This is a genomic window from Parasutterella muris, from assembly GCF_943193095.1.
In the GTDB taxonomy this organism is placed as follows: Bacteria; Pseudomonadota; Gammaproteobacteria; order Burkholderiales; family Burkholderiaceae_F; genus Parasutterella; species Parasutterella muris.
Genome location: NZ_CALPCV010000002.1, coordinates 57672 through 114441, shown reverse-complemented (window position 1 = coordinate 114441; position 56770 = coordinate 57672). Strand labels below are relative to the sequence as shown.

Annotated in this window: 58 protein-coding genes and 1 other RNA gene (2 of these 59 only partly in view); 27 read left to right on the top strand and 32 right to left on the bottom strand. The window is 51.9% G+C overall.

Annotated features, from left to right (window positions below; translation table 11 throughout):
- The 7 genes in view from NFR90_RS01505 to ccmA are tightly spaced (at most 19 nt apart) and all read right to left on the bottom strand, a layout consistent with a single transcriptional unit that may run on beyond the window.
- Positions 1 to 120 carry the 5' end (the start) of a DsbE family thiol:disulfide interchange protein gene (locus NFR90_RS01505; protein ID WP_160334385.1) on the bottom strand. 417 nt of this gene lie to the left of the window's left edge, so only the first 120 of its 537 coding nucleotides appear in the window; it begins with the start codon at positions 118 to 120; its stop codon lies off the left edge, out of view.
- Between the two features lie 15 nt (positions 121 to 135).
- Complete coding sequence (locus NFR90_RS01500) at positions 136 to 2085, bottom strand: heme lyase CcmF/NrfE family subunit (RefSeq protein ID WP_251449978.1); 1950 nt, start codon at positions 2083 to 2085, stop codon at positions 136 to 138.
- A 3-nt stretch (positions 2086 to 2088) separates the two neighbouring features.
- Positions 2089 to 2547, bottom strand: a complete 459-nt coding sequence (gene ccmE, locus NFR90_RS01495) for a cytochrome c maturation protein CcmE (RefSeq protein ID WP_160334387.1) — start codon at positions 2545 to 2547, stop codon at positions 2089 to 2091.
- A complete protein-coding gene (gene ccmD, locus NFR90_RS01490; RefSeq protein WP_160334388.1) occupies positions 2544 to 2732 on the bottom strand; it encodes a heme exporter protein CcmD in 189 nt (62 codons plus the stop codon). Before ccmD ends, ccmE begins: the two co-directional genes overlap by 4 nt.
- Positions 2732 to 3469, bottom strand: coding sequence for a heme ABC transporter permease CcmC (gene ccmC, locus NFR90_RS01485; RefSeq protein ID WP_251449976.1), 738 nt, complete (start codon positions 3467 to 3469; stop codon positions 2732 to 2734). Before ccmC ends, ccmD begins: the two co-directional genes overlap by 1 nt.
- 19 nt (positions 3470 to 3488) lie before the next feature.
- Positions 3489 to 4157, bottom strand: coding sequence for a heme exporter protein CcmB (gene ccmB / locus NFR90_RS01480; RefSeq protein ID WP_160334390.1), 669 nt, complete (start codon positions 4155 to 4157; stop codon positions 3489 to 3491).
- Positions 4158 to 4159: 2 nt separating this feature from the next.
- A complete protein-coding gene (gene ccmA, locus NFR90_RS01475) occupies positions 4160 to 4843 on the bottom strand; it encodes a cytochrome c biogenesis heme-transporting ATPase CcmA (RefSeq protein ID WP_160334391.1) in 684 nt (227 codons plus the stop codon).
- Between the two features lie 340 nt (positions 4844 to 5183).
- On the opposite strand from ccmA, the gene NFR90_RS01470 reads away from it, so the two are divergent.
- The 20 genes from NFR90_RS01470 (at position 5184) to NFR90_RS01375 (ending at position 21274) form a co-directional block, all read left to right on the top strand.
- The gene (locus tag NFR90_RS01470) at positions 5184 to 6284 is read left to right on the top strand and encodes a hydrogenase small subunit (RefSeq protein WP_160334392.1); all 1101 of its coding nucleotides are present in this window, start codon (positions 5184 to 5186) and stop codon (positions 6282 to 6284) included.
- Positions 6284 to 8056, top strand: coding sequence for a nickel-dependent hydrogenase large subunit (locus tag NFR90_RS01465; RefSeq protein ID WP_160334393.1), 1773 nt, complete (start codon positions 6284 to 6286; stop codon positions 8054 to 8056). Before NFR90_RS01470 ends, NFR90_RS01465 begins: the two co-directional genes overlap by 1 nt.
- 12 nt (positions 8057 to 8068) lie before the next feature.
- Entirely contained in the window at positions 8069 to 8815 is a 747-nt protein-coding gene (gene cybH / locus NFR90_RS01460; protein WP_160334394.1) for a Ni/Fe-hydrogenase, b-type cytochrome subunit, read from the top strand.
- An 18-nt stretch (positions 8816 to 8833) separates the two neighbouring features.
- Positions 8834 to 9193: a HigA family addiction module antitoxin gene (locus NFR90_RS01455; RefSeq protein WP_251449974.1), complete on the top strand. Its 360-nt coding sequence runs from the start codon at positions 8834 to 8836 to the stop codon at positions 9191 to 9193.
- A gap of 230 nt (positions 9194 to 9423) precedes the next feature.
- The gene (locus NFR90_RS01450; RefSeq protein ID WP_251449972.1) at positions 9424 to 10065 is read left to right on the top strand and encodes a HyaD/HybD family hydrogenase maturation endopeptidase; all 642 of its coding nucleotides are present in this window, start codon (positions 9424 to 9426) and stop codon (positions 10063 to 10065) included.
- Complete coding sequence (locus tag NFR90_RS01445; protein WP_277612783.1) at positions 10065 to 10385, top strand: HypC/HybG/HupF family hydrogenase formation chaperone; 321 nt, start codon at positions 10065 to 10067, stop codon at positions 10383 to 10385. The genes NFR90_RS01450 and NFR90_RS01445 overlap by 1 nt, the downstream gene beginning before the upstream one ends.
- Complete coding sequence (locus tag NFR90_RS01440) at positions 10385 to 10831, top strand: thioredoxin domain-containing protein (RefSeq protein WP_160334398.1); 447 nt, start codon at positions 10385 to 10387, stop codon at positions 10829 to 10831. The genes NFR90_RS01445 and NFR90_RS01440 overlap by 1 nt, the downstream gene beginning before the upstream one ends.
- A 27-nt stretch (positions 10832 to 10858) precedes the next feature.
- The gene (locus NFR90_RS01435; protein ID WP_160334399.1) at positions 10859 to 11767 is read left to right on the top strand and encodes a hydrogenase expression/formation protein; all 909 of its coding nucleotides are present in this window, start codon (positions 10859 to 10861) and stop codon (positions 11765 to 11767) included.
- Positions 11764 to 12021, top strand: coding sequence for a rubredoxin (locus NFR90_RS01430; protein ID WP_237178684.1), 258 nt, complete (start codon positions 11764 to 11766; stop codon positions 12019 to 12021). The genes NFR90_RS01435 and NFR90_RS01430 overlap by 4 nt, the downstream gene beginning before the upstream one ends.
- A complete protein-coding gene (gene hybE / locus NFR90_RS01425) occupies positions 11984 to 12574 on the top strand; it encodes a [NiFe]-hydrogenase assembly chaperone HybE (protein WP_251449968.1) in 591 nt (196 codons plus the stop codon). Before NFR90_RS01430 ends, hybE begins: the two co-directional genes overlap by 38 nt.
- Positions 12571 to 13680: a hypothetical protein gene (locus NFR90_RS01420; protein WP_251449966.1), complete on the top strand. Its 1110-nt coding sequence runs from the start codon at positions 12571 to 12573 to the stop codon at positions 13678 to 13680. Before hybE ends, NFR90_RS01420 begins: the two co-directional genes overlap by 4 nt.
- Positions 13673 to 14023, top strand: coding sequence for a hydrogenase maturation nickel metallochaperone HypA (gene hypA, locus NFR90_RS01415; protein ID WP_160334402.1), 351 nt, complete (start codon positions 13673 to 13675; stop codon positions 14021 to 14023). Before NFR90_RS01420 ends, hypA begins: the two co-directional genes overlap by 8 nt.
- A gap of 32 nt (positions 14024 to 14055) precedes the next feature.
- On the top strand, positions 14056 to 14262 hold the full coding sequence (locus NFR90_RS01410; RefSeq protein WP_251449964.1) for a hypothetical protein: 207 nt from the start codon (positions 14056 to 14058) through the stop codon (positions 14260 to 14262).
- A 63-nt stretch (positions 14263 to 14325) separates the two neighbouring features.
- Positions 14326 to 14997 (top strand): hydrogenase nickel incorporation protein HypB, encoded by a 672-nt coding sequence (hypB, locus tag NFR90_RS01405; protein WP_160334404.1) that lies wholly within the window; start codon positions 14326 to 14328, stop codon positions 14995 to 14997.
- Between the two features lie 23 nt (positions 14998 to 15020).
- Positions 15021 to 17327 (top strand): carbamoyltransferase HypF, encoded by a 2307-nt coding sequence (gene hypF / locus NFR90_RS01400; RefSeq protein WP_251449962.1) that lies wholly within the window; start codon positions 15021 to 15023, stop codon positions 17325 to 17327.
- 2 nt (positions 17328 to 17329) lie between these two features.
- On the top strand, positions 17330 to 17551 hold the full coding sequence (locus NFR90_RS01395; protein ID WP_160334406.1) for a HypC/HybG/HupF family hydrogenase formation chaperone: 222 nt from the start codon (positions 17330 to 17332) through the stop codon (positions 17549 to 17551).
- A gap of 12 nt (positions 17552 to 17563) precedes the next feature.
- Positions 17564 to 18673 (top strand): hydrogenase formation protein HypD, encoded by a 1110-nt coding sequence (hypD, locus tag NFR90_RS01390; RefSeq protein ID WP_160334407.1) that lies wholly within the window; start codon positions 17564 to 17566, stop codon positions 18671 to 18673.
- 15 nt (positions 18674 to 18688) lie between these two features.
- The gene (gene hypE / locus NFR90_RS01385; protein WP_251449960.1) at positions 18689 to 19738 is read left to right on the top strand and encodes a hydrogenase expression/formation protein HypE; all 1050 of its coding nucleotides are present in this window, start codon (positions 18689 to 18691) and stop codon (positions 19736 to 19738) included.
- A 78-nt stretch (positions 19739 to 19816) separates the two neighbouring features.
- On the top strand, positions 19817 to 20479 hold the full coding sequence (locus tag NFR90_RS01380) for a response regulator (RefSeq protein ID WP_251449958.1): 663 nt from the start codon (positions 19817 to 19819) through the stop codon (positions 20477 to 20479).
- 213 nt (positions 20480 to 20692) lie between these two features.
- On the top strand, positions 20693 to 21274 hold the full coding sequence (locus tag NFR90_RS01375) for a cyclase family protein (RefSeq protein WP_160334410.1): 582 nt from the start codon (positions 20693 to 20695) through the stop codon (positions 21272 to 21274).
- 58 nt (positions 21275 to 21332) lie between these two features.
- On the opposite strand, the gene NFR90_RS01370 is transcribed toward NFR90_RS01375, so the two are convergent.
- The 11 genes from NFR90_RS01370 to NFR90_RS01320 form a co-directional block, all read right to left on the bottom strand.
- The gene (locus tag NFR90_RS01370; RefSeq protein WP_160334411.1) at positions 21333 to 21602 is read right to left on the bottom strand and encodes a hypothetical protein; all 270 of its coding nucleotides are present in this window, start codon (positions 21600 to 21602) and stop codon (positions 21333 to 21335) included.
- Positions 21583 to 22113 carry a DUF805 domain-containing protein gene (locus NFR90_RS01365; protein ID WP_251449956.1) on the bottom strand — a complete coding sequence of 177 codons (531 nt, stop codon included), beginning with the start codon at positions 22111 to 22113 and terminating at the stop codon, positions 21583 to 21585. The genes NFR90_RS01370 and NFR90_RS01365 overlap by 20 nt, the downstream gene beginning before the upstream one ends.
- Before the next feature lie 525 nt (positions 22114 to 22638).
- Positions 22639 to 23574 carry a protein translocase subunit SecF gene (gene secF / locus NFR90_RS01360; RefSeq protein WP_160334413.1) on the bottom strand — a complete coding sequence of 312 codons (936 nt, stop codon included), beginning with the start codon at positions 23572 to 23574 and terminating at the stop codon, positions 22639 to 22641.
- Between the two features lie 2 nt (positions 23575 to 23576).
- The gene (secD, locus tag NFR90_RS01355) at positions 23577 to 25475 is read right to left on the bottom strand and encodes a protein translocase subunit SecD (RefSeq protein WP_160334414.1); all 1899 of its coding nucleotides are present in this window, start codon (positions 25473 to 25475) and stop codon (positions 23577 to 23579) included.
- Between the two features lie 97 nt (positions 25476 to 25572).
- Positions 25573 to 25923, bottom strand: coding sequence for a preprotein translocase subunit YajC (gene yajC / locus NFR90_RS01350; protein WP_251449954.1), 351 nt, complete (start codon positions 25921 to 25923; stop codon positions 25573 to 25575).
- 99 nt (positions 25924 to 26022) lie between these two features.
- Entirely contained in the window at positions 26023 to 27156 is a 1134-nt protein-coding gene (gene tgt, locus NFR90_RS01345; RefSeq protein ID WP_160334416.1) for a tRNA guanosine(34) transglycosylase Tgt, read from the bottom strand.
- Entirely contained in the window at positions 27153 to 28217 is a 1065-nt protein-coding gene (queA, locus tag NFR90_RS01340; RefSeq protein ID WP_160334417.1) for a tRNA preQ1(34) S-adenosylmethionine ribosyltransferase-isomerase QueA, read from the bottom strand. Before queA ends, tgt begins: the two co-directional genes overlap by 4 nt.
- A gap of 43 nt (positions 28218 to 28260) precedes the next feature.
- Positions 28261 to 28842: a transcription elongation factor GreB gene (greB, locus tag NFR90_RS01335; RefSeq protein WP_160334418.1), complete on the bottom strand. Its 582-nt coding sequence runs from the start codon at positions 28840 to 28842 to the stop codon at positions 28261 to 28263.
- 62 nt (positions 28843 to 28904) lie between these two features.
- A complete protein-coding gene (ftsH, locus tag NFR90_RS01330; RefSeq protein WP_160334419.1) occupies positions 28905 to 30929 on the bottom strand; it encodes an ATP-dependent zinc metalloprotease FtsH in 2025 nt (674 codons plus the stop codon).
- A 217-nt stretch (positions 30930 to 31146) separates the two neighbouring features.
- Entirely contained in the window at positions 31147 to 34596 is a 3450-nt protein-coding gene (dnaE, locus tag NFR90_RS01325) for a DNA polymerase III subunit alpha (RefSeq protein ID WP_160334420.1), read from the bottom strand.
- 220 nt (positions 34597 to 34816) lie between these two features.
- Positions 34817 to 35461 (bottom strand): RlmE family RNA methyltransferase, encoded by a 645-nt coding sequence (locus tag NFR90_RS01320; RefSeq protein WP_251449952.1) that lies wholly within the window; start codon positions 35459 to 35461, stop codon positions 34817 to 34819.
- A gap of 42 nt (positions 35462 to 35503) precedes the next feature.
- Here NFR90_RS01320 and yhbY point away from each other — a divergent pair, with 42 nt between their 5' ends.
- Positions 35504 to 36034, top strand: coding sequence for a ribosome assembly RNA-binding protein YhbY (gene yhbY, locus NFR90_RS01315; protein ID WP_251449950.1), 531 nt, complete (start codon positions 35504 to 35506; stop codon positions 36032 to 36034).
- Positions 36035 to 36051: 17 nt separating this feature from the next.
- Here yhbY and greA read toward each other — a convergent pair whose 3' ends face one another.
- The 5 genes from greA to carA form a co-directional block, all read right to left on the bottom strand.
- Positions 36052 to 36525, bottom strand: a complete 474-nt coding sequence (gene greA / locus NFR90_RS01310; protein ID WP_160334423.1) for a transcription elongation factor GreA — start codon at positions 36523 to 36525, stop codon at positions 36052 to 36054.
- Between the two features lie 138 nt (positions 36526 to 36663).
- Positions 36664 to 37668 (bottom strand): ornithine carbamoyltransferase, encoded by a 1005-nt coding sequence (locus NFR90_RS01305; RefSeq protein ID WP_160334424.1) that lies wholly within the window; start codon positions 37666 to 37668, stop codon positions 36664 to 36666.
- Positions 37669 to 37718: 50 nt separating this feature from the next.
- Positions 37719 to 40940, bottom strand: a complete 3222-nt coding sequence (gene carB / locus NFR90_RS01300; RefSeq protein WP_160334425.1) for a carbamoyl-phosphate synthase large subunit — start codon at positions 40938 to 40940, stop codon at positions 37719 to 37721.
- Entirely contained in the window at positions 40933 to 41547 is a 615-nt protein-coding gene (gmhA, locus tag NFR90_RS01295; protein WP_160334426.1) for a D-sedoheptulose 7-phosphate isomerase, read from the bottom strand. The genes carB and gmhA overlap by 8 nt, the downstream gene beginning before the upstream one ends.
- The gene (gene carA, locus NFR90_RS01290; protein ID WP_251449948.1) at positions 41544 to 42734 is read right to left on the bottom strand and encodes a glutamine-hydrolyzing carbamoyl-phosphate synthase small subunit; all 1191 of its coding nucleotides are present in this window, start codon (positions 42732 to 42734) and stop codon (positions 41544 to 41546) included. Before carA ends, gmhA begins: the two co-directional genes overlap by 4 nt.
- Before the next feature lie 286 nt (positions 42735 to 43020).
- Here carA and tal point away from each other — a divergent pair, with 286 nt between their 5' ends.
- The 4 genes from tal to NFR90_RS01270 all read left to right on the top strand — a co-directional run bounded on the left by tal (position 43021) and on the right by NFR90_RS01270 (position 47316).
- On the top strand, positions 43021 to 43989 hold the full coding sequence (gene tal, locus NFR90_RS01285; RefSeq protein WP_251450041.1) for a transaldolase: 969 nt from the start codon (positions 43021 to 43023) through the stop codon (positions 43987 to 43989).
- 30 nt (positions 43990 to 44019) lie between these two features.
- Positions 44020 to 44670: a guanylate kinase gene (gmk, locus tag NFR90_RS01280; RefSeq protein WP_251449946.1), complete on the top strand. Its 651-nt coding sequence runs from the start codon at positions 44020 to 44022 to the stop codon at positions 44668 to 44670.
- A gap of 16 nt (positions 44671 to 44686) precedes the next feature.
- Positions 44687 to 44887, top strand: a complete 201-nt coding sequence (rpoZ, locus tag NFR90_RS01275) for a DNA-directed RNA polymerase subunit omega (RefSeq protein WP_160334430.1) — start codon at positions 44687 to 44689, stop codon at positions 44885 to 44887.
- Between the two features lie 110 nt (positions 44888 to 44997).
- Entirely contained in the window at positions 44998 to 47316 is a 2319-nt protein-coding gene (locus tag NFR90_RS01270; protein WP_251449945.1) for a RelA/SpoT family protein, read from the top strand.
- A 122-nt stretch (positions 47317 to 47438) separates the two neighbouring features.
- Here NFR90_RS01270 and ansB read toward each other — a convergent pair whose 3' ends face one another.
- The 9 genes from ansB to ffs form a co-directional block, all read right to left on the bottom strand.
- Positions 47439 to 48482 (bottom strand): L-asparaginase 2, encoded by a 1044-nt coding sequence (ansB, locus tag NFR90_RS01265; RefSeq protein WP_251449943.1) that lies wholly within the window; start codon positions 48480 to 48482, stop codon positions 47439 to 47441.
- Between the two features lie 377 nt (positions 48483 to 48859).
- Positions 48860 to 49693, bottom strand: coding sequence for an ABC transporter permease (locus NFR90_RS01260; protein WP_251449941.1), 834 nt, complete (start codon positions 49691 to 49693; stop codon positions 48860 to 48862).
- 1 nt (position 49694) lies between these two features.
- Positions 49695 to 50504: an ABC transporter ATP-binding protein gene (locus NFR90_RS01255; protein WP_160334434.1), complete on the bottom strand. Its 810-nt coding sequence runs from the start codon at positions 50502 to 50504 to the stop codon at positions 49695 to 49697.
- Between the two features lie 62 nt (positions 50505 to 50566).
- Complete coding sequence (locus NFR90_RS01250; protein ID WP_370267110.1) at positions 50567 to 51613, bottom strand: ABC transporter substrate-binding protein; 1047 nt, start codon at positions 51611 to 51613, stop codon at positions 50567 to 50569.
- 97 nt (positions 51614 to 51710) lie between these two features.
- Positions 51711 to 51845 (bottom strand): hypothetical protein, encoded by a 135-nt coding sequence (locus tag NFR90_RS11595; protein ID WP_277612581.1) that lies wholly within the window; start codon positions 51843 to 51845, stop codon positions 51711 to 51713.
- 135 nt (positions 51846 to 51980) lie between these two features.
- A complete protein-coding gene (gene recR, locus NFR90_RS01245; RefSeq protein WP_160334437.1) occupies positions 51981 to 52589 on the bottom strand; it encodes a recombination mediator RecR in 609 nt (202 codons plus the stop codon).
- Positions 52590 to 52593: 4 nt separating this feature from the next.
- Entirely contained in the window at positions 52594 to 52902 is a 309-nt protein-coding gene (locus NFR90_RS01240; protein WP_304879052.1) for a YbaB/EbfC family nucleoid-associated protein, read from the bottom strand.
- A 39-nt stretch (positions 52903 to 52941) separates the two neighbouring features.
- Positions 52942 to 55068 carry a DNA polymerase III subunit gamma/tau gene (gene dnaX, locus NFR90_RS01235; RefSeq protein ID WP_160334439.1) on the bottom strand — a complete coding sequence of 709 codons (2127 nt, stop codon included), beginning with the start codon at positions 55066 to 55068 and terminating at the stop codon, positions 52942 to 52944.
- Positions 55069 to 55183: 115 nt separating this feature from the next.
- Positions 55184 to 55279: signal recognition particle sRNA small type (gene ffs, locus NFR90_RS01230), an RNA gene on the bottom strand.
- Between the two features lie 250 nt (positions 55280 to 55529).
- Here ffs and trxA point away from each other — a divergent pair.
- Positions 55530 to 55853 (top strand): thioredoxin, encoded by a 324-nt coding sequence (gene trxA / locus NFR90_RS01225; RefSeq protein WP_251449939.1) that lies wholly within the window; start codon positions 55530 to 55532, stop codon positions 55851 to 55853.
- Between the two features lie 128 nt (positions 55854 to 55981).
- Positions 55982 to 56770: the 5' portion of a transcription termination factor Rho gene (rho, locus tag NFR90_RS01220; RefSeq protein ID WP_160334441.1), read on the top strand. The gene runs 468 nt beyond the window's last position; the window shows 789 of its 1257 coding nt (coding positions 1-789); the start codon lies at positions 55982 to 55984; its stop codon lies beyond the right edge, outside the window.

Genomic DNA, 56770 nt, shown 5'->3' with positions numbered 1-56770 from the left:
AGGTGCGGGTTTGCCGATCAGCGGAGAGGGAACTTCTCTCGGATCATGCTGAAGACCGACCATAAGGAAGCCGGCAAGCGCCAGAAAAATAACCAGCGGAATAATGTATTTCATTTTCATAATTCAATCCTGCCTTTATGCCTGTTTGGCGCGTCGCGAACGTGCGCGGTAACGTCTGTCCAAGATTGCGATCAGCGCGCCGAGCGACATAATCAGACAGCCCCACCAAATCCATGTGACGAAAGGTTTGTCATACACACGAACAACCCAAGCGCCTTCGGCGGTTTGTGCGCCCATGGAAACGTAAAGATCACCGGTAATGCTTGAGGAGATTGCCGCTTCAGTCATCGGCATTTCGCTCGAGAAATATTTGCGTTTCTGAGGACTCAGCTGCGCAACTTCTTTGTCGTTCTTGTAAACCGTAAACTGTCCTTCGTCAGCGAGGAAGTTAGGTCCGCGAATGCCGGTCTTGACGTCATTAAATTTGAAGACGTATTCGCCAACAGAAACATCGTGCCCCGGTGTCATCGTAACATCACGCTCCAGCGCGTAGGTCATGACCATTGCGGCACCGACAATGAAGACGCCGACGCCTAAATGAGCGATCGACATGCCCCACCAGGCGCGGGAAAGCTTAAACAGTTTGCCGAAGAAGTTTCCTTTGAAATTGCGAATACCCTCTCTCAGGCTTTCAATAAAGGTGAAGAGAACCCAGAAAGCGAGTGAGAGACCGATAAATGTCCAGGTGTGCCAGCCCAGAGCAAGAGGAATCGCCGCGCCGCAGACCAATGCTGCGATAAAGCACCATGCCACGCGTTTGACCAGATCTGTCACATTGGCGTCTTTCCAGCGTACCAGCGGTCCAACACCCATCAGCAAAATGACGGGGATCATGATCGGTCCGAAAACGGAATCAAAGTACGGAGGTCCGACAGAAATCTTGCCTGCGTTCAGCGCGTCGATGAATAACGGATAAAGCGTGCCGAGAAGAACAGCGGCCATCGCAACAACCAGAAGCACGTTGTTCACGAGCAGCATCGCTTCGCGTGAAAAGAGTTCAAAGGAACCGCCGGTGCCGACCTTCGGCGCTCTCCAAGCGAAAAGAAGAAGAGATCCGCCAATGACAAGAACAAGCAGTGCAAGAATAAAGAGACCGCGCTGCGGATCGGTTGCGAAAGCGTGCACGGATGTCAGCACACCGGAACGAACCAGGAAAGTTCCAAGCAGCGAAAGCGAGAATGTGATCAGCGCAAGCAGCACTGTCCAAATTTTGAAACTTCCGCGCTTTTCGGTAACCGCTAAAGAGTGAAGCAGAGCCGTCGCCGTCAGCCAAGGCATGAAAGAAGCGTTTTCAACCGGATCCCAGAACCACCATCCGCCCCAGCCGAGCTCGTAGTAAGCCCACCAGGAACCCAGGGCGATGCCGAGCGTCAGGAAAATCCAGGCGACGCTTGTCCAGGGACGCGTCCATCTTGCCCAAGCCGCGTCAAGTCTGCCGCCTAAAAGCGCTGCGACCGCGAAGGCAAAAGGAACAACCATACCGACATAACCCATATAAAGCAGCGGCGGATGGAATACCATACCCGGGTCCTGCAGCAGAGGATTCAGGTCGCGGCCTTCATGGGCGGCCGGGAAAAGACGAATAAACGGATCACTCGTCAAAAGCATAAAGAGTGTCAGACCAACAGATATGAGACCCATAACGCCGATGACGCGAGCCATGACTTCGTCAGGGAGACGACGCGAGAAGAGCGCGATCGCCAAGCCCCAAAGCGCAAGAAGAAGCGTCCATAAAAGGATTGAACCTTCGTGAGAGCCCCATGTCGCCGACAGCCGATAGAACCACGGCAGCATGCTGTTGGAATTGTTTGCGACGTTTATCACGGAAAAGTCGCTCACATAAAAACTCCAGCCAAGGCACAGGAAAGCGATCAGACAGAATAAAGCGTTGGCAAAAACCGCCGGGCGCGCAACATTAATCCAGCTTCTAACGCCGAACGCTGTGCCGGCAAGCGGCAGAATTCCCTGAATCATCGCGGCGATCAGCGCCAAAATCAGGGAAAAGTGTCCTAACTCCGGAATCATTTATTAGAGCTCCTTTTTTGCATTCTTGGCATGAGCTTTCTCATGCGCCTCTTTCACGGCTTTTTCAGCTTCCGGAGGCATATAGTTCTCGTCATGCTTGGCAAGCACCTGATCGGCAACAAAAGTACCATTCATCAGCTTGCCCTGCGCAACCACGCCTTTTCCTTCCTTAAACAGATCCGGCAGGCTGCCTTTGTAGGTCACAGGAACGCTGTGCGCGGTATCGGTCACTTCAAAACGTACGGTCACGCCGTCCTGCTGTCGAACCACCGAGCCCTCCTGAACAAAGCCGCCGATACGAAAAGCTCTGCCCTCGGGCGCCTCATGCGCCGCAACCTGCGACGGCGAGAAGAAGAACACAAGGTTTTCCTCAAACGCGTTCATAACCAATGCGACAGCAGCGCCGCAGATAACGACGCCTCCCGCGACCAAACTCAGACGTTTCTTCTGGCTCGAGTTCATAGATCTTCCTCCGACTGATGCGCTCTGGCTTCCATCAGCAGCTCTCTGGCTGCTTTCTGGCGGCGCCTGACTAAACCGACAATTTCACAGATAAAACAAAATAAAACCATGCCGTAGCTACCCCAGACATACTGTCCGTAACCTCCCATGGAGATAAAGGCTGAAATGCTTTCCCACTGTCCCATCAGAGTTCTCCTTTAATTGCGAGTTCCTGAGCCCATGGCTGGTTTTTATCCCGCTCCAAAATAATCGAGCGAAGACGGGCAAAGGTAACAGCGAATGTATAAAGCCAGAATCCTGCGACCATCAGCAAAAGCGCGGTAAGCATCATGGGATGAATCGAGGAGCCTAAAGAGGTGATCGACGCGCCCTGATGCAGCGTGTTCCACCACTGAACGGAAAAATAAACGATCGGTACGTTGATCACGCCGACGACGCCGATGACCGCGCAGGCCTTATCGGCACGGCGCCAATCGGGAATTGCGTTCTGCAGAGCAATGTAGCCGAGATAGAAAAAGAAGAGGATCAGAGCACTTGTGAGACGCGCGTCCCAAACCCAGTAGGCGCCCCATGTGGGACGGCCCCAAAGAGAACCTGTCCAGAGCGAAAGGAATGCCATCAGGCAGCCGGTCGGCGCTAAAGCCGCAGCAATCATCGGCCAAAGACGGTTCTGGGTAATCAGACCCAGCGCGCAGTACACCGCCATGACGACATAAAGCAGCATCGCCATCCAGGCGCACGCAACATGAATGTAAAGAATTCGGTACGAGTTGCCTTGTGTGGCATCCACCGGCGCAATAATGAAGCCGACGGTCAGCGCGGCCAGAATCACCATCAGCGCCAAAATAAAACACGGTTTCACCATTTTTCCGGCAAACACGTACATGCGCTCGGTTGTGAAAAGTGATAAGGGTTTAGTCATCTCAATACACTCTAAATTATCAATCTGATGCGATCCTCAGGGCTGCCGCAGTCGCAATCGGCATGACCACAAGCGAAAACAGCGTCAGCGCGCCGACGATAAGGAAATAAGCGGTCGCGGAAATTCCGACCGAGACTGCTTCAGCGGCACCCGCGCCGAAAATAAGAACCGGAACATAAAGCGGCAGAACCAGAAGAGATGTCAGAACACTGCCGCCTCTCAGGCCCAGCGTAAGCGCCGCGCCCACACTTCCGACCAAACTCAGAACCGGAGTTCCAATGAAAAGCGCGCTCATAAGTACCAAAGCCACGTCCGTTTCCAAGTCAAACATCAGCGCCAACAGACCGGAAATGACAGTCAGCGGGATACCGGTCGTCAGCCAGTGCGCGAAAACTTTGGCAATCACAATAATGGTCAGGGGTTCTCCCGAAAGCAGCATCTGCTCGAGCGTTCCGTCCGCATAGTCATTATTAAAGAGGCGCGGAAGAGACAGAAGCGCAGCCAAAAGAGCGGCGACCCAAACAACGCCGGGCGCGATCATGCGAAGCAGCTGCTGATCCGGACCGATGCCAAGCGGCACCAGCGTGACCACAACAATGAAAAAGAAAATCGTGTTCAGTACGTCCGACTTAAGTCGAAGTGCAAGTTTCAGGTCGCGTCGGACAATGGCGATAAATAACCTCAGCATGATCAAACCTCTTTACGGCCTTTGCCTATGGAGGCGTTCAGCCAGCGTCCGCCTGTAAGATCGATCCGCTCGGATCGGTTTGCCGCGATCGGCACTTCTTGATGCGTCGTGAAAGCGACAATGCCGCCTTCGTTGACATGCTGAGCAATCAGATTGGCTAGATTGTCCACGGCCTTCACATCCAGAGCGGTAAAGGGTTCATCCAAAACCCAAAACGGCGCATGCCGGCTGACATAAAGACGCGCAAGCGCAACCCTTCTTCTCTGTCCCTGTGAAAGATGCCGAGTTAAATTGTTTTCAAAACCGGCAAGCCCGACTTTCTCCAGCGCCTCATCAGCCTGCTCCGCCGTAATGGGATGCTCTCCGATCTCGCAGTTCACCAGGAGATTTTCACGAGCGGTCAGCTCGTCCTTGACGCCGTTCAAATGACCGATATAAATCAGGTTCTGCCAGAACTCTTCCTTAAGTTTCAGAATCGCCTTCCCATTCCAAAGAATTTCGCCCTCCTGAGGCTGCATAAGTCCGACAAGCAGACGCAGAAGCGTCGTCTTTCCGGTTCCGTTCGGACCGGCGATCCTGACCAGAGTCCCTGCAGAGCAGCGGAAACTAAGCTTAGAAAATAAAAGCCGTTCCCCTCGGATGCAGCGAATACCTCTGAGCTCCAAATTGGAAGTGTCCTTGGGCATGAATGAAATGAGTTGAATACGGGTTAGGCTAAATTTTATGAATCCGCGATTAAACCAACCTTATGAGTACTAGAGCTAAAAGATCGATCCATTGGAGCTCAGAAGACCATGCTTCATACCTATTCCCAAAACGGTCTATCTTCTAACTTTATGTAACGGAATGCGTTACATTTAATTCCAGGCTTTTTATATAACTATATGATTAAAAAATAATTTTGCTTTTAAATGCCAACTATCAAATATAAGGTTAAACGCTTAGAATGGTGAACAGTTTTTATACGTGTGTATCTAAACCCTGCCTGCTTAAGGCAGCCCCTGCAACTAAAGAGAAGATGCTTCTATGACAGAAACTAATTATCAATTGATGCGGCGGCAAGGAGTCTCGAGACGCAGTTTCCTTAAATTCTGCTCTCTGACAGCCGCTTCCCTCGGGCTCGGAGCCAACGGCGCAGCGGACATCGCTCATGCGATGGAAACTAAACCCAGAACACCTGTGATCTGGCTTCATGGCCTCGAATGCACTTGCTGTACCGAATCCTTCATCCGTTCTTACCATCCGCTGACAAAAGACGTCATCCTTTCGATGATTTCTCTTGCTTACGACGACACCCTGATGGCTGCCGCCGGTGAACAGGACCATCAGGCCCTTGAAGATGTGATGAAAAAGTTCTACGGCAACTACATCCTTGCTGTTGAAGGTTCTCCCTGCCTTGGCGAAGACGGCATGTTCTGTCTGCCCGGCGGCAAACCCTTCCTCGAAAAACTCCTCCATGTCGCTAAAGGCGCTAAAGCCATTATCGCTTGGGGCTCCTGCTCTTCCTGGGGCTGCATCAACACGGCCAAACCGAATCCGACTAAGTCTGTCCCGATCACTGACGTGATCAAAGACAAACCGATCATCCGTGTTCCGGGCTGTCCCCCGATTCCTGAAGTCATGACGGGCGTGATCACTTACATGCTCACCTATGACCGTCTGCCTCCGGTGGATGCTCAGCTTCGTCCGAAGATGTTCTACGGCCAGCGCAACCACGATAAATGCTATCGCCGCGCGCACTTTGACGCCGGCCAGTTCGTTGAAAAATTCGACGATATGGGCGCCAAACTCGGCTACTGCCTCTACAAAGTCGGATGCAAGGGCCCGATCACATACAACTCCTGCTCTTCAATCCGCTGGAACGATATGCTCTCTTGGCCTGTTGAATCCGGCCATCCCTGCATCGCCTGTTCCGAAGACAACTTCTGGGATAAGGGCAGTTTCTATGCTCACGAACCGACTATCCTTCCGCCGAGCTGGGGTCTGGGTATCCAAGCCACAGCTGACAGAGTCGGCTTGGCCGCTTTGGGCGTCGTCGGCGCTGCCGTCGCAGTTCACGCCGCTGCCAGTGCGGTTGCTCGTGCCAAATCAAAAGAAGTCAACAAGGACATGGGAGTAAATGAATAATGGCAAACAAGAAAGTTGTTGTTGACCCGATCACCCGAATCGAAGGTCACTTACGTATGCAAGCCGTCCTCGATGAAAACAATGTCATTGTCGACGCAATGTCTACCGGCACAATGTGGCGCGGCCTCGAAGTTATTCTTAAAGGACGCGATCCGCGCGATGCATGGGCTTTCGTGGAACGTGTCTGCGGTGTCTGTACCGGCGTTCACGCCCTTTCTGCGGTTCGTGCGGTTGAAGACGCTCTCGGAATCAAGATTCCTAAGAACGCAAACATCATCCGCAACCTGATGAATGCGACCCTTTACGCTCAGGACCATCTGACACACTTCTATCAGCTTCACGGCCTTGACTGGATCGACGTTGTCAACGCTTTGAGCGCCGACCCGAAAAAGACCAGCGAACTGCAGCAGTCCATCTCCAGCCACGCACTTTCTTCTCCGGCTTACTTCAAAGAAGTTCAGGACCGTCTGAAGAAATTCGTTGCCAGCGGCCAGCTTGGTATCTTCGCTAACGCTTACTGGGGCAACCCCGCATACAAGCTTCCTCCGGAAGTGAACCTGCTCGGCGTAACCCACTATCTCGAAAGCTTGGACTTCCAGCGCGAGATCGTTAAAGTTCACGCGATCCTCGGCGGCAAGAACCCGCATCCGAACTATCTGGTCGGCGGTGTTCCCTGCCCGATTAATATGAACGACACCGGCGCCCAGGGCATCATGATCAACCAGGTCTGGATGAACTTCATGCGCGATGTGGCTAAGTCCACCATCAAATTCATCAATGAAGTCTATTACCCTGATTTGATGGCTATGGCCCACTACTACAGAGATTGGTTCAAGATCGGCGGCGGACTCTCCAATCAGAATCTGCTTTGCTACGGCGATTTCCCGCTGTATGCCAATGACCTCTCTGAAAAGAGCCTGCTCATGCCGAACGGCGCCATCATCGACGGCAAGCTCAACGAAATCCATCCGGTTGACCTTAAGGATCCGGAACAGATCAAGGAATTCGTTGATCACGCCTGGTACAAATATCCGCAGCCTGACGCCGGTCTGCATCCGTGGGACGGTATCACCGATCCGAACTTTGATCTCGGCAAAGCCGGTGTTGACTACGAAGGCACCAAGACCGACATCAAGTGGCTCGGTGCTGAAGGCCGCTACTCCTGGATTAAAGCTCCGCGCTGGAACGGTCACGCGATGGAAACCGGTCCTCTTGCACGTATGGTCGTCGCTTATGCGAAGGGCATGCCGCGTCAGAAAGACTTGGTTGATCAGGCGCTCAAGCAAGCCGGCGTTCCTGTCGAAGCCCTCTTCTCCACCCTCGGCCGTACGCTTGCCAGAGGCCTGGAATGCAGAATGGCTGCCGACATGATGCTCGAATTCATCAACGACCTCGAAGCCAACATTAAAGCGGGCGATGAAGTCGCTGCCGATATGAGCAAGTGGGAACCGAGCACATGGCCTCAGGGCGCCCTTAAAGGCGTCGGCCCGGCCGAAGCTCCCCGCGGTGCGCTTGGCCACTGGTGCGTCATTAAAGACGGCGTTATCGAAAACTGGCAGGCGGTTGTTCCCTCCACTTGGAACGCCAGCCCGCGTGATCCGAAGGGCCAGCTCGGCGCTTATGAAGCCGCTCTGCTCGGCACACCGGTTGGTATTCCTGACCAGCCGCTGGAAATCCTCCGTACGATCCACAGTTTTGACCCGTGCCTGGCCTGCGCCACACACGTTATGTCTAAAGACGGCGAAGAACTCTGTACAGTTCAAGTCCGTTAATTGGGAGGTTTTATGAAAATCTCGAAATGGTCTTACGAAATCGAAGAAGGCCCGATCGAGCCCGTATATGTGTATGAAGCTCCTGTACGCTTCTGGCATTGGGCCCAGTGTCTTGCCTTTTTCATGCTCGTAGTCACAGGATTCCTAATCGGCTGGCCGCCTATTCCGAACTATGCCGAGACATGGAATACTTACTTCTTCGGGCACATACTCCTCCTGCACTTTGTCTTCGGGATGCTTTTCTCCGTACTGATGCTCTACCGTATTTACTGGGCATTTGTCGGCAACAAGTATTCCCGCATGATCTTCCTGCTGCCCTTCTGGGACATGCAGTGGATCAAGGGCATCTTCGGAACGGCTTTCTATTACCTGTTCCTCAATAAGCACCCGAAAGAGTACGTGGGCCACAACCCGCTTGCTCAGACAGCAATGTGCTTAATGTATGTGCTTGGTTCTATCGCCATCATCATCACCGGTTTCGGTCTTTATGCCGAACAGTGGGGATGGGACACCGGCTGGATGAGCTGGTTCGGATGGGTTACTGCCTGGATGGGCGGCCCTCAGGTCGTTCGTACCACACACCATCTGCTGATGTACTACCTCTTGATCTTCCTCTGCGCTCACCTTTACATGAGCTTCCGTGAAGACATCATGGGCGGCGGTACTCAGGTCTCAACGATGATTAACGGCATTCGCTTCTTTAAGGAGCCGATTCCGCAGCCCGGCAACAATGTTGCCCCGGCTCAGAAGAAAGCCTAACCTTACAGCGATAGTGTTATGACAAACAAAAACGACCGTGTGAAGGATAATTCCATTCCGCTCCGCGGTCGTTTTCCGCGTTCCTCAAGAAGTGCTCCGCACCCCGGAGCCTTTCTTGAGTCACGTTTTTTAGAACCGCTCAATATCACACAGTCTCAGCTTGCCCTCGCCCTAGGCGTTTCCAGACGACGAATTAATGAGCTCATTGTAGGCAAGCGCTCCATTACAACAGATACCGCCATCCGGCTTGCCTGTTTCTTTAAAACGGAGCCTGAATTCTGGCTGATGCTGCAGATGCGCTGGGACCTTCATGTCGCGCTTGAAAAAGAAGCGGAAAAATCCTTTCAAATCAAAGAGAACAAAGAATCGGCGCATTAATGGATTCGGCATTTTTATCTTGTTTCCGACTGCCTAAAATCTTCCTTTTGACGCATTTCCTTAACGCTTCTTTTTTTAATTACCCTCCCATAAAGCTTTTCGAATTAATCCGTAAAAACACAGCTCAATTTAGTTACATTTTTAAATTCCTCGATACAAGGGTTTACACTACGTTCTGTCTGATTTCTCCTGAAAAGTAACCAGATCGGTGGCAGATTAAAGAGGATTACATGAACACAGTAAAAGACATCCCTTGTTTAGTTCTTGGCATCGGCAATATTCTCTGGGCCGACGAGGGTTTCGGCGTCAGAGCGGTTGAACAGTTCAACAGTAAATATGCGCTGACCGATGTCAATAATCTTGTTGCGGACGGCGGTACGCTCGGCATGTATTTGTTCGATCGAATCTGCCGCACAGAAAAGCTTCTGGTTTTTGACTGCTGCGACTTCCACGGTGCGCCGGGCGAACTGACCGTACTGCGCAATGACGACATCCGCATCTGGACCTCGACCAAAATTTCTCCGCATCAGGACGGAATGAATGATCTGCTCGCCGCGGCCATGCTTCGCGGATGCGAACCTAAAGAAATCGCCGTCGTCGGATTCCAGCCGGTTCTGCTTGACGACTACGGCGGATCCCTGTCTCAGAAAGCCAAAGATGTCATCCCTCAGGCGGTCGCAGACGGCTATCACATTCTTCGCGAATGGGGCGTCGGTGTACGCGAGCGCAGTGAAAACGAAACCGTCCCCGCTCTGATGGACGCCGAGTGTCTCAATATTAAAAATTATGAAGAAGGCAGACCGACTCCGGAGGAAGCCTGCCGTGAAGGCGATATTCGTTTTGCGCATCTGAATTTAAAACGGAGCGAATAATGTGCGTCGGAATTCCTATGCAAGTGAAATCTCTTCCCTCTGAAGGAAGAGCCGTCTGCGTCGGACGAGGTCAGACGGAAAATCTTGACGTCATGCTGCTCGGCAATGTCGAAGCGGGCGACTGGGTCCTTGCCTGGAACGGCATGGCCGTAAAAAAAATCACGCCCGAAAGAGCGGTACAGGTTGACAAAGCGCTTGACGCGGTGGAAGCCGCGATGAACGGAGGAACTCCGGATGTCAATGACGCATTTGCCGACATTGTCGCAAATACCGGAAAACTTCCTCCGCACCTGCAGAAACAACTGGAAGGGAACAAATAATGGAACTCTTTGCCGTTTCCCCAAAAATCGATTTATACAGCCACCCGCTTTATCTGCGGATGATCAATGAACACGGATTCGAAGCCTGCGACGCGGAAACGCTGCCGAACTTTTTAGAGAAGCCCGGTCTTTCCATGGTCGTCTTTGTCGAAGACCCCAACCGCATGAAAGAAACGATGGACGCGCTGGTCATCGGACCCGAACTTGCCAAATCCTGCGCGCTGATTGAGCATCGGGCGATCGTCGGACCTCCCAATGCACGCCGCATCGCCGTGAAATACGGTTTCAAGCGCTGGCCCGCGATGGTCTTTTTCCGCGACGGTAAATACCTCGGCGCGGTTGACGGTCTGCGCCTTTGGGCCGATCTGGTGAAAGAAACCGATGAAATCATTCACAGCGAACCCTCTTATCCGCCTTCCATCGGCATTCCCGTTCGTTCTATTTAACCATTTTGCTTTAAACCGTACAGAACTATGTCCATCAGTCCAATATCCATTCCTATCAATTTGGTCGGCCCGGGCTCTCAGCCCGATCGCTCTGTCGCGAACACAATCGGCGTGCCCGACACAGTTGACACCTTCAGCGCTCCGCTGACTCCGGAAATTGCCGATAAGGAAACCGCGATTAAATGCCGTCAGTTCTTTATCGATCTGTATGACGAAATGCGTCTGTGGAACACGGACAGCGGAGACGCCGGCCCTGCTTTCGCACTGAATCAGTTCGATACCCAGACGATCGGTCTTATCAATCAGATGCTTGGCGAAGGCGAAGTCTCGATCCGCATCACAATCCCCAATGACACGTTCGACGAAATCCGCATTCAGGAGTCCGTCTACGTAGGTGTTTGGCGCGTGCGTTATTTCCGCGAAGGAAGACCGATTGCCGATCAGGTTGAAGTGAGCGCGATTCCATCCTGTGTCGCAGAAGCCGCTTACGCCACAAGCAGACCCGGACTGCTTCCCGTCGAACCCGGTCCGGAAGCGATGAACAGTCCTGCGATTTTGGCGGAACTAAAGACCGCGCTCAAGGATTGGGCACCGGGCTCGCCTGCCTTTACCGTCAACCTCAGTCATCTTCCCATGTCGGCTGAAGACCATCAGGTCATTGACAAAGCGGTCGGAGAAGGCGCCGTCTACATCATTTCCAGAGGATTCGGCAACTGCAGAATCTCTTCTACCGATGTTCGTCATCTCTGGCGTGTTCAGTATCTGAACAACGCGCCGACGCGCCTCATGATTCTGAACACACTCGTCGTTTCAGGACTTCCTGAAGAGGCAATGGCAGCAAGCGAAGACTTGGAGGATTCCGTCGCTCGAATCAAAGAGCTCATTGAATGGGTCACTCAGAGCTGGGAACTTCCTGCTGTGGAGCTTCAGTCATGATGCACACTTTTGACGGAACTTTCCTCGGAGACAACTCCAAACTCAAGGACGACGACTGCCTTGAGTGCAAAGTCTGTCATTACGTCTACGACCCGAAAATCGGCGATATTGATCAGAACATCATGCCGGGAACACCGTTTTCTCAGCTGCCCGAGTACTGGAACTGTCCAGTATGCGGCTGCGAGAGAGATTTATTTTTAGTGGTACCCAAGAATTATGAACGAGACAAAGACTCCGGCTACTCCGCAAAATGAGGAGCCGTGGGAACCTAATCCGGCTTTGAGGCTGGAACGCGGATTTGAACGCATTTGGAAGACCCGCATGATGGGCCTGCCGATGCTTCATCCGCGTGTCCGAGTCCAGGCGGTCGGGTTCCGGCGCTGGAAGTATTTCTGGCTCGGAGTCATTGTCACCCCCTGGTGCATGAACCTGATCCTCAGCAAAGGACAGCCTTCAAAATGGAAGTCCGTTGCCGAGGGCAGAAGGCTGAACTATCCGTTTCCCGCGGGGCTCTATGACTTTATCTGCGTCCGCGACCGCATTCTCGGTGAATACCAAATGTGCTCACTCATGTCGCCGCTTGATGAAGTTGTCGCCGATCATGAAATGGCTGTCGAAATCGCCAAGTATTCGCTTGATGAGCTGATGAAGCCCGCGGGTGAGCCGGAGCTCGGAACGCCGATTCCGGCGTTTGAAAAGGAAACGGATCCGGAAGCGATTGAAAAAGTGGTCTCCGCGGCAATTGAGAGACCTATCTCTAGAAGGGCTTTTCTGAGCCCCCGAAAAAAAGAGGAGGAAGAATCATGAGTTTTTTGGGCTCTATGAAGTTTGTCCTTAAAGTTCGAGACCATCGCGTCACGGACGTTGAGATCAAACTGCCGAAAGAAATCAAAGTCGAAGATTTGGTTCGCGGCCGTTCTCCTCAGGAAGCCTTTGACATTTTCCAGACGATTTTTGCGCTTTGTCCCAACTCTCAGCTTGCCGCAGCGAAGCTTGCCTGCGCGGCCACGACGGACGAAGATCCGGATCAGGAGCTGATTGCCCAGTGCCGCTTTGCCAATCATTTAGAAATCATCCGAGAAGGGACTCTTTTTTTCACGATGCGCTGCGCGGGCCGCGACTTTCTGAGCACAAAATCTCAGTCGCTCATTAATGTTCGCGCTCTTTGTGAAGAGCTGAAAGAGCTGCCCTACAACAATCTTCGAGAACGCGAGAAACTCTGGGCTTCGCTTCGAAGCGAGGTGTCCTATCTGCTGCTTGACGGTTTTTCCAATGATTGGGAACAGGATCTTTACAACGGAACGATTGAAACGAAACCCGAGAGCCTATCCGGTTTCTTTGCCAAAATCTCAAAAACACAGCGTACAAAAGGCTGGTGCCCGGCTCCGCTTCTGACCAAAAGTCCGACTTTTATTCTGCAGGCGCTGAAAGAAAAAGGATGCTGGGATAAGGAGCCATGGAACATCGAAGTTGACGCACTGACCGGACCGGTTGCCCGCATGTCCCACAGACCGTCTGAGGCCGGTCTGCTCGCTCAGGACGGCAACACTAATTACACACGCATTGCCGCTCGATTTATGGAAGTACTGAGCGCCGCGGATTTGGTACGCATCCCATTTGAAACAGTCAGCGCGATCAGGCTGAGCAACGGAGCAGCCGCCTCCCTGGTTCAGAATTCACGCGGAATCCTTCTGCATACGGTAAGGCTCGAAGGCCGCGGAGCGGATGCGAAGATTAAGGACTACAGCATCCTCACTCCGACCGATATCAACGTCGTGCGCTCCAAATGGTTTAAACAGGCGCTCATGTCTCTGAAGTTTGATGACGCCGCCGCGCTTAAAGAGGCGGCCGAATTCACGATCCTTTCCTTTGATCCGTGTACCGCCTTTGAAGTCGAGGTGTGCCATGCATGAGATGTCGCTCGCACAAAGCATTGTCGAGATTGTTGAAAACACAGCCGAGGCCAACAACACCCGGAAGGTCTCAAAAGTCAAACTGATTGTCGGAGAGCTTGCCGGAGTGGAGATGCACGCTCTGATGCAGGGCCTCAAAATTGCCTCGCAAGAAACGCCTATGGAAGGCGCCGAGATTGAAATAGAACGCCCGCAGGGCACGGCCTGGTGCATGATGTGCCAAAAGACCGTACCTCTGCATCGACGCGGAGACGCTTGCCCCGAATGCGGAAGCTATCAGCTGTCGATCAACGGCGGAACGGAATTCAGAGTGTCCGAGCTTGAGCTTGGAGACGATGAATAATTTTTGCAGTTAACTTAATAAGGAGAGCCATTATGTGCGTAACCTGCGGATGCGGCGGAAAGAGTGCCAAGATTGAAGATTTAGACCATACTCATGATCACGGCGCCTGCCAGCATACTCATGAACATCCTCATGATGAAGACGGCCATCATCATCGCGACAATGACCAGCACCGCCATCACCACGATGCCGGCCACCACAAACACGGCGACGCTGGCCACCACCATCATCACGAATAATTTTATTTGGCGCTTCGGCGGCTTCTCAGCCGACCGAAGTGCCGTACTCTTGAAGCCAAACAAATGGAAAAAGTTAACGATCGTCTCGTCCAGCTCGAAATTGACGTACTGAACGCAAACGACAAAAAAGCTCAGCAGAACCGCGAGAAGTTTTTAAATAAACACATTCTTGCTCTGAATCTGGTATCAAGTCCCGGAAGCGGAAAAACCACGCTTCTTTGCAAAACAATTGAGCGTATTTCCAAAGACTTTAAACTCGCCGTTATTGAAGGCGATCAGCAGACACTCAACGACGCCGAACGCATTCGAGCGACCGGATGCCGCGCGATTCAAATCAACACCGGCGAAGGCTGCCATCTTGACGCGGAAATGATTGATGAAGCCTGCGAAAAGATCAAACCGGAAGATCGCTCTATTCTCTTTATCGAGAATGTCGGCAATCTCGTCTGCCCCGCCGCATTCGATCTCGGAGAAGACTGCAAAGTTGTCGTCCTTTCCGTTACCGAAGGTGAAGACAAACCCATCAAGTATCCGGACATGTTCGCGGCAAGCTCAGTGATGCTTCTGAACAAAATCGATCTGCTGCCGTATTTGGATTTTGACGTTGAAAAATGCAAGGAATATGCAAAGCGCGTCAATCCCGACATCGAGATTATCGAAGTGTCTGCCACTAAAGGCACCGGCATGAACGAATGGATCGGCTGGCTTAAAAACCGCTTCAGCCGTTTAGCCTGATCGGTGAATCGGGAGTTTTGTCCATGAGCAGGATAAGCGCGCGTCGTCTCAGGATCAACGGAACCGTCCAGGGAGTCGGGTTCAGGCCTTTTGTTTATGTTTTAGCAACTGACGAAAACCTGAACGGAACTGTCTTAAACGACGGTCAGGGCGTTGAAACTGTAGTGGAAGGCGAAGAGGCCTCCATCGCGCGCTTCATGAAGCGTCTTACGACAGAACTTCCGCCGCTTGCCAGTATCGAAACTATAGTTTCCGAAGAGATCGAACCGAGCGGCTTTACCGAATTTAAGATTCTCGAAAGCCACAGCAACGCGGTCAGCACCGTCATTCCCGCTGATGCGGCGGTTTGCAGAGCGTGCCTTTCCGAACTTACGGACAAGAACAATCGCCGCTATCGCTATCCTTTTATCAATTGCACGCACTGCGGGCCGCGCTACACCATCACAGCGCATCTTCCCTATGATCGGCCGCAGACGAGCATGAAAGATTTTCCGATGTGTTCGGACTGTCTTGAGGAATATACCGATCCTCTGGATCGAAGATTTCATGCCCAGCCGAACGCGTGTCCGGTCTGCGGACCTCACGTCACGTTGCTTGACAAAGCCGGGCTTCCGATCAATACCGATGATCCGCTCGCTGAAGTCATGAGACGGATTAAGGCCGGTGAAATTGCCGCAATCAAAGGTCTTGGCGGCTTTCATCTGGTTTGCGACGCAAAAAACGCTCAAGCGGTCTCTCGTCTTCGCGAACGCAAAAAGCGACCGAGCAAGCCCTTTGCCTTAATGGTTCAGAATACCGCGTCCGCGCGCAGAATCGCCGAGGTTTCCGAAGAAGCTCAGAAGCTTCTCGAGTCCTCTGTAGCGCCCATTGTGCTTCTGCCGAAGAAACCCGGCGCAGATGATCATTTAGTCGGTATCGCGCCGAATTTGACGCACATCGGCCTGATGCTTCCCTACACTCCGATTCACTGGCTGCTCTTTTTTGAAGCGGCCGATCGAAGCGAGGATCCGCTCTGGCATGAGAAACCCAACGATTTGACACTTGTTATGACGAGTGCGAACGCTGGCGGCGAACCGCTTGTAATCAGCAACGCCGAGGCGGTACGTCTGTTGGAAGGCATCTGTGACTGTTTCCTTGTACACAACCGCGACATCCTGATCCGCTGTGATGATTCGGTCGCGCAGGCCAAAGACAATGACGTTCAGTACATTCGCCGCGCCAGAGGTCTCGTTCCTCAGGCAATCGCACTCCCATTCTCAGGTCCGTCCGTCATTGCTGCAGGCGCGTGGTTAAAGAACACCGCGTGTCTGACAAAAGGCACTCATGCTTATTTGACGCAGCACATTGGTGACCTAGACAGAGTGAGCAACGACCGCACGCTTGAGAAAGCGATTCGGCATCTGTCGGAAGTTTTTGAGATCAGGCCCGACTATATTGCATGCGATCTTCATCCGGATTTTTATTCCACGGTGCTGGCAGAAAAGCTTGCCAATGAGTTTGATGTCGAACTCATTGCCGTACAGCACCATCATGCGCATATTGCCGCGGTGATGGCCGAACACGGGCTTAAAGAAGCGGTGCTGGGTCTCGCGCTTGACGGAGTCGGACTCGGCACTGACGGAAAATCCTGGGGCGGCGAGCTGCTGAAAGTTGATCCCCTGGGTTTTGAGCGCCTGAAGTCTCTATCGCCGATTCTTCTTCCCGGCGGCGACAAATGCGCGCGCGAGGGCTGGAGAATGGCCTACGCGCTGCTATGCCAAAACGGTTTGGCAGAAAATGCTAAACGACTCTTCCCGTTCAAAGGCGCTTCGATCATTGAGCGCATGCTTGCCTCGGACCTGCCGATTCCGGAGAGTTCCAGTTTAGGAAGGATTTTTGATACCGCTGCCGCTCTTACCGGTGTCAAGACCCATTCTTCCTATGAAGGAGAAGCACCGGTTCTTTTCCAAGCAGCCGGTTACGGGACAAAGGGACGCGTGCGCGAGGATCTGCTCGAATTCAGCGAGAGCGGCGTCAATTTTGTGCCGCTCCTATTAAATTTAACTCAATACAGTTCTGCGGCTGAAGCCTCGGCTGACTTCCATGAAACCGTCGCTTTCGCGCTCAGCCGACTAGCGCTGGCTGCCGCAGAAAAAAACAAGATTAGAAAAGTATGTTTATCAGGCGGATGCTGTCTGAATACCAGACTCAGCAGAAGCCTCAGAAATTATTTGGAAGAAGGCTCTCTCAGCGTTTATGAAGGGCTTCGCATTCCGCCCAATGACGGAGGCGTCTCTCTCGGTCAGGCTTATGCCGTGCTGATGAAGCTTCATTCGAATAGCGGAGTTTAGTTATGTGTTTAGCCATTCCTGTTCAGGTCAAAGAAATCATCGACGACGAGACCGCCGTTGTTGAAATCTCCGGTCTTAAAAAAACAATTTCCACCGCGCTGATTGACGATGTGAGAGTTGGCGACTACGTGATTCTTCATGTGGGATACGCGCTTCAGAAAATCGATCCGATTGAGGCGCAGAAAACGCTTGAACTTTTTGCGCAAGCCTCCCAACCTGCCTAAGGAACCGGATCGATGAAATACATTACCGAATACCGTGACACGGAACTTGCCAAAAAGATCATTAAGGACATTAAGGCGGAAGTACAAAGCGACAAAAGTTATCGCCTGATGGAATTCTGCGGCGGCCACACTCATGTCATCAGCCGCTATGGTTTGGAGGGCGTGCTTCCTGAGAACGTGCGAATGATTCACGGACCCGGTTGCCCCGTCTGCGTCATGCCAATCGGCCGAATTGATTCTGCTATTGAGCTTGCGCTGGAACACGGCGCGACGGTCTGCACCTATGCCGACTGTATGCGAGTACCGGCTTCCGGAGGTCTTTCCATGATGAAGGCCAAAGCTCAGGGCGGCGACATTCGCATGGTTTATTCCGCCTCTGACTGCCTGGAGATCGCAAGGGCCAATCCCGATAAAAACGTCGTTTTCTTTGCGATCGGCTTTGAAACCACAACGCCTGCGACAGCCGTTGTACTCAAGCAGGCAAAAGCCGAAGGCCTTAAGAACTTCTTTGTCTTCTGCAATCATGTTCTGACACCGGCTGCGATGAACCATATCCTGCAGAATGACGAAAAGGTTCATATTGACGGATTCGTCGGTCCTGCGCACGTTTCTACGATTATCGGCAGCGAACCCTATGAAACCTTTGCCCGGGACCATCATAAACCGGTGGTGATCGCAGGCTTTGAGCCCCTGGACATGCTGCAGTCGATTCTCATGCTGATCCGTCAGATTAACAAAGGTGAAGCCAAAGTCGAAAACGAATTTATTCGAGCCGTCAAACCTGAAGGCAACACCAAAGCGCTGAAGATGGTTCATGAAGTTTTTGCGCTCAGAGATTCTTTCGAATGGCGAGGATTAGGCAGCGTTCCGAATTCCGCACTGAAGCTTTCAGACGCCTATAGCGAGTTCGATGCGGAAAAGCGCTTCGGACTTAAATATCGTCGGGTTCCGGACAATAAAGCCTGCGAATGCGGCGCCATTTTACGCGGAGAGAAGCATCCCTCCGACTGCAGAGCGTTCGGCACCGTCTGCACACCGGAAAATCCGATCGGCTCCTGCATGGTTTCGAGTGAAGGGGCATGCGCCGCCTACTTCAACTATGGAAGACATAAACGCGCATAGACAGCGGAGAAGAGTATGACAAGCGAAAAGAAACACTATCAGCGTCCTGTGAATTTCAAGACCGGCAAAGTCGAAATGAATTTCGGTGCCGGCGGCAAAGCCAGCGCACAGCTGATTTCCGAACTGTTTGCGAAGTACTTCAGCAATGAATATCTTGATCAGGGTGACGACGGTGCCCGCCTTCCGTGCCCGGAGGGCGAACTTATCATGGCGACCGACTCTCACGTTGTGAGTCCCATCTTTTTTGCAGGCGGAGATATCGGCGCGCTGTCCGTGCACGGCACCGTCAATGACGTTGCGGTCTGCGGCGCTGTTCCGAAGTATCTGTCGGCCGGTTTTATTCTTGAGGAAGGCTTCCCCTTGTCGGATCTCAAGCGCATTGTTGAAAGCATGGCTGAAGCCGCTAGAGAAGCCGGCGTCTATATCGTGACCGGCGACACAAAGGTCGTGGAGCGAGGAAAAGCCGACGGCATCTATATCAACACCTGCGGTGTCGGGGTGCTTCCTAAAGGCGTTCGTCTTTCCGGCTCATTCTGTAAGCCCGGAGACGTGATCGCCATTTCCGGAGACATTGGCGATCATGGTGTCGCCGTTATGAGTCAGCGCGTCAATCTAGGCTTTGAGACCAATGTCGAGAGTGACTCAGCAAGTCTTAACCGTCTGACGGAAAAGCTCGTCAAAGGCGTTCCTTCTCTGCGCTGCATGCGAGATCCGACACGCGGCGGTCTGGGCACTACGCTCAATGAAATCGCTTCACAGTCCAATATCGGAATGGTACTGGAAGAAGACAGGATTCCGGTTAAGGAAAGCGTGGAAGCCGCCTGTGAATTTTTAGGGCTTGATCCGCTGTACGTCGCAAATGAAGGGAAATTGATCGCGATTTGCGCGGCTGAGGATGCAGAAAAGATGCTTGCCATCATGCGGGAGGATCCTTTAGGACAGAACGCTCAGCTGATCGGACGCTGTATTGAAGACGAAAATCACTTTGTGCAGATGGAAACCGGCTTTGGCGGTGTGCGTATGGTGGACTGGCTAACGGGTGAACAGCTGCCGAGAATCTGCTGATTGCCCATATTTACCTGAGTATATTGACGGAAGGCTCGGATCGATTTATCTTAGCATGGTTAATAAAGGAGAAATGTTTTGATACAGCCCCAGACAATCCTGTTAGTTGATGACCACTCACTCATCACAACCGCGCTCTCCGCACTTCTGAAAAGCATGTACCCGGGCGTTTCCATTCACGTCGGCGCCACTGCGAAGGAAGCATTGGAACTCGCCTCCAAGTATGGGGACTCCGCTGATCTCATGATTTTAGATTTAGGTCTGCCGGACTCTACCGGAACGGAACTTCTGGAAAGGCTGCTCCTTGAATACCCGGCACTGAAGATTTTGGTTCTTTCCGGCTTAGTTGACTCGGACAGTATTTTGAAAACACTGTCAGCGGGCGCAGCCGGTTTTATTCCGAAGTCTCTGGATGCGAATCTGCTCAAGGGTGCCGTGAACTTCGTTTTAGAAGGCGGTGTTTACATACCATCGAAGATACTGACACAGCAGCAGTCGATCGGTATGAGCCCGCAGCAACCGTCGGTCAATCCTTCCTCGACGGTACATCTGACCACTCGTCAGTGTCAGGTCTTAAAACTGCTGAGCCAGGGCGACTCGATTAAATCGATCTGCCGCAAACTTGATCTTTCCGAAGGCACCATTAAAACGCACGTCACTGCGATTTACCGTGCCTTTGACGCGAGAAACCGCACTGAAGCGCTGATTGCCGCAAGAAGGAACGGATTCAACGTGGAATAGAAGTCCTATAAGCAATATGCCGGCGCCATGCCGGCTTTTTTGTACCCTCTCTTCGATGCCTGAAAACTCAAGATAAGAAGCTCCGGGTTTTCAAAATTCATTACCGAAGGTGAGTCCTTACTTATTAAAACTTTTCAAGTTACAATTTTACGGACAGAGTCGACGGATTCAAGTTGTTTTGCGCATACAGATTTACGGGAATAAGCAAAAATAATGAAAGTTATCGACATTTCCATGACGGTTAACCGAAATACTCCGGTATTCGAAGGCGACACGCCGCTGTGTATCGATTATCTTTCGTTTGGCCAAATCAACACTTCCGAAATTAAGTTCACACCGCATGTGGGCACTCACGTCGATTTGCCGTATCACTTTGGCTACGAGCAGCCCGGCGCACAGAATTATTCCATCGAGACTTTTGTCGGTTTAGCGTATATTGCAGATGTCTCTCAGGCAGGAAAATTAATCAATATCCAAGATATGCCTGCTTCTGCTTTTAATTATCAGCGAATTCTACTGAAAACTAATCATCCTGAAGCCGGTATCTCAAAGGAACTTGCGAACAAACTGACCGGGCATGATGTCCGTTTGATCGGCATTTCCACCGCATCTATTGATCCGAAAGTTAGTATTCACTTTGAAGCTCACCATGCACTGCTTTCGCACGACATCTGCATTCTAGAAAACATCTGCCTGCAGGACGTCGAGGCCGGCCTTTACGAACTTCACGCAGTCCCGCTGAAATGGGAAGGCATCGAAGCATCACCGGTTCGTGCCTATCTTATTAAACGGTAAGCAAGTGTTTGCTCACTTATAAATAGAAATGCCCCGAAACTCGAGGCTCTTTTGCGAATTAAGCCTGAGGCTTCTCTTCTTCTACTTCAACAACCTCTTTGAAAAAACGGGGATGTTTTGCAGCCTTTTTCTTTGTGAGCTTGTCTTCCAGGAATTCTTTTTCCATTCTGATTTCATCAGCAACGATCTGGAGCTGACCGATCAAAGCGGATACATACTGCTCCTGCTCTTCGAGTCTTCTGATCTTTTTGCCAAGGCATTTGATCTTCTTGCCGCAGCCCTTCTTGTCATGCTTCTTGTCGTGTTTTCTATCCTTTTTGTCTTTCATCTTTATTTACTCCTTTATCTTGTGTTCCGATAATGCTTTTCAAATCTTTCTCGTATTGTTCCTCATCACGCTGTCTGCGCAATTGAGGAGTGAAACCGGGCTTAGTTAGGTATTCAACACCGTCAATGATGGGAGGCGGGGTTTTAACAGCCCTCTCTTCATGCGACAGTCTTTCCGTTGTCCCATACAGATTAGGCTGGAACGGATCAGGCGCCCAACTCATGACGAAGAAACAAAACGGGGGAAGTATAGCAAGAATAACCCACCATCCTGATAAGTTACAGTCATGGAGCCGTCTGATCATCACTAATATTGTAGGAATCGCCGTGAGCGCAGCGTATGCGGGCAGCAGGATTGGAAAGCTGGTGATCAGAAAATCCCCGAGCGCGCACAGGCTCATGAATATGGTTTGGAATATGAAAAAGCTCCATATTTCCTCACGACCGGCACGGCCGTGAAAGTTCACGATGCATTTCACCGCAAACAAATACCACCTAAATGCTCGTTTCATCCGCTCCACCTCAATTTTGTCCTATGTTAAATATTCTTGGGAGAGCGAGGCCGTTAATCCGCCGCTTTTGGGAAATAAGAAAACAAGCATGACGAAAACAAACTCTCAGTCTTTATGATTATCCCGGCGTTGAGAGCTTTTTAAATTATTGTCTTGTGTACATGCTGAAGCATGTTTTATACCAATTTCGGTATCAAGTCCTCATGTGTAAGCCTTACTTCTAAACATCGTCCTATTTCTTTGTTAGACCACGGAAGCCTGTAGTACGAGTACGAGCTTTTTGAGGAGTATGCCGGGCGGGTTTGGCCGCTTCCAACGTTCTGAAAGACCCGGTTCACGTTACTTCTGCGCCAACCGTTACCGGCCCTTTTCCAACAATCTTCAGAGAACGTCCGCAGCCAAGCCTATAGGCAGAAGATGATTCTAAATATCAAAAATAATCGCCTCTCTTGGAGGCGATTATTTACAGGTATTTCAGATGTTCAAGGGCCGACTTTCAGCCCTTTTCACAGAAACTGAAAAGAATTACGGAACCATGTCAGTAATTTCATCTTTGCGGACCTTCTTCATCAGATCTTCGCGCTTGACACCAAGATAAAGCGCAATCGCCGCAGAAACAAACACGGACGAATAAACGCCAAGAAGAATACCAATGGTCAGCGCAAGCGCAAAATAATGCAGCGCAGGACCGCCGAAGAAGAACATGGAAAGAGTCACCATCAGCGTGGACGAGTGCGTAATGACCGTACGGGAAATCGTCTGCGTAATCGCAGTATTGACGATTTCTACCGGAGTCCCCTTTCTGATCTTGCGGAAACATTCTCGACAGCGGTCGAAAATAATCACGGACTCGTTAACCGAGTATCCGAGTACCGCCAGAACCGCCGCCAATACCGGTAGCGAGAACTCCCACTGAAACAGTGAGAACACGCCAAGGACCAGAAAGACGTCGTGCATGTTGGCGATAATGGCCGCAACCGCGAACTTCCATTCAAAGCGGAAGGCCAAATAAACCATAATGCCGACAATCACTAACAGCAGGGCTGTCAGACCGTCCGTCGCCAGCTCTTCGCCAACCTGCGGTCCGACGAACTCAGTTCGGCGCAGCTGCGCATCAGGTTCGCTCTTGTGAATTACGTTCATAACCTCTTCGCTCATCTGAGCAGAGGTTTTCCCGTTCTTCAAAGGCAGACGAATCTGCGCGTCCCGAGCCGTTCCGAAGTTCACGACCTGTACTTCTCCTCCGGTAGCCTTTTCTAATTCCACACGCAGCTCCTGAACAGGCACTGCGTTCGGATAGTTGACCTCCATTACGAGACCGCCGGTGAACTCAATCGAGAAAGCTAAGCCGCGTACAACAAGCAAACCAATCGCGATAAAGAAGGAAATAAACGAGATCGCGTTCAGAATCTTGGAATACTTCATGAACGGGATCGTTTTGTGGATTCTAAATAGTTCCATAGTTATGCTCCTTTTGCCTTAGGTGCGTCGGCATCAGGCCGCCAAACTTGTCCGATTGAAAGAGATGTGAGCTTTCTGCGGCGTCCGTAGTACAGGTTCACAATAGCTCTGGAAACCATGACGGATGTAAAGATAGAGGTCATGATGCCCAAACAGTGAACCACAGCGAAGCCTCGTACCGGGCCGGAACCGAAAATCAGAAGCGCGATACCCGCGATTAAGCTGGTGATGTTGGAGTCCAAAATCGTGTTGAACGCCATTCCGTAGCCCTCGCTGATCGCCTGCTGAGGCGTTCGCCCTATTCGGAGCTCTTCACGAATACGTTCGTTAATCAGAACGTTCGCGTCCACCGCCATACCAAGCGTCAGCGCCATAGCGGCAATACCCGGAAGCGTCAGTGTCGCCTGCAGCATGGACAGAATCGCGACCAGAAGCAGAAGGTTGCAGGTCAGAGAGATCGCGGAGATCAAGCCGAAGAGTCGGTAGTAAATGACCATGAAGACAGACACGGCAATGAAGCCCCACAGAGTGGAACGGAAGCCCGCCTTAATGTTTTCCGCACCCAGGCTCGGGCCGACCAGACGTTCTTCAATAATTTCCATCGGAGCGGCAAGAGAACCGGCTCTTAAAAGCAGCGCGGTATCAGTTGCTTCAATCGTAGTCATACGACCGGAAATCTGAACGCGGCCGCCGCCGATTTCCTGACGAATTACTGGAGCTGTCACAACTTCGCCCTTACCTTTTTCAAAAAGGATAATCGCCATGCGCTTGCCAACGTTCTCACGTGTCACGTCTTTGAAAATGCGTGCGCCCTTGTTGTCCAGAGTCAGGTTAACCGTCGGTTCCTGAGTCTGGTTGTCAAAACCGGGCTGCGCGTCATTCAGGTTATCGCCGGTCAGAACGACCTGACGTTTAACTAAAATGTCGCGGCCTTCACGATCTTTATAACGCTCAGTTCCGAAAGGAACCGTACCCTGCGCAAGCTGAGCAAGCGCTTCGGGACTGTCGTCCACCATTCTGACTTCAAGCGTTGCTGTGCGGCCGAGAATGTCTTTAGCCTTAGCGGTATCCTGTACGCCCGGAAGCTGAACAACAATACGGTCGGCACCCTGCTGCGCGATCACGGGTTCAGCTACGCCAAGCTCATTGATTCGGTTGTGCAGTGTCGCGACGTTCTGCTTCAGCGCATACTCCTGTACATCCTGCATAGCTTTCTGGGACATCGCGCCGATGATCATGTATTTGCCCGCCTGTTCGGACTTGGCAAACGTCAAATCAGACTGGCGGTTTCTCAGAATATCAAGCGCATTGTCTTCGTCTTCGGCATTGCGGAAAGAAATCTCAAGCGTGTCACCGACTCGATTGATACCGGTATGACGAATCTTCTTATCACGAAGGACAGTCCTGACTTCGCCTGAGGCAGCTTCGATTCTCTTTGTGACAGCCGCCTTCATGTCCACAGCGAGCAAAAAGTGCACGCCGCCGCGAAGGTCAAGACCGAGGTACATCGGCAGAGCGTTAAGGCTCAGCAGCCACTGCGGCGTATTCGGTACAAGATTCAGCGCGACCACATAAGCGGGATCGGCCGGATCGGGATTCAGAAGCTTTTCAATGATGTCACGGGAGCGAAGCTGAAGATCGCCTTCGGTCGGAGCAAAGCGAACGCGGATGGAATTCTGCTGAGCGCCCTGCTCAAAGAAAACACCGTTCGGCTCAATTTTCGCCGCCTTCAGAGCATCTTCAACACTCTTCAGAGTGTTTTCAGTAACTTTTGTCGTTGCTTTTCCGGGACTAACCTGAACTGCGGGCGACTCACCATAGAAATTCGGCAGCGTATAGATCGCAGCGATCGCGAGCACAACCACAATCAGAATATATTTCCAGAGTGGGTATCGATTCATAACTATTTTTGGCGGTTCTCTCGCCTATCTCGTTAAAACTACAAAACGACCGTCCCCTTTCCAGAGACGGCCGTGACATATCCGTTAGGCGCGGAAATTAAAACTTAACCGTTCCTTTGGGAAGAACTGCCTGAATGGCCAGACGCTGGAACGTAATCGCAACCGGCTTGTCTTCAACCTGGGCAATCTGAAGATTGATGTAGTTCTCATCGGCAGCAAGAATCTTGCCGCAGATACCGCCCGCTGTAATGACTTCGTCTCCGACAGTCAAAGCGTCAATCATCTTCTTGTGCTCTTTCTGGCGTTTCTGCTGCGGTCTGATCAAAAGGAACCAGAACACGGCAAAGATCAGAATCATGATGCCGAAAGAGGACGCCATGCTTTCAAGGCCTCCGGGTGCCGCAGCCGCGCCGCCGGCAGCCTGAGCGTATGCTTCAGAAATAAACAATTTAATACTCCAATGTTAAATCACAAATATGCGGGATTTGTTTTATATAAATCTAACTAATTATAGAGGACTTAGTTAATTTGAATATGAAGAAAATTCCTAACCGACTCCTCTGGCTCGATCTCTGTAGAACTGCTCACGCCACTGTGTAAAGCGGCCTTCATCAAGCGCCTCACGAATCTCTTTCATCAGATTGAGATAGTAGTGCAGATTATGAATCGTATTGAGTCGGGCACCAAGAATTTCATTGACCTTCTGCAGATGATGCAGATAGGCTCGGGAGAAATTGCGGCAGCAGTAGCAGTCGCAGGTCTCGTCAAGCGGACGCAGATCATGCTTGTATTTGGCGTTGCGAAGCTTCACATCGCCGTAGCGTGTGAATAGCCAGCCGTTGCGGGCGTTGCGGGTCGGCATGACGCAGTCAAACATGTCGATACCGCGGCTGACGCCTTCCACTAAATCTTCCGGTGTGCCGACACCCATCAGATAACGAGGTCTGTCCTCCGGCATGATTCCGCTCATATGATCGAGAATCTTGATCATTTCTTCTTTCGGCTCGCCGACAGAAAGACCTCCGATCGCATAGCCGTCAAAACCGATGTCCTTCAGCCCGGCGAGAGACTCGTCACGAAGATTTTGGAACATCCCGCCCTGAACAATGCCAAAGAGCGCATTCGGGTTTTCAAGACGATCAAACGCTTCTCTGGAACGCTTTGCCCACCTCAGAGACAGCCGCATGGAATCTGCGGCCTGCTTTTCCGTCGCGGGTACGCCGTTGATCTCGTACGGCGTGCATTCGTCAAAAATCATAGCGATGTCCGAATTCAGCACCTTCTGAATTTCCATCGAAACTTCAGGTGTGAGGAACAATCTTTCGCCGTTGATCGGAGAGGCAAAACGTACGCCTTCTTCCGTAATCTTTCTCAGTTTCCCAAGAGAGAAGACCTGGAAGCCTCCGGAGTCGGTAAGAATGGGTTTGTCCCAGCCCATAAAACCGTGAAGACCGCCATGCTCGGCGATAACATCCAGTCCCGGACGAAGCCAAAGATGAAAGGTGTTGCCCAAAAGAATCTGGGTGCCGATTTCATTGAGCTCAAGAGGGCTCATCGCTTTAACAGTACCGTATGTTCCGACGGGCATGAACACAGGGGTCTGAACGACGCCGTGGTTCAAATGGATTTCCGCTCTGCGCGCAGACCCTTCTTTTTTATGAAGTTTAAAAGTCAGACTCATGAGTTAGCCTTTTTTTCGAGAAAACATGCATCCCCGTAGCTGAAGAATCTGTACTTTTCTTCAACGGCATGTTTGTAAGCGTTAAGAATTTCGTCTCTACCGCAAAGGGCACTGACGAGCATAACCAATGTTGATTTAGGAAGATGGAAGTTCGTGACCATGGCGTCACAAACTTTGAATTCATATCCGGGCGTAATAAAGAGTCGGGTTTCCGCTGCTCCCGGAACCACTTTGCCTTCCGGATTTGAAGAAGCGCTCGCTTCAACGGTACGAAGACTCGTTGTTCCGACACAAATGACTCTTCTGCCTTCTTCTTTTGCCTTGTTGATTTTGCGGGCGGTCTCCTCAGGTATCGTGTACCACTCGGAGTGCATCACGTGTTCGGACAGATTCTCTACGCGCACCGGCTGGAAAGTTCCGGCACCGACGTGAAGCGTGACAAAAACTTCTTCACAGCCTTTATCCCGAATCTGCTGCAGAAGCTCTTCCGTAAAGTGCAGTCCGGCCGTCGGCGCGGCTACCGCGCCGGGATGGCTTGCGTAAACCGTTTGATAACGCGTTTCATCGGACTTCTCAGCCGCATGCTGAATGTAGGGAGGAAGCGGAACTTTGCCGTATTCATCCAGAACTTCAAGGACCGGACGTTCATAGCGAAGCTTAAAGAACTCTCCTTCTCGGCCGAGAACTTCTGCAACCGCAGGCTCACCGCCTTCCGGATGGTCAAAGTAAAGAATAGTTCCGGGCTTTGCAGGCTTGCTCGAGCGCATCATGGAGATAGCTTCGTGCGTACCGATCACACGTTCGGTCATGGCTTCAAAAAAGCCGCCGGTTTGTTTGCGGCCGGTGAGCCGGGCTTTAATAACTTTGGTGTCGTTAAAAATAAGAACGTCTCCGGCACGAACCAAGTTCAGAAGATCTCTGAAAATAAGGTCTTCAAGGCTACCGTCGGGCCGCACGTGAAGCAGTCGCGAGGAAGCTCGATCTTTCAGCGGAAATTGCGCAATCAGGCTTTCCGGGAGTTCAAAATCAAAATCAGATAAATGCTGTTCTTTTTCGTTCATGGCTTTACCGGCCCTGAGAAAATCGGCCCATTGGGCCGTATGGTTAAAGACTATGCGGTTTGCCCGGAGGCTCATCGACATAAGTCACTTCAAGAATATCGAGCTTTTTAACACCTTTTGGCGTCGGAAGGAGAACCGTATCGCCTTCAAAGTGTTTCAAAAAGACACGAGCGATCGGAGAAATCCAGGATACGTCACCGACCGAACCGTCCGCTTCGTCAATTCCGACGATGCGGATTTTAGACTCCTCGCCCTGTTCATTGGCGAATAACACGGTCGCGCCGAAAAAAATCTGATCTGTCGGCGGCCGATTCGCGATGTCGATGACTTCGCTGTTTTCAATACGTTTATTAAGAAAACGAATTCTGCGGTCGATTTCGCGCAGACGCTTTTTGCCGTAAAGGTAATCTCCGTTTTCGCTTCTATCGCCGTTTGACGCAGCCCACGCAACGACCTGAACCGTTTCCGGACGTTCCACCAGAACAAGATTTTTACGTTCGGCTAAAAGCCTGTTGTAACAGGCGCGCGTCATGTAATTCTTGGTTCCTTTGATTTCAGGTATCTTGACTTCCTCTTCGTCGTAGTCTTCTTCGTCTTCGGCTTTAAATTCGAGATCTTCGCTCATTTGTCTTCCCCTATAAGTTCAAAAGACCGCAAAAAGCGGCCTTCCGAACCTATTTGGTTATTTTAAGGCTTTGGCGCCTGATCAGGGCCTTCCGGCTTATCTTCAGGCTTGGCGTCTTCAGCTTTGGGCGCCGCCTGCTCCGTCTGAGGCGTCTCGTCAGCTTCCGGCTTCGAATCCTGAGCCTCTGCGGCATTCTCCTCTGCGGCCGGTGCGCTCACCTGAGCTTCAGGAGCAGCGTCAGCGACCTTTTTCTTCTTGGAGAGCTGCTTCGGAGGACGCGGATCCTTGCCTTCCATAATGTCATCAATCTGATCGGAATCGATCGTTTCCCATTCAAGCAAGGCATGCGCCATCTTGTGCATTTCTTCCTGATGTTCTTCGATCAGTTTGCGCGCGATTGCGTACTGTTCGTCAATAATACGGCGAACTTCCGCATCCACATTGCGCATTGTCTCTTCAGAAATATGCTTTGTCTGCGTGACGGAGCGGCCGAGGAAGACTTCATTCTCGTTTTCGCCGTAGACCATGGGGCCGAGCTTATCGCTCATACCGTAGCGCATAACCATGTCGCGCGCCATCTGAGTTGCGCGTTCAAAGTCGTTGGAAGCGCCTGTGGTCATCTGATTCATAAACACTTCCTCAGCGATACGGCCGCCAAAGAGAATCGCAATGCGAGTCAGAAGATACTGTCTGTCATAAGAATAATGATCTTCTGCGGGCAGCTGCATCGTCAGACCAAGCGCACGGCCGCGAGGAATAATCGTAACCTTATGAACGGGGTCGCTCTTAGGCATCAGACGCGCAACCAATGCGTGGCCGGATTCGTGATAGGCCGTATTCTTGCGCTCGTTCTCATCCATGACCATGCCTTTTCTTTCGGCACCCATCATGATCTTGTCCTTAGCGCGTTCGAAGTCTTCCATCGCGACCACACGGCCGTTTCTGCGAGCGGCAAAAAGCGCCGCTTCGTTCACGAGATTGGCCAAATCGGCTCCGGAGAATCCGGGCGTACCTCTCGCAAGGATCGCTTCGTCCACATCGGCACCCACCGGGATCTTGCGCATGTGAACTTTGAGAATCTGTTCACGGCCGCGGATATCGGGCAGCGGAACCACAACCTGACGGTCAAAACGGCCGGGACGCAGCAGCGCCGGGTCAAGAACGTCCGGACGGTTGGTCGCAGCAATGACGATAACGCTGGAATTGGTATCGAAACCGTCCATCTCCACGAGCATCTGATTCAGAGTCTGCTCACGTTCGTCGTTGCCGCCGCCGAGACCGGCGCCGCGCTGACGACCCACAGCATCAATTTCATCAATGAAGATAATGCAGGGAGAATTCTTCTTCGCGTTCTCGAACATGTCGCGAACACGAGCCGCACCAACACCGACGAACATTTCTACGAAGTCGGAACCGGAAATGGTAAAGAACGGAACCTTCGCTTCGCCTGCAATCGCTTTGGCGAGCAGCGTCTTACCGGTACCCGGAGAGCCGACAAGCAGAACGCCGCGGGGAATGCGTCCGCCAAGGCGCTGATATTTGGTCGGGTCTTTCAGATAATCGACCATTTCGGAGACTTCTTCTTTAGCCTCGTCACAGCCGGCGACATCCGCAAATGTGATGTTGTTATTGGAGCTGTCAAGCATTCTGGCTTTGGATTTGCCAAAACTGAAGGCGCCGCCTTTGCCGCCGCCCTGCATCTGACGCATGAAGAAAATCCAAACACCGATGAGGAGAATCATCGGGAACCAGGAGATGAAGATAGAAGCAAGGAAGCTCTGCTCTTCGTCCGGCTGACCGTAAACCTGAACACCCGCCTTGCGGAGATCTTCAACCATCCAAAGATCGCCGGGCGCGGTAATCTTATAAGTCGCGCCTTCCGTCGGCGTGACAGTAAGGGTTCTGCCCTGAACATCAACGCGCTTGATTTTGCCTTCCTTAGCCTGGTCCATGAATTGGGTGTAGCTCGTGGAAGGTTCCGCAGTCGCGATCTTCTTAGCCCCGTCGAATTGTTTAAACACAGTAAACAAAACCAGAGCAATAACGATCCAGACAGCAACTTTGGCAAATAAATTATTTTTATTCAAAATATTATCCCTTTCGGCTTATCGCCGCTGCAAATGATCGGTTTCTAAAATATGACTGTTGTGACAGATCAAAGCACATAAGTGTCTCAACACAATACCAAAAACTTAAAAAGATTACAGTTCACACGGCCCTGTTTTTCCAATTGTTAACATTATGAAGATTCGAAGTGACTGAAACACGGTTTTTCACTCACTTCGGGATTCATCAGCATGCTAATCAATATTTGACGGATACCCCTTCAAGCGCGGAACATTCTTCTAACTTAGTGATGATGTCCCAACTCGGAGATATCTTCATCGGAAGCTTTGTGCAAAGCAGCTTGCCCGGGAACACGAATTCCATTTCGATCGGTACCGCGAACTCCTGATTCTTGATTGAATTATTCAGAATAATCTGCTGAATTCCTTCAAGCTCCGCGGGATCAGCATCTGGTCTGATGCGCATTTTGACTTTTGCGCCGTTTTCTTTTCTCAGCTCATAGAGCGGCGCAAATTCGCCGGCGGAAACCCAATCTTTATTCGTCTTCTTGCTATGGCCTCTCTTAATCGAAACCACCACAATTTCACCTTTGGGAATGGTCTTGATTTTCTCAAGATTTCGCTCGTAGTACTCCAGATTGATTCGGTAATCCTCAACCTTTTCTCCTGCTTCAAGGTGCAGCTGGACAAAATATTTGCCGTCCTTACTCTGACGCTTTTCACAGCCGGCGTAAATACCCGCGACCCGGAAGTCGCCAAATCCCTCCGGCGCCGCATCCAGGAGCGATGCGCCGTAATACCTGCTCAGCTCTTTCTTGTAGACATGACTCGGATGACTTGAGAAATACATTCCCATGACGGAAAACTCTTTCTCAAGCGTACTGCGTTCGCTCCAGGGCGTCACCTCAATCATTTCAACACACTGTTCCTCTTCTTCTCCGAACAGAGAGAACTGGTTGGAGGAACTTTCCGACTGCTGAGCTGCCTGAATAACTAAATCGACGTTATCAAACCATTTGCGGCGGTTTGGATCAATCGAATCAAAGACGCCCGCAAGAGAAAACGCCTGCAGGACTTTCTTGGTGATCGCAGAGGTGCCGACTCGTTTAGCGAGATCATACATATCTTTAAACGGACCATTTTCGCTGCGCTCTTTCACAATCGCGTCCGCAGGGCCCTGACCGATCCCCTTCAGAGCGCCGAAGCCTAAACGAATCACTTTGGTTTTCGGACTAGTGAAATTAAATTCGCTGCCGTTGATATCGGGACCTAAGATTTCCACACCATGCTTGGCGGCATCCGAAAGGATCGTACGCATCTTCGTCGCGTCCGTCATGACTTCGGTCAGGGACGAGGCAAGGAACTCCGCAGGATAGTAATTCTTGAGCCAAGCGGTTTTATAAGCGACATAAGAGTAAGCCGCGGCATGAGATTTATTAAATCCGTAGCCTGCAAACTTTCTCATCAATTCGAACAAATGCGTCGCAACTTCTTCGGTGACGCCGTTCTTTGCGGCGCCCTCAATAAAGACTTTGCTTTGGCGCTCCATTTCCGCGACGTCTTTCTTACCCATGGCTCGGCGCAGAATATCCGCGCCGCCAAGTGAGTATCCTCCGATTTTCTGCGCGACCAGCATGACCTGTTCCTGATAGACCATAATGCCGGAGGTTTCTTCCAAAATCGGAATTAAGCGGTCATCCGCGTATTCGGCTTTCTTTTTCCCGTCTCGAATATCAATAAAGTCATCAATCAGGTCCATCGGGCCCGGACGATACAGCGCGTTCAAAGCGATCAAGTCGGAAATCTTTGTCGGTACCGCGCGAATCAGCAGCTGACGCATACCGGTCGATTCAAACTGGAAGACCGCAACGGTATCGCCCTTCTGGAAAATATTCCGGTAGGTCGCTTCGTCGTCGCACTCCATATGTTCAATATCCGGACGGCTGCCGGTATTGGCTTCAATATAGTCAAGCGCGCGTTCAATGATCGTGAGTGTGGTAAGACCCAGGAAGTCGAACTTCACCAGGCCCACCGCTTCAACGTCTTTTTTATCGTACTGACTGATTACGTTCTCAGGGAGCATCCCGGCCGCATACAGCGGACAGAAATCAACGAGCTTTCCGGGCGCGATCAGCACGCCGCCCGCATGAATGCCCAGGCTCTTGGTTGTCCCCTCAAGTTTCAGTGCGTACGTGACCAGTTTTCTAACCTGAGGATCATTGCGCACCGCCGCTCTAAATTCCGGAATATCGGAGAGCGCCTCTGCCAATGTAATGTTCTTTCCGGGAATCGTCGGGATCATACGCGCCAGACGATCCGTCTCCATATAGGACATATCGAGCGTTCTGCCGACGTCCTTAATCGCACCCTTTGCCGCCATCGTGCCGAAGGTCGCGATCTGGCTGACCGATTCGTCGCCGTACTTGCTCTTTACATACTCAATGACACGGCCGCGGTTGTTCTGACAGAAGTCCACGTCAAAGTCAGGCATGGAAACGCGTTCCGGATTCAGAAATCGCTCAAACAGCAGGTCAAACTGAAGCGGATCCAAATCGGTAATGCCCAGGCAGTACGCAACCAGTGAACCGGCGCCCGAACCTCGCCCCGGACCCACCGGACAGCCGTGCGTCTTGGCCCAGTTAATAAAGTCCTGAACGATGAGGAAGTATCCCGGGAAATCCATCTCCTGAATAATTCCGATTTCGCGCTCCAGACGCTGTGAGTAGGTCGGGAACTTTTCTTTTCTGACCTTCTCATCCGGATAAAGCACTTTGAGACGGCGATCGAGACCCCGACGGGCAAGTTCAGCCATATATTCTTTGAGCGATTTCCCTTCAGGTGTCGGGAAAATCGGCAGCTGAGGCTTGCCAAGCTTCAGCGTCAGGTTGCACATCTTGGCGATTTCAACCGTGTTCTCGATCGCGGACGGAATATCCGAGAACAAAGCAATCATTTCCTCTTTGCTCTTGAAATACTGTTCCGGCGTAAAAATTCTCGGACGGGCTTGATTGGCTAGCGTATAGCCTTCAGCGATCGCACTTCTTGCCTCATGGAATTCAAAATCTTCCTTTTCTTCAAACTGAATCGGATGGGCAGCGACGACCGGAATGTTCAGCTCTTTGGCAAGTCTGACCGTACCGTCAACCACCGCTTCAAGCTCGGGGCGGCCGATTCTCTGAATTTCCAGATAGAACTGACCCGGAAAACGAGCAGCAAGCTGCGCGCACTCCTCTTTGGCCGCTTCAAAGCTTCCGTTGAGGATCGATTTACCGACTGAGCCGGTATTAAAACCGGAGAGAACAATCAGTCCCTTGGCCATGTCCTCAGTGATCCAATCAAGGTCGATCTCGCCTCTGTCCTTATGCTGATTCTTCAGCCATGCGCGGGAGAGCAGCTCACAAAGCGCATGGTAGCCGTCCTGGTTTTTACACAGGAAAAGCAGACGATGGGGATCGTCCCGATTGTAGTGATTGGTGATCCAGCAGTCGGCGCCGAGGATCGGTTTAATTCCCGCACCGGAAGCCGCCTTGTAGAAAATTACGTCTCCGAACATTGCCGAGAGGTCCGTAATCGCAAGCGCCTTCATACCGGAGGCGATCGCTTTATGCACAATCTTTTTCGGTTTGATCAGACCGTCTTTGATCGAAAATTCGGTGTGCATGCGAAGGTGGACAAAATCTTGACTCATATCGTTCGGTTCCGGAGAAAAGGAAGGCTGGAATTTGGAAAATTCTAAAGGATCAATCTTAACGAAATGAGGACAGAATCGCATGGTTACAAACCAAACGATTGTCCTCTGAAAAGCCGAGCTGCATGAAACCAGGCCTTTGATGCGGTATATAAAAATATATTCCCGCCTCGATTGTTCGTCAGGAGCGGGAATTTAAAAAGAACGTTTTCAAACCGCGTTATTTCAGGTTCTTCGCTACTACATAAACTTCCGCCGAAGAACTTCTCGAGGCTTCCGGTTTACGCACGGAGACTTTCTTAAAGGTCTTTTTGCAGGCCTCGATATACTGCGAGTAACCGCTGCCCTGGAACACCTTGCAGACAAAGAAGCCGTTAGGCTTCAGATTCTCTTTGGCAAAGTCAAGCGCAAGCTCGTTCAAAAGCAGGCAGCGCGCAGCGTCGGCGGCGGCTACGCCGGAGAGATTCGGCGCCATATCCGAAAGCACCACGTCGACTTTTTCACCTTCAAGCAGTTCCGTGAGCTGATCCGCAACTTCCTGCTCTCTGAAGTCACCCTGCAGAAAATGCACGCCTTCGATCGGATCCATCGGCAGAATGTCCATTGCGATGACTTTTCCGTCGAGCCTGCCTTCTTTATCCGTCAGGCGCTCCTTCACAATCTGGGTCCATGAACCCGGCGCGGCGCCCAAATCAACGACAGACATTCCGGGTTTAATGATTTTGTCTTTATCATCGATCTCCATGAGCTTGTAAACCGAACGAGCTCTGTAGCCCTCCTGAACGCTGCGTTTTACAAACGGATCCGTGAGATGTCTTTTTATCCACGCTGGATTTGAGCGTAATTTCTTTTCTGAGACCGGCATAAGGTTAAACTCTTACAAAATTTATAAGGAGATTCATCAATCATGACACAATTAAAACTCGCAAGGGACGAGCGCATCGCACTTCGAGCCCAGGCGCATCACCTTGACCCGGTCGTCCTTCTCGGCTCCAACGGCCTGACAGACGCTGTCATTAAAGAAGTCGACCGCGAACTGAATGTTCACGGTCTCATCAAAGTTCGTGTTCCGAGCGACGACCGCGAAGAACGCGTCGCGATCTATGAAGAACTCGCGGAAAAACTCGGCGCCGCCAAAATCCAGCTGATCGGTAAGCTCTTTGTTCTTTATCGCCCGATTCCTGAAAAGGAGGAAGAAGACGAAGAGAAACCCGCTCCGATGGACCGTGTGCGCAGGACCGGCGCAAAAGCGCGCAACAATCGCAAACGTCTAACGGAAAAGATCAACAGCAAGAAGAGCGGCGCAAAGAACGCGCCCTGGGCCAAGACCCTTAAAAAGGGAAAGACCCCGAAGGGTCAGGTCAAAGCGGTCGGAGCCAAGGGCAAAGCGCTCGGCTCCCACATGAAAAACAAAGGCGTCCTCAAAGAAGAAGAGTAAACGCCCTAGCTTTCGCTTTAAATAAATTCAACGGCGATGATTTCGTACTCGCTCACGCCCTTCGGGGCCTGAACCTCTACGACATCGCCTTCATTTTTGCCGATCAGCGCACGCGCGATCGGGCTGGCGATGGAAATACGGCCAGCTTTCGTGTCGCTTTCGTCGGCACCAACGATCTGAAAGCGCTGACGGTCTCCTGTTTCCACATCCTCAATCGTCACAGTCGCGCTGAACACAACACGACCGTTGTTGGGCAGCGTCGTCGGATCAATCACCTGGAACTGCGAAATCTTGCTTTCGAGCTCCATGATTCGGCCTTCAATAAAGGCCTGAGATTCTCTGGCGGCATCGTATTCCGCATTTTCAGAGAGGTCCCCTTTTTCACGAGCTTCGGCAATCGCCTGAACAACAGCAGGACGATCCTGCGTCTTCAAACGATGAAGCTCATCTTTAAGCATTTTTGCCCCGCGGGCAGTAATTGGAATAGCCATCTTCTACAAAAAAAATCTAGGGCGGTCAAAACTAACCGCCCAAATACATTTAAGGATGCATAATGATAGCGCAACCGCTCCCTTCCCGCCGCTTCTTTGAAACCAAAAAGCGCTGTAAGAAAGCGGTCTTCTATCTGCTTACGCTAAAGAGGAGACGATAACCGCCTTGATCGTGTGCAGGCGGTTGCCGGCCTGATGGAACACGATGGAAGCGGGCGATTCAAACACCTCTTCCGTCACTTCAACACCGTTGGCAAGTTCCGGATGAGCCGCGATCACCGCTTCTCCGACCTTGGTCTCTGTGTTGTGATAAGCAGGCAGACAGTGCATGAATTTCACATCCGGATTGCCGGTCGCGTCCATCATGGCTTTGTTAACCTGATACGGCAGCAGCGCTTTGATGCGTTCATCCCAGACTTCTTTGGGTTCGCCCATGGAAACCCAGATGTCGGTATGAATGAAGTCAACACCCTTAACGGCCGCCTTCACGTCTTCCGTGATCAGCAGACGAGCACCGGAGTGCTTGGCAAATTCTTCACACATATCGATGAGTTCCTGGCTCGGCCAGTATTCTTTCGGTGCGGCGATACGAACATCCATACCCATCTTCGCGCCGACGAGCAGTAAAGAATTGCCGGTATTGAAGCGAGCGTCGCCGACATAAGCGTAAGAGATGTCTTTCCAGCGCTTGCCACAGCTTTCTTTCATCGTGAGCAGATCGCACAGCATCTGTGTCGGATGCCATTCGTCTGTCAGACCGTTAAAGACCGGAACGCCTGCGTATTCGTGCAGTTCTTCCACAGTTTCCTGTTTGTAGCCGCGGAATTCGATCGCGTCGTACATAGATCCGAGTACGCGGGCTGTATCCTTAATGCTTTCCTTGTGGCCGATCTGCGAGCTCTGCGGATCAAAGAAAGTGGTGTTGGCGCCCTGATCATAGGCAGCGACTTCAAAAGCGCTGCGGGTACGAGTGGAGGTCTTTTCGAAGATCAGAGCGATGCTCTTTCCCTGCAGATGCTGTACTTCAGTACCGGTCTGTTTTGCCTTTTTAAGATTTTCAGCAAGACTGACGAGATAATCGATTTCTTCAGCTGTGTGATTGACAAGGCTCAGAAGTGAGCGATTTTTAAGATTAAAAGGCATTTTGCTTTTCCTTTACTTCATAGAGCGCCCTTGCGGGCGCGTTTCAATAATTAACTGTGTTTAGCGTGCAGTTCCTGCTGGGCGTACACCTCGGTGTCGTCCATATGCTGAATGCCTTCTATGACCGCCAGCGCGTTTGCCATCGCCGTATAGAAAGTCACATGGTTGGCAAGGCTCGCGATACGGATTGCGGAGGCGTCGGCAATTTCCGAGCGGTTTTCGGCGGCAACAGCAATCACAAGATTGATATTGCCGTTCTTCAGTTCGTCTACCACGTTGGGACGACCCTCGGAAACCTTGTTGACGACTTCACACTTAAAGCCCGCTTCGCGGATCACTTTTGCGGTGCCACGTGTCGCGACAAGCTGGTAACCCGCATCGACGAACTGCTTGGCAAGCTGCGGCAGTCTCGGCTTGTCTTCATCCTTAACGGAAATAAAGACGCGGCCTTCTCTCGGAATCGCGGAGTCCGCGCCGATCTGGCTCTTAAAGAGCGCTTCGCCGAAGCTTCTGCCGACACCCATGACTTCACCTGTTGAACGCATTTCAGGTCCGAGGACCGGATCGACGCCCAAGAACTTGGCAAACGGGAAGACGGCTTCCTTAACGCTGTAGTGATCCAGATCCACTTCAACGGGCTGGCCCTGCTCTTCAAGACTTCTTCCTGCCATGCAGCGGGCCGCAATCTTAGCGAGCTGCTGACCGGTGGACTTGGAGACAAACGGAACGGTTCTCGAGGCTCTCGGGTTCACTTCCAGCACGAAGATTTCCGGATGATCCGTAAAGGCGTGCTGAATCGCAAACTGAACGTTCATCAGGCCGACCACGCCGAGCGCTTTGGCCATCAGGCGAGTCTGACGCTTGACCTCTTCCACAATCTGCGGATCAAGAGAATACGGAGGAATGGAGCAGGCGGAGTCGCCCGAATGGACGCCTGCCTGTTCAATGTGCTGCATCACGCCGCCGATACGAACTTCTTTGCCGTCGGAAACCGCGTCCACGTCCATTTCAACCGCATCATCAAGGAATCGATCGAGCAGAACCGGAGAGTCAAACGTTACTTTGATCGCTTCACGCATATAGCGCTCAAGCTCGCCTCTTTCATGCACGATATCCATCGCGCGGCCGCCAAGCACGTAGCTCGGACGGACCACTAACGGGTAGCCGATTTCTTCGGCTTTGCGAATCGCTTCCTCTTCGGTATGAGCGGTACGGTTGGGCGGCTGGTGCAGACCGAGATCCTGAAGCAGATGCTGGAATCTTTCACGGTCTTCTGCCGCATCAATGGAGTCCGGTGTTGTACCGATAATCGGCACGCCGTTGGCTTCGAGCGCGCGGGCAAGTTTCAGCGGAGTCTGGCCGCCGTACTGAACAATCACGCCTTCCGGTTTTTCCACATCGATGATTTCAAGTACATCTTCCAGCGTCACCGGCTCGAAATAGAGACGATCACTGGTGTCATAGTCCGTGGAAACGGTTTCCGGGTTGCAGTTCACCATGATGGTTTCGAAACCGTCTTCGCGCAGCGCCATGGAAGCATGCACGCAGCAGTAGTCAAATTCAATACCCTGACCGATGCGATTGGGGCCGCCGCCAAGCACAACGATCTTTCTGCGGTCGGTCGGATTCGCTTCGCTCTCCTCTTCATAGGTGGAGTACATGTAAGCGGTATCCGTGGGAAATTCTCCCGCGCAGGTGTCCACGCGCTTATAAACCGGACGAACTCCGAGTTTATGACGCAGTGTGCGTACGCCGTCTTCCGTCACGCGGAGCAGTTTTGCCAGACGTCTGTCGGAGAAACCTTTCTTCTTCAGATAAACAAGCTCTTCCTTGGTCAGTTCGGCAAATTCCATCTCCTTGAGGCGTCCTTCGATATCCACAAGTTCCTTGATCTGAACCAGGAACCACGGATCGATTTTTGTGACGCGATGGGCCTCTTTAACGGAGTAACCCAAACGGAAGGCATCCGCCAGGTACCAGAGACGGTCAGGACCGGGCTCACTGATTTCGTGATGAATCTGAGCCTTGTCCGTGCTGATCTCATTGAGACCGTCTTTACCGGTTTCAAGGCCGCGCAGCGCTTTCTGAAGGGCTTCCTGGAACGTTCTACCGATCGCCATGACTTCGCCGACGGATTTCATCTGAGTCGTCAGACGCTTATCGGCTTTGGGGAATTTTTCAAAAGCAAAACGCGGAGCTTTAACAACCACGTAATCGATGGTCGGTTCAAATGAGGCCGGTGTCGCGCCGCCCGTGATTTCATTTCTCAATTCGTCAAGTGTATAGCCCACCGCAAGTTTCGCGGCGATCTTAGCGATCGGGAACCCGGTCGCTTTGGAGGCTAAAGCTGAAGAGCGGGACACGCGAGGATTCATCTCGATAACGACCAAACGGCCGTCCTTCGGGTTGACCGCAAACTGCACATTGGATCCGCCCGTATCAACACCGATCTCGCGCAAAATCGCGATCGAGGCGTCACGCATGACCTGATACTCTTTATCGGTCAGAGTCTGAGCCGGCGCCACGGTAATCGAATCACCGGTATGAACACCCATCGGATCCAGGTTTTCGATCGAGCAGACGATAATGCAGTTGTCTTTGCTGTCACGAACCACCTCCATCTCGTACTCTTTCCAGCCGAGCAGCGATTCTTCAATCAGAAGCTCATGCGTCGGAGAAAGTTCAAGACCTCGTGTGCAGATCTGGATAAATTCTTCCATGTTGTAGGCGATACCGCCGCCGGTTCCGCCGAGCGTGAAGCTCGGACGAATAATCGCGGGAAATCCGATCTTGACCTGCACTTTAAGAGCGTCGTCCAGCGAGTAAGCGATGCCGGATCGGGCGCTCGAAAGGCCGATCTTGTCCATCGCTTCCTTAAATTTCAGACGGTCTTCGGCCTTTTCTATCGCGGCGGGAGAAGCGCCGATTAGTTCGATTCCGTATTTTTCGAGTACCCCGTGCTTGGCAAGATCCATCGCGCAGTTCAGCGCGGTCTGGCCGCCCATGGTCGGCAGAATCGCATCAGGGCGTTCCTTAGCGATAATGCGTTCCACCACCTCGCGGGTAATCGGCTCAATATATGTCACATCGGCTGTCTGGGGGTCCGTCATAATCGTCGCGGGGTTGCTGTTGACGAGAATGACCTTATAGCCTTCCTCGCGAAGAGCCTTACAGGCCTGCGCGCCGGAATAGTCGAATTCGCAGGCCTGGCCGATGACAATAGGACCCGCTCCGATAATAAGAACGGATTTAATATCAGTGCGCTTAGGCATTTTCTTTTTCCTTAGATTCGGTTGATTCTGCAAGTCCGGCTTCAATGAGCTCGATCATGATGTGAATGAGCTTGATATGCAGCTCCTGCACACGATCGGCAAAGCGCCCGGCAGGCGTCACGATCGCCACATCCGCGAGTTCGCATATCGGGGTGCCGCTTTTTCCGGTGAGCGCGACCACACGCACACCGCGCGCCTTTGCAGCCTGAGCGGCTTTAACCACGTTTTTGCTTGTGCCGCTCGTTGTGATCGCAAGAAGAACGTCGCCTTCTTTTCCTACCGCCTCAAGAAAGCGGGAGAACACATATTCGTATCCAAAATCATTGGCCACGCAGGACATATGTGAAGGATCGGCAAGCGACATCGCGGCGATCGCGGGCCGATCCTGGCGGAATCTGCCCGAAAGTTCCTCGGCAAAGTGCATTGCGTCGCAGAGCGAGCCGCCGTTGCCGCAGGACATGACTTTGCCGCCGTTTTTAAGCGAGGCGATCATCAGGTTCGCAGCCTGAGCGACGCGCTCGAGCGCTTCTTCGTTGGCAATCAGGTTATTGAGACCGGAGCGCGCTTCTTCAAGCGCAGCTTTTACTTGCTGAATTTGATCTTTCATAGACTTTTCTTAGCTTCCTGAATCTTGTCGAGGAAGTGGTTGAAGAGATCCTGAATATCGTGCGGTCCGGGGCTCGCTTCCGGGTGTCCCTGGAAGCAGAAAACCGGCGCGTCTGTCAGCTCGAAGCCCTGCAGAGAGCCGTCAAAAAGTGAGCGGTGCGTCACTTTCACGTTCTCGGGCAGTGTATCGGCGTCCACCATGAAGCCGTGGTTCTGGCTGGTGATATAGACGCGCTTGGTTTCGAGATCAACGACCGGATGGTTCGCGCCGTGGTGACCGAACTTCATCTTGAGTGTTCGGCCGCCGCAGGCAAGACCCAGGATCTGGTGCCCGAGGCAGATGCCAAAGAGCGGAATGCGCGCGGCAATCGCTTTCTGAGCCACTTCAATCGCAAAATCGCACGGTTCGGGGTCTCCCGGACCGTTTGAAAGGAAAATACCGTCAGGATTGACTTCCATCGCTTCTTCAAATGTTGTCTTAGCCGGCACGACGACCACATGGACACCGCGATCGGCTAAAAGACGAAGGATGTTTTCCTTGATACCGAAATCCCATGCCACTACGGTGTAGGGATATTCCTCGGGCTGGAAGGAGCCGGGGCGGCCGTAGCCGTTATCCATGCGCCATGTTCCTTCGCCCCATTCGTAGCGGTAGGTGGTGCTGACCTGACTGGCGAGTTCCTGACCAACCATACGCGGCGCCTCAGCAGCCGCTTTGGCAGCCTCCGCGATCTGCGCTTCGGTGAGTTTGCCGCAAGCCGCAGCGACAATGCATCCGGGCTGAGCGCCCTTCGTTCTGAGAATTCGCGTCAGGCGTCTTGTGTCGACTTCGGCGATCGCCACAATGCCGTTCTGTTTGAGATATTCGCCGAGGCTTCGCTGGCTTCGCCAGTTGGAAACCACCGGGGATTCGCTGCGAATCACCAGTCCGGCGACATGAACATCGGAAGACTCGACGTCTTCCTGATTAACTCCGACATTACCAATGTGCGGATAAGTTAATGTAACTATTTGACCTGTATAAGAGGGATCTGTGAGGATTTCCTGGTAGCCGGTCATCGCTGTGTTAAAAACCACTTCTCCGACAGTCATGCCGGGAACTCCGACCGACCGGCCTACAAAAACAGCTCCGTCCGCAAGCACTAAGGCTGCTTCGGGTCGGGTGTCATCAATTAGTTTTGTTTTCACTATGACTCCGTATCACCATCGAGACGCCGTTTCGGTCCCGATCGCATTTGTTGAGATTGCGTCAGCCGAAGCTCATTCTCCGACTAAACTTTTTGATTATATCAATGCAATTTACGTGCCTTTATGCCTCTCAGTACTGTTTTTACGGAGTCTTCACCAAGGCTTTCCCGCATCCTTGAGAGCGCACTCTAAGCAGTCCGGAGGTATCTCTTTGATTTCATCTGTGATAATCTGTTTAGATTAATTGCATTTTGGCTGACTATTCAGCGTATCTGAAGAACATAAAATCATGAAACAGGTTGACAAACTCTCATCCTTTACAACCATCGTCGCCGACACCGGCGACATCGCCTCCATCGCTAAGATTCAGCCTCAGGATGCGACCACTAATCCTTCTCTTATTCTCAAGGCGGCCAATGTCGCTGATTATCAGCCGCTTCTTAATGAGGCCGCGCTCAGCGCCGAATCTCTTGAAGACGCCGCCGACCGAGTGCTAGTCAATTTCGGCTCTGAGATTCTCAAGCATGTGAAGGGACGTGTTTCCACAGAGGTCGACGCCTCTTTGTCTTTTGACACCGAAAAGACCGTTGCGAAAGCGCGCCGCATTATCGCGCTCTATCAGGAAAAAGGCATCGGCAGAGGACGCGTACTTATTAAGATTGCTGCAACCTGGGAAGGCGTGCAGGCCGCCAAGGTTCTCGAAGAGAAAGGCATCCACTGCAACCTGACGCTGATTTTCTCGGCCGCTCAGGCTGAAATCGCAGCAAACGCCAAAGCGACTCTGATTTCGCCATTTGTCGGCCGCATCTATGACTGGTACAAGAAAAAAGCCGGCGAAAGCTGGGTTGAATCCGAAAACCGCGGCGTGAACGACCCCGGCGTCAAGAGCGTGACAAACATCTTCCATCTGCTTAAAGGCATGGGATCCGAGACTCAGATCATGGGCGCGAGCTTCCGCAATAAGGATCAGATCATCGCGCTCGCGGGCTGCGACTTGCTGACGATCTCTCCTGCGCTCATTCAGGAGCTCTCTGAGAGTGAAGAAGCGTTTGAGCCGCAGCTTGACAAAGCCAAGGTACAGCCGCTCTGCCGCAAACCGATGACCGAATCCCAATGGCGTCTCGCCATGTGTGAGGACGAAATGGCGTCCTTCAAACTTGACGAAGGTATCCGAGCTTTCATGAAAGACACCATGAAGCTCAAAGAAATTCTTCGCAGCCTTGAAGCTGCCCGCGGCAAAGCGTGGGCAAATTAAGACAGCGATGCTCGTATTGAGGAGACTGAATTGACAGAACAATCTCGGAAAGAACCGGCGAGCGGCTACGGCTCGCTGTTTCTGGTTTCCGCGCCGAGCGGAGCCGGCAAATCTTCGTTGGTCAACGCTCTGCTTGCTCAAATGCCCGACATCGCTTTATCGATTTCAACCACAACCCGCGCGCCGCGCCCGGGCGAAGTGAACGGGCGCGAATATCATTTTTCAACGGTTGAGGATTTCCTCGCCGCACGCGACAGAAACGAATTTTTAGAATGGGCCGAGGTTCACGGAAACTATTACGGCACTTCCCGCAAATGGATTGAAGGCCGCATGCTCGCGGGCGGCGATGTGCTCCTGGAAATCGACTGGCAGGGCGCTCGCCAAGTGCGCAAGCATTTCCCGGAAGCGGTCAGCATCTTTATTCTCCCGCCCTCCATTCAGGCGCTGGAAGACCGCCTTCACAAGAGAGGCCAGGATTCCGAGACTACCATCACAAAACGCCTTTTGGGCGCGGGCGCAGAGATGGCTCATGCCTCAGAATTCAATTACGTTATAATTAATAGAGTTTTTGAAGACGCGCTGAAGGAATTCAGCGCCATCGTTACAGCCAGCCGACTGCGATTTGATAAGCAGGCGGCTCGTTGTCGTGATGTTTTTATCCAGTTGGGTATTCCCGGCTGAACATTGGATGAATTAAATGGCACGTATTACAGTTGAAGATTGCTTAAAGAAGATCCCGAACCGTTTCCAGATGGTTCTTGTGGCTTCCGTCCGCGCCCGTCAGCTTTCTCAGGGACATGCGCCCAAGATCGAATGCAAGGACAAGGCCAGTGTTGCGGCGCTGCGTGAAATCGCAGAAGGCGTAACAGGATTGGAGATGCTGAGTCAGATAAAATAAGGGTTTATCTGCATCGACGCCAAGGGTTCGGCAAGAGGCCGAGCCCTTTTTTATTGGTCAATTGGTGCAGAATATAAGAAAACAACACTTCCAGCACAGGAGAGCAGCCCATGGATCAAACCAGCAAGCCGCAGCGACAGAGTGTCGCCAAGAGAGCTGCAAATTTATTTAAGTCAGCTGTCGGGCTTACTACAGAAGAAAAGCCGGCAGTTCAGAAGGAGGAGAAACCTGTTTCCGAAGCGCTCGTCGTCGAGAAACTGAGTCCGGTCGCTTCTGCAAACAAACTTGCTGAGCGCTGCCGTCTTTACCTTTCTACTGCCGACGTCAACAAAATCAGAGAAGCATTCCGCTATGCGGACGAGGCACACCTTGGTCAGTTCAGAAACTCAGGCGCCCCCTACATTACGCATCCGATCGCTGTCGCGGAAATTCTTGCTTCCTGGCATTTGGACGCACAGGCCATTGAAGCGGGCCTTATGCATGACGTTCTTGAAGATACCGGCATCACAAAAATCGAGATGAGCGAAAAATTCGGCGTTAAGGTCGCCGATCTCGTTGACGGTGTCTCAAAGCTCGACAAGCTCAAATTCTCTTCCAACGAAGAGGCCCAGGCGGAAAGTTTTCACAAGATGCTGCTCGCGATGTCCAGGGACGTCCGCGTCATTCTCATCAAGCTGGCGGACCGCCTGCACAACATGCGTACGCTCGGCGCGGTCAAGCCGCATAAGAAATTCCGCATCGCCAAAGAAACGATGGACATTTACGCGCCGATCGCAAGCCGACTCGGGCTGTACTCGGTCTACCGAGAACTCACCGACATGAGTTTCTCCTACATGTATCCGATTCGATACAAAGTTCTGGAGAAAAAAGTTGAGGATGCTCGGGCTCGTAAGAAAAATCAGCTTGATCAGATTTTCCATGAAACCAGCGACAAACTCGCCGAACGCAAGATCTCCGGCGAAGTCCAGGGCAAGAGCAAGGCACTCTGGCGCATTTACACCAAGATGAAAGAGCGCCACATCCACTTTAGCGAAGTGCTGGATGTGCATAGTTTCCGCGTACTGGTTTCAACTCGAGACGACTGCTATCGTGCGCTTGGCGTGATTCATGAACTCTTCAAGCCGGTTCCCGGCCGCGTCAAGGACTTTATCGCGATTCCGAAGGCGAACGGCTATCAGAGTCTGCACACCACGGTTATCGGTCCCGGCGGACTGATGGTGGAATTTCAGATCCGCACCGAGGAGATGCACCACATTTGTGAAGACGGCATCACCGCTCACTGGCTCTATCGAGACCGTTCCCAGGCCGAAGCACTTCAGCGCTCGACTACCAACTGGCTGAACAGTCTGTTGGAGATTCAGAAGCAGAGCGGAACTTCGCTTGAATTCATGGAGAACATCAAGGTCGACATCTTCCCCGACCGAGTCTATGTATTCTCTCCGCAGGGCAAAATTATTCAGCTGCCGAAGGGCGCGACCGCGGTCGACTTCGCCTATCAGATCCACTCGGATTTGGGCAACTGCTGCGTCGGCTGTGAAATCAACGGAGAAAGAGCGCCGCTCACTCAGCAGCTGAAGAACGGCGAGATGATCAACATCATCAAGGGCGACAAGCCCACTCCCAATCCTTCCTGGCTGAGCAGCGTCAGAACCGGCCGAGCCCGAGCCGAGATTCGTCAGTACATGCGCTCGCTCTCTGCTGAGGGCAAGATCGAACTTGGCCGAGAACTGATCGCTCGTCTTTCCAAGACACACCATCTGCCGATCTCTAAGGTTACGGATGAAGATTGGGAACGCGTCTGCAAGGCCAACGGTTTTGCTGATAAGAACGCGGTGCTCGAAGCAATCGGAAGCGGTCAGAAAGACAGTCTGCTGCTGGTGCATCAGCTCACTGCCCGTCATTCGCTGCAGAGCAAGGGCGAATCGCCCAAGCAAAGAGAGCTTGATCCGGTGCTGAATCTTAGGGGCAGAACCTGCAAACTTTCGCCCTGCTGCACTCCGGCGCGCGATGACGCGATTGTCGGTCACAATATTAAAGCGACCAACACCGTACACATCCATCGCAAGGACTGCTCACACGTTCAGAGAGGTCTGAGAAGCGATCCGGAAACCTGGTCGGATTTCCAATGGAATCCCCAGTATCACGAGGGCTTCCATATCAAGCTTGATATCGACATTACGGATATTCATTCGACACTGGAACGGATCACCGGCACGATCGCCAAGCAGGGATCGAGCGTTACCGGTTTCTCCATGTCGACTCCGAATCCCGACAGTGCCAAAGTTGAGATCACGGTGCTGGTTAAAGACACGAATCATCTCTCCAAGATCATCAATGCGATTCGCGCCATTGAAACGGTTCGTGTTGTCAGCCGTCATCTTGAAGCCGATATCAACACAAAACCTGTGGATGTCGAAGCGGACGAATAATCTTTTCTTTCTTGAAAAAGGCCGCTGCCAATTTTGGCAAGCGGCCTTTTTTTGATTTCAGAATCGAGCCGGAACTGTGCGGGAGCCCTCCTTTAAGCACTTATCCGGCCGGATTTCCAGTCTTAGTACTGGTCAAAGTTCTTCTGGATTTCTTTCGGATCCTTTGTCTGAGTCAGAGAGAGCATCAGGAGAACACGAGCTTTCTGAGGATTCAGAGAGCCGGAAGAAACAAAGCCGTACTTCGCGTCATCAACTTCTGCGTCCTTAGTTGTGGAACCGGTCGGAACACGAGAAGAACGAACGATCGCGATGCCGTTCTTAGCCGCTTTCTCGATGATCGGGAAAGTGGACTGATGGAGGTTGCCGTTGCCGACACCGGCGGTCACAATACCGTCGTACTTGGCGTCTACCAGAGCCTGGGCCTGAACGCCTTCAACACCGGCGTGCTGATAAACGATGCCGACCTTCGGCAGTTTCTCGAACTTGCTGACATCAAACGGAGTCTGTGTTGTGTGTTTTGTCACAGGAGCTGCGTCCCAAAGAACTTTGCCGTTGTGGATCGTAGCGAGCTGACCGGCATTCGGACTTTGGAAGGTTTCTACACCTGTTGTGTTGGTCTTCATAACATCGCGGGCACCCAGAACTCGGTCATTCATCACAACCATCACGCCTTTGCCTTTAGCGGTAGGATCAGCAGCGACGGCAACTGCGTTGTAGAGATTGGCAGGACCGTCAGCGGAGAGGGCGTTGGAAGGACGCATCGCACCAACGAGAACGATCGGCTTGTCGCACTTAGCGGTCAGGTTCAGGAAGTAAGCGGTTTCTTCCATCGTGTCCGTGCCGTGTGTAATTACAAAACCATCTTTTTTAGCGCATTCGGCATTAATTTTCTTAGCAAGTGTGAGCCAAACCTGATCGCTCATATCCTGTGAACCGATCTGAGCGACCTGTTCGCTGGAAACGTTTGCGACGTTCGCAAGTTCCGGAACGGCCTGAACCAGCGCATTGACACCGACTTTAGCTGCGGAGTAGCTGGTCTGATCAGCGGCCTTGGCCTGACCTGCGATCGTACCGCCTGTGGCGTAAACAGCAACTTCAGGCTGAGCGGCGGCAGCGGCCGCACAGACAGCGGCTAAAGATGCGGCGGCAATAGTTTTTAATAACATTGTGTTCTCCTCTGAACGATTGAATAATCAAAGCTTCTAAGTGGTCATAAGCTTCGTTTTCGACTAATACAAGAATTTGGTATTAGTACGGGTAATTGTAATTAATTCTTTCAAAAAGAATATCCCCGTTTTTAGTGTTTACCTTAGTAAATATAATGACAAGTAATTCTATTAATAGCGTATTTACGTTATATTTTTATATTTTCTGCGCCATATTCCTAAGAATTTAGTTTTTCTTTTATTCAAAATTCAAACAAAACGGTCTGAAATCTCTTCGAACAGATTCCGTGCGCTACGCAATAAAGTGAAGCTTGCAGACAGAAAAAAAGCATGAGCGGCTTTTGGCCATTCATGCTCTTTTTGTGAATTTACACGAGTTAGAGTTTTTCGCTCTTACCGCCCTTAGGCTGCCATCTCATGTAATGATGCTCAGCAAGCGACACCGCCCAGTCAAGCACCAAAGCAAAGCCGGTCAGCACCAGAATACCCGCCATAACGGTATTGATATCGAAAGTACTTTCGGCCTGAAGAATAAGATAGCCGACACCGCTGGCAGAGCCTAAGTATTCGCCGACCACCGCACCAACGAAAGCCATACCGACGGAAGAATGCAGTGAAGAGAACACCCAGCTTGTCGCACTCGGAAGATAAACGTAGCGCAGAAGCTGACTCTTATTGGCGCCGAGCATTCTCGCGCTCGCCAAAACATTCGGACTGACTTCACGCACGCCCTGATAAACGTTAAAGAACACAATGAAAAATACGAGCGTAATACCGAGCGCGACCTTAGAGCCAATGCCCAAGCCGAACCATACGCCGAAGATCGGGGCCAAAATCACGCGGGGCATCGAGTTCAGACCCTTGATATAGGGATCCGCAATCGCCGCGGCTGTGGGAGCAAGCGCAAGCCAAAGTCCGATGAAAAGGCCGGCAATAGTACCAAACGCAAACGCCAGAACGGTTTCTGTCAGCGTGACCCAAAGATTGGGATAGATTTCATAGTTTACGAAGAACCAATCCCAAATCACCTTAAAGATCTGAACGGGTTCGCCAAAGAAGAAAGCGGCCTGATTTTCATCCTCAAACATGAAGGGCGGAACAAGACCCGGCTTGGTCATCAGCCACCAGAAGAAGAAAATCGCAACTAAAAGAAGCAGCTGACAAGTCACCAGCTTGGTACGAGACTGAAGAATGGTTGTATGTTTTGTCATTTTATTTCACCCTGTTTCTCATGTTCTCATAGCCCTTGAGCACTTCTTCTCTCAAGTCGGCCCAGATGGCGTTATGCAGTTCTATAAAGCGCGGCGTGACTCGAACTTCTGCCACATCACGCGGACGAGCGATGTCAATGTAGAACTCGCCGATCGGGTGAGAACCCGGGCCGGCCGAGAAGACGACGACTCGGTCGGAGATAGAGATCGCCTCATCAAGGTCGTGGGTAATAAAAAGTACCGCTTTTTTCTTCTGTGCCCAGAGTTCAAGCACTTCGTTTTCCATCAGCTGACGCGTCTGAATATCGAGCGCTGAGAACGGCTCATCCATCAAAATGATGTCCGGATCCATAATCAGCGTCTGAGCGAGCGCGACGCGCTTGCGCATACCGCCGGAGAGCTGATGCGGGTATCTGTTTTCAAAACCGCTCAAGCCCACACGGGAAAGCCAGTGCTTGGCCATCTCATGGCGTTCTTTCTCCGCAACTCCTTTGAACTGAAGGCCTGCGGAGACATTGTCAATCGCGGTTCTCCAGGGCATCAGGGCTTCGGCCTGAAACATGTAGCCTGCTCTTTTATTAAGGCTCTGCAGTTCTTCTCCGAAAACCTTGACCGTGCCTTTTGACGGGGAAAGCAGGCCTGCGGCCATATTCAAAATCGTTGATTTACCGCAGCCGGTCGGACCGACTACGCTGACGAATTCTCCGTCGCCAATCGTCAGATTGACATCGCGGACTGCTGTGTAGTGCTTATTGTCATCAGAGACAAAACTGCAGGTTACGTCAGTAAATTCCAATGCGGGTTGAGTCATTTTATTCGTTCTTATCTAATAAACAGGACGGAGCTCGGAACCCGAGCTCCACATTCGCTATTTTATTTGCTGAGCGGATATTTTTTTAAGGCTTCGTCAACAAATTTATTGGTGTAGACGCGGCCGAGGTCCAGTTTGGCCGGATCAAGCTTGTCGTTCACCTTGCGGAGCACATCAAGAGAGATCTGGGCGCAGCCGTCGGGGAATCTTCCGTCCGGAGAAAGCGCGTCGCGATTGCCCTCAAATCCGGCGAGATACACTTCGCGGTTACCCATCAGGTAGGATTCCGGGACCACCTTGGTGACTTCTTCGGCGCTCGCTTTAGTCAGCCACTGATTGGCGCGAACCATCGCGTTTGTCAGCGCCTGAACCGTGTTCGGGTTCTTCTTCACAAAAGCTTCGGGAGCGTAAAGCGTTCCGGCAACCAGGTCGCCGTTAAAGATCTTTTCAGCCTCACTGACTTTACGGGTATCCACGGCCATTTTGGCGTCGCCGTTCTGCAGAAGAATTGTGACAACCGGGTCAAGGTTGATGAGCGCGTCGATCTGACCGCTGCGCAGTGCGGAAACCGCACCGGAAGAAGAGCCGACTCCGATGAACGCCACATCCTTAGGTCCGAGACCGCCCTGAGCAAGGATGTAAGTCAGAACCGCCTGAGAGGAAGAGCCGGGCGCAGTAACGCCGATCTTCTTGCCCTTCAAGTCGGAAATCTGCTTGTAATCCTTCATCTTTTTGTTCGAAACCAGAAGCGCCTGCTGAGGAGCTCTGCCCTGGAGCACAAAGGCAACCATCGGCTGATTCTTGGCCTGCATGGAAAGGGTGTGTTCAAAAGCACCGGAAACTACATCGGCACTGCCGCCAACAACCGCCTGAAGAGAGCGGGAGCCGCCCTGAAAGTCCACAACCTTGACATTGAGACCTTCGTCTTTGAAATAGTTGAGGCGCTCGGCAATAGTTAAGGGAAGATAGTAATAAAGGCTTTTACCGCCGACGGCGATGGTGACATCTGTTTTTTCCGGCGCTGCCTGAGCAAAGCTTGTCGGAGCGGCAATCATCGCTGCGGCCGCGAACGCGGCGGCGATGACAGTTCTGCGAGTAAAGGTGATCATTGTTTTCCCCATAAAAAAAGGCCCGTTTTGGATTACGGACCGTTCTTGTTTACTAAAACTTCTCTGAAACTTTTTTTGCTAATCAAAAACAGTCCGCTCACGCAAGTAGGCGCAGTCGCAGCAGGGCCAGGCCCAGAGCAAGACCGAGAAGAGAAACAGAGGCAAAAGAAACAGCAGTCGCCGGTTTTTTAACCGGGGCTGTCATATTTCGATGGCCTGGAAATGTATTCACTTTCTCTTCCGCTGATTAACGTTACAAAATAAGAATACCTTTTATCTTTGCTCTGCGCGAAAAATCGAATAAGTATTTTCCTTAATCTCGAAAGAAATTTTCAGAAAATCCGGTTTTATGAGAAAAGAATGCTGTTTAGAGTTCACGCACTCGACGATTGAGCATCGCCTGAGCGACGGTATTCACGTCGGTATACTCAAGCTCCGCACCGGCAGGAACGCCTTTAGCGATACGCGTTAAACGCAGCTGAGGATGATGTTTGGTCAGCAGATCCGTGATCGCGAGCGCAGTGGCCTCACCTTCAGCGGTAAAAGAAGTTGCGATAATGACTTCCTTCAAAGAGTCCTCTGCGGTTCTCTGAATCAGCTTGTCCAGTCCGATTTCGTGCGGACCGATGCCGTTGAGCGGAGAGAGCCTGCCCTGAAGTACGAAGTATCTGCCGTTATAAGAAAGACTCTGCTCAATGACCATCAGATCGGCGACGGTTTCAACGATGCAGAGCTGGCTGTCGTCACGATTGGGTGACGAGCAGAAAATGCAGAGATCCTTATCCGTAAGACTGTTGCATCTCGGACATTTATGAACGCAGTCGACTGCCTCGAGCAAAGCTCTGCCCAATCGAGTCGCGTCGGATCTATCTCCGCTGAGAAGCTGATAACTAATGCGCTGAGCCGCTCTCGGTCCGATACCGGGGAGCCGCTTCAGCGCATCGATCAGCTCAGATATAGCACCTGGCTGTTCCATTCAATTAGAACGGCAGTTTCATGCCGCCGGTTGCCTTGCTGATCTTCTTGTTGGTTTCTGCTTCGACCTGCTTATTGGCATCATTGATAGCGACAAGCAGCAGGTCCTGAAGTGTTTCCACATCGCCGTCTGCGCCGACCAGACTTTCATCAATCAAAACGCTACGGCAGACGTTTTTGCAGGTCATTGTGACTTTGACCATACCGTTGCCGGCTTCACCGGTCACTTCGATGGTTTCAAGCTCTTTCTGAGCTTTCTGAATGTTCATCTGCATGAGCTGAGCCTGTTTCATCATCTGGCCCATCTGGCCCATTCCGCCAAAACCTTTCATTTATCTATCCTTTTTAAAAAGTTAATTCTTTCTGACCTGTCCGTTCTCATCGAGAAGCTCGAGATCATCGGCAGTCGCCTGAAAACCAAACAGCTCCTGAGCCTTCTTCACGAGCGGTTCGTTCTTAACCGAAGCGAACGCCGCCCGCTTTTCGTCTCTCAGTTTCTGCGCCCAAAGCATGCGCAGATTCTGTCCGCTGCTGCGGGCCACTGAAACGGAAAGTGTAAAACTATCGCCGAAACGCTCCCGCAATTTCGCGGTAAGTTTATCAACCATATTCCGATCTGTCAGTTTCTCCAGATCCACCTTGAGTTCCATGTGATTGTTCTCAAAGCTGACAAGTTCGGCGCTCGTCACCAGCGGCTGAGCAGAATCTTCCAGCTGAATTGCTTCTGCCGCCTCAAGCCAAGGATTCATTTGAATCGGCTCCTCTGGGATGACTTCACGCTTTTCTTCTTCACGTGCTCTGCGAGGCAGGGACTTCAGAGCTGACGGGACGTCCGAAAAACTGATGTCGTCCATTGCGGGCGGAAAATCCGGAGCCGAGACGTCATCAAAAGGAAAAGGACTGCTCCCGACGGGGTCAGCCGCTACTAAATCATCGTAGTTCAGATCTGAATCCGTCGGAGTCCACGCCGCTCCGTCATCATTTCCCCAGTCCGATTCGTTCGGGACGGCTGCCGGCGCCGCAGGAGCAGGAACCGCTGCGACCCTCTTATCCGTCGCATCGGGTGCGGACGCTTCTTTCACAGCCGCTTTTTTCTGCGCCGGTGCTCGAGCTGCGAGAATTCCTTCGACATAAACAACTTCGCGCTTTTCTGACATGTCCCACGGAGGCAGATCTCCCTGAGGGATCATCGATGCGGGCGCTTCTGCCTTCTGAGGTTTCGGATCTGAAACGACAGGAGAAACTGCAGACTCCGCTGCAGCCGGCTGAACGTTTGTTTTAGCCGGCGGTTCAGCCTTCGCCGGCTCAGATTTTGGGAGCGGAGCCGCAGCCGCTTGCTTTTCCGTGATCGGAGCCGGTATCGCCGGAACTTTATTGCCTTCAAACGGTGCAAAGGCGAGCATGCGCAGAATCGCCATCGTAAAGCCCGCGTACTCGTCCGGCGCTAAATGCATTTCGTTGCGGCCGTGAATCGCGATCTGATAAAAAAGCTGGACTTCGCTTGGAGAGAATGCCTGTGCGAGTTTCGCCAAATCCGCCGCATCCGGCTCTTCCGGATTGAGGGTATCGGGCAGCTGCTGCGCCATTGCGATCTGATGCAGAAGCACTGCCAAATCTTTCATGGCCTGGTTATAAGAAAGGCTTCGCGCGCCGATCTCATCAGCGACCGCCATAATGGATTTAGCATCGTGATTGGCAAGCGCGCCAAGCAGGCGAACCAAAGTTGTGGAGTCGACGGTACCGAGCATTTCGCGCACCGAATCCAGCGTCAGATTGCCGGCGCTGTAGGCGATCGCCTGATCCAAAAGTGAAAGTCCGTCACGCATGGAACCGCGGGCTCCGTTCGCAAGAAGTCGCAGCGCGGGCTTTTCAAATGAGACGCCCTCTTTCACCAGAAGTTCAGCCATGTGATCGGAAATCAGCTGCGGAGAAAGACTTTTCAGATTGAACTGCAGACAGCGGGAAAGCACCGTAACGGGAACCTTCTGCGGATCTGTTGTCGCCAAAATAAATTTCACGTATTCCGGAGGCTCCTCGAGCGTTTTCAGCATGGCGTTGAACGCCGCGCTCGTCAGCTGGTGCACTTCGTCGATCATATAGACCTTGAAGCGGCCGCTGGTCGGAACATATTTCGCTCTTTCGAGCAGTGAGACCATGTCGTCGATGCCGCGGGTACTTGCCGCGTCCATTTCAATGTAATCAACGAAGCGGTCTTCATCGATCGCGCGGCAGGCTTCGCACTTTCCGCAGGGCTCGGCGGTGATTCCGCCTTTGCCGTCTTCCCCGACGCAGTTCAGACACTTGGCTAGAATACGGGAGATCGTCGTTTTGCCGACGCCTCGAGTGCCCGTGAATAAATAAGCGTGATGGAGTCGATTCTCAGTCAGCGCATGAGTCAGAGCCCGAACGACGTGGTCCTGCCCAAGCAGTGACGAGAAATCATGAGGACGCCATTTACGCGCCAGTACCTGATATGACATGAAGAATCTCCGACAAGGCTGTAAGAGTGCCTTTCTCCTGAAGAAAATTATATTAAGGCAAGCTGTCCGATTTTAGGATAATCGGCATCAACGGTCACTTCGGAAAACAAAAAGAAAAAGCGAACCACACCTCGGCACTACTTCCTCCGCTATGGCTGCTTCGTTCCCGACCTGACCAGATTCACGGTTTCCATATGCGAGGGGGCTCGCAGGCAGAATTATATATGAACAGACAAAAATAGGAAGCGGCTCTTAACAATTGGATACCGCTCGGCGTAAAATCCAGTTCTATTCAATATCATGCAGTATGCAAACTGTGTATAGTTACATGAATCCCAACAGAATCCCCTTTTGGGGAGTACCCGGCGGCTCCTATTTGCCTCGGTGTTAGTATTTTCCCTGTTGGGCTCCGACAGAGTTCTCTGTCAGAGCATTCCAATTTTGATAGGAGATTTAAAAAAATGGCTTTGAAAAATGTGACGGACGCGTCCTTTGTTGATGATGTTCTCAATCAGAAAGGCGTCGTTGTTGTCGATTTCTGGGCCCCCTGGTGCGGTCCCTGCCGCATGCTTGGGCCGGTTTTGGAAAAGGCCGCAGAATCGCTGCCGGAAAGCGTTCAGATCGTAAAGTACAACGTTGACGAAAGTCAGAGCGTTGCTCAGCAGCTGAACGTTCGCGGAGTGCCGACACTGGCTGTCTACAAAGACGGCGAGCTTCAGGCTCAGCAGGCCGGCGTTATGAACTCTGCTCAGTTCGCAGCGTTCCTTCAGAAGTTTATCGGCTAATTGTTCGAATCGTCTCGGTCGGCTCCGACCGAGACTTCCCACCTCTCTTTTTCTCCCTCCCTATTATTTAATTAAGCCCAATCGGTGAAGCATTTTTGCTATTAATCACCCGATTGTCGATATTTCTTATGCATCTTTCCGATCTAAAGTCTAAGCACGTTTCCGAGCTGCTGGATATCGCACTCGAACTCGACGTAGAAAACGCAAGCCGCCTGCGCAAGCAAGAACTGATGTTCGCCATTCTTAAAAAGCGCGCGAAAGCGGGCGAACAGATTTTCGGTGACGGTACGCTGGAAATTCTTCCTGACGGTTTCGGTTTCCTTCGCTCTCCGGTGTCTTCATATTTAGCCAGCACGGAAGATATTTATATTTCCCCTTCACAGATTCGCCGCTTTAATCTTCATACCGGCGATACCGTTGAAGGCGAAGTCCGCATTCCTAAGGACGGAGAACGTTATTTCGCGCTTGTCAAAGTGGATAAGGTCAACGGCCTGCCTCCCGAAGCACTCAAACACAGAATTCTTTTTGAGAACCTCACACCGCTCTTCCCCGATCAGATGCTCAAGCTCGAACGCGACATCTCTTCGGAAGAAAACCTGACCGGCCGACTGATTGACATCATCGCCCCGATCGGCAAAGGACAGCGCGCCCTTTTGGTCGCTTCTCCGAAATCCGGTAAGACGGTTCTCATGCAGCACATCGCGCATGCGATTACCGCCAATCATCCCGATGTCATTCTGATGGTGCTCCTCATCGACGAGCGTCCTGAAGAAGTGACCGAAATGGAACGCTCCGTCAAAGGCGAGGTCATCGCCTCCACCTTCGATGAACCGGCAACTCGCCACGTTCAGGTTGCCGAAATGGTGATCGAAAAAGCCAAACGCCTTGCTGAAAGCAAGAAAGACGTTGTCATTCTG

What these genes read in the sequence shown, in the direction of transcription:
- NFR90_RS01250 (WP_370267110.1), bottom strand. Translation starts at nt 51,613, where the DNA reads ATGATCACCTTTACTCGCAGAACTGTCATCGCCGCCGCGTTCGCGGCC.
- greB (WP_160334418.1), bottom strand. Translation starts at nt 28,842, where the DNA reads ATGAGCGAAGATCTCGAATTTAAAGCCGAAGACGAAGAAGACTACGAC.
- NFR90_RS01240 (WP_304879052.1), bottom strand. Translation starts at nt 52,902, where the DNA reads ATGGGCCAGATGGGCCAGATGATGAAACAGGCTCAGCTCATGCAGATG.
- cybH (WP_160334394.1), top strand. Translation starts at nt 8,069, where the DNA reads ATGAAAATCTCGAAATGGTCTTACGAAATCGAAGAAGGCCCGATCGAG.
- ccmE (WP_160334387.1), bottom strand. Translation starts at nt 2,547, where the DNA reads ATGAACTCGAGCCAGAAGAAACGTCTGAGTTTGGTCGCGGGAGGCGTC.
- NFR90_RS01435 (WP_160334399.1), top strand. Translation starts at nt 10,859, where the DNA reads ATGTCCATCAGTCCAATATCCATTCCTATCAATTTGGTCGGCCCGGGC.
- secD (WP_160334414.1), bottom strand. Translation starts at nt 25,475, where the DNA reads ATGAATCGATACCCACTCTGGAAATATATTCTGATTGTGGTTGTGCTC.
- yhbY (WP_251449950.1), top strand. Translation starts at nt 35,504, where the DNA reads ATGACACAATTAAAACTCGCAAGGGACGAGCGCATCGCACTTCGAGCC.
- NFR90_RS01260 (WP_251449941.1), bottom strand. Translation starts at nt 49,693, where the DNA reads ATGACAAAACATACAACCATTCTTCAGTCTCGTACCAAGCTGGTGACT.
- ccmD (WP_160334388.1), bottom strand. Translation starts at nt 2,732, where the DNA reads ATGGGACAGTGGGAAAGCATTTCAGCCTTTATCTCCATGGGAGGTTAC.
- ccmB (WP_160334390.1), bottom strand. Translation starts at nt 4,157, where the DNA reads ATGCTGAGGTTATTTATCGCCATTGTCCGACGCGACCTGAAACTTGCA.
- NFR90_RS01255 (WP_160334434.1), bottom strand. Translation starts at nt 50,504, where the DNA reads ATGACTCAACCCGCATTGGAATTTACTGACGTAACCTGCAGTTTTGTC.
- tgt (WP_160334416.1), bottom strand. Translation starts at nt 27,156, where the DNA reads ATGAGTCTGACTTTTAAACTTCATAAAAAAGAAGGGTCTGCGCGCAGA.
- ansB (WP_251449943.1), bottom strand. Translation starts at nt 48,482, where the DNA reads ATGTTATTAAAAACTATTGCCGCCGCATCTTTAGCCGCTGTCTGTGCG.
- hybE (WP_251449968.1), top strand. Translation starts at nt 11,984, where the DNA reads ATGAACGAGACAAAGACTCCGGCTACTCCGCAAAATGAGGAGCCGTGG.
- carB (WP_160334425.1), bottom strand. Translation starts at nt 40,940, where the DNA reads ATGCCTAAGCGCACTGATATTAAATCCGTTCTTATTATCGGAGCGGGT.
- hypF (WP_251449962.1), top strand. Translation starts at nt 15,021, where the DNA reads ATGAGCAGGATAAGCGCGCGTCGTCTCAGGATCAACGGAACCGTCCAG.
- NFR90_RS01370 (WP_160334411.1), bottom strand. Translation starts at nt 21,602, where the DNA reads ATGAAAGACAAAAAGGATAGAAAACACGACAAGAAGCATGACAAGAAG.
- trxA (WP_251449939.1), top strand. Translation starts at nt 55,530, where the DNA reads ATGGCTTTGAAAAATGTGACGGACGCGTCCTTTGTTGATGATGTTCTC.
- hypE (WP_251449960.1), top strand. Translation starts at nt 18,689, where the DNA reads ATGACAAGCGAAAAGAAACACTATCAGCGTCCTGTGAATTTCAAGACC.
- dnaX (WP_160334439.1), bottom strand. Translation starts at nt 55,068, where the DNA reads ATGTCATATCAGGTACTGGCGCGTAAATGGCGTCCTCATGATTTCTCG.
- NFR90_RS01410 (WP_251449964.1), top strand. Translation starts at nt 14,056, where the DNA reads ATGTGCGTAACCTGCGGATGCGGCGGAAAGAGTGCCAAGATTGAAGAT.
- NFR90_RS01455 (WP_251449974.1), top strand. Translation starts at nt 8,834, where the DNA reads ATGACAAACAAAAACGACCGTGTGAAGGATAATTCCATTCCGCTCCGC.
- NFR90_RS01440 (WP_160334398.1), top strand. Translation starts at nt 10,385, where the DNA reads ATGGAACTCTTTGCCGTTTCCCCAAAAATCGATTTATACAGCCACCCG.
- NFR90_RS01430 (WP_237178684.1), top strand. Translation starts at nt 11,764, where the DNA reads ATGATGCACACTTTTGACGGAACTTTCCTCGGAGACAACTCCAAACTC.
- NFR90_RS01500 (WP_251449978.1), bottom strand. Translation starts at nt 2,085, where the DNA reads ATGATTCCGGAGTTAGGACACTTTTCCCTGATTTTGGCGCTGATCGCC.
- hypD (WP_160334407.1), top strand. Translation starts at nt 17,564, where the DNA reads ATGAAATACATTACCGAATACCGTGACACGGAACTTGCCAAAAAGATC.
- NFR90_RS01270 (WP_251449945.1), top strand. Translation starts at nt 44,998, where the DNA reads ATGGATCAAACCAGCAAGCCGCAGCGACAGAGTGTCGCCAAGAGAGCT.
- greA (WP_160334423.1), bottom strand. Translation starts at nt 36,525, where the DNA reads ATGGCTATTCCAATTACTGCCCGCGGGGCAAAAATGCTTAAAGATGAG.
- ccmC (WP_251449976.1), bottom strand. Translation starts at nt 3,469, where the DNA reads ATGACTAAACCCTTATCACTTTTCACAACCGAGCGCATGTACGTGTTT.
- NFR90_RS01320 (WP_251449952.1), bottom strand. Translation starts at nt 35,461, where the DNA reads ATGCCGGTCTCAGAAAAGAAATTACGCTCAAATCCAGCGTGGATAAAA.
- rpoZ (WP_160334430.1), top strand. Translation starts at nt 44,687, where the DNA reads ATGGCACGTATTACAGTTGAAGATTGCTTAAAGAAGATCCCGAACCGT.
- dnaE (WP_160334420.1), bottom strand. Translation starts at nt 34,596, where the DNA reads ATGAGTCAAGATTTTGTCCACCTTCGCATGCACACCGAATTTTCGATC.
- NFR90_RS01375 (WP_160334410.1), top strand. Translation starts at nt 20,693, where the DNA reads ATGAAAGTTATCGACATTTCCATGACGGTTAACCGAAATACTCCGGTA.
- NFR90_RS01395 (WP_160334406.1), top strand. Translation starts at nt 17,330, where the DNA reads ATGTGTTTAGCCATTCCTGTTCAGGTCAAAGAAATCATCGACGACGAG.
- secF (WP_160334413.1), bottom strand. Translation starts at nt 23,574, where the DNA reads ATGGAACTATTTAGAATCCACAAAACGATCCCGTTCATGAAGTATTCC.
- NFR90_RS01305 (WP_160334424.1), bottom strand. Translation starts at nt 37,668, where the DNA reads ATGCCTTTTAATCTTAAAAATCGCTCACTTCTGAGCCTTGTCAATCAC.
- NFR90_RS01365 (WP_251449956.1), bottom strand. Translation starts at nt 22,113, where the DNA reads ATGAAACGAGCATTTAGGTGGTATTTGTTTGCGGTGAAATGCATCGTG.
- queA (WP_160334417.1), bottom strand. Translation starts at nt 28,217, where the DNA reads ATGAACGAAAAAGAACAGCATTTATCTGATTTTGATTTTGAACTCCCG.
- NFR90_RS01450 (WP_251449972.1), top strand. Translation starts at nt 9,424, where the DNA reads ATGAACACAGTAAAAGACATCCCTTGTTTAGTTCTTGGCATCGGCAAT.
- hypA (WP_160334402.1), top strand. Translation starts at nt 13,673, where the DNA reads ATGCATGAGATGTCGCTCGCACAAAGCATTGTCGAGATTGTTGAAAAC.
- NFR90_RS01420 (WP_251449966.1), top strand. Translation starts at nt 12,571, where the DNA reads ATGAGTTTTTTGGGCTCTATGAAGTTTGTCCTTAAAGTTCGAGACCAT.
- NFR90_RS01465 (WP_160334393.1), top strand. Translation starts at nt 6,284, where the DNA reads ATGGCAAACAAGAAAGTTGTTGTTGACCCGATCACCCGAATCGAAGGT.
- NFR90_RS01445 (WP_277612783.1), top strand. Translation starts at nt 10,065, where the DNA reads ATGTGCGTCGGAATTCCTATGCAAGTGAAATCTCTTCCCTCTGAAGGA.
- NFR90_RS01470 (WP_160334392.1), top strand. Translation starts at nt 5,184, where the DNA reads ATGACAGAAACTAATTATCAATTGATGCGGCGGCAAGGAGTCTCGAGA.
- recR (WP_160334437.1), bottom strand. Translation starts at nt 52,589, where the DNA reads ATGGAACAGCCAGGTGCTATATCTGAGCTGATCGATGCGCTGAAGCGG.
- hypB (WP_160334404.1), top strand. Translation starts at nt 14,326, where the DNA reads ATGGAAAAAGTTAACGATCGTCTCGTCCAGCTCGAAATTGACGTACTG.
- ccmA (WP_160334391.1), bottom strand. Translation starts at nt 4,843, where the DNA reads ATGCCCAAGGACACTTCCAATTTGGAGCTCAGAGGTATTCGCTGCATC.
- gmhA (WP_160334426.1), bottom strand. Translation starts at nt 41,547, where the DNA reads ATGAAAGATCAAATTCAGCAAGTAAAAGCTGCGCTTGAAGAAGCGCGC.